Origin of the sequence: Streptomyces sp. NPDC029674, assembly GCF_044903205.1 — a bacterium.
Lineage (GTDB): Bacteria > Actinomycetota > Actinomycetes > Streptomycetales > Streptomycetaceae > Streptomyces.
In genome coordinates, this window is sequence record NZ_JBJDPY010000008.1 from 171,437 (window position 1) to 228,666 (window position 57,230).

Genomic DNA, 57,230 nt, shown 5'->3' on the forward strand with positions numbered 1-57,230 from the left:
GTGGCCCCGTTCCCATCCCGATCGTGCGCCTTCTGCGGTTCCGCCGCGCGAGGGCTTCGCTCCGGGTCTTGTTCCTCGGGCGCGGGCGGACCCGAATCCGCCCGCTGCCGGTGTGGCCCCGCCGGCATCGTGGCCCCGTTCCCATCCCGATCGTGCGCCTTCTGCGGTTCCGCCGCGCGAGGGCTTCGCTCCGGGTCTTGTTCCTCGGGCGCGGGCGGACCCGAACCCACCCGCTGCTGATGCGGCCCCGACGGCACCGTCGCCCCGTCCCCGTCCCGGTCGTGCGCCTCCTGCCGCTCCGCCTCCCGACGGCTCCACCAAGGGGCCCGCCCCCCGCCCGCCGGAGTAGCCGAACCCGCCCGTCGCCGATGCCTCCGTACCGACACCGCCGCGCAATATCCGTCCGGATCGTTGGCCAGTGCCAGGCCCGCGAGGCCGAAGAGGATTACCGGCAGGTGTACGGACTCCGTCACGTAGTCCGACACCAGGTGCGGCACGATCGCGAAGACCAGGCCCGCCACCACGGCGAACTGCGGCCTCCGGACGCCCGCCGCGACCACCACCGCCAGCCAGATCAGGCCCGTCATCGCGGTGAAGTCGGTGGCGGTGATGCGGGTGTTGAAGGACGCGTACATCACTCCGCCGAACCCGGCGAGGCCTGCCGAGAGGGTGAACAGGAGCAGCTTCGTGCGGACCACGGAGATGCCGGACGCCATCGCCGCCGCGGGGGCGGACCGCACGGCCAGCATGGCCCGGCCCGACGGCGAGTTCCGCAGCGCGCCGAGCGCGGCGACGGCAGCCGTGACGAGGACGACCATCGCGACGCCCATCGCCCGGTCGTCCGAGAGATCGACGGGACCGAGGACCGGGCGGGGGATCTCCCAGCCCGTGTCGCCGTTGCGCAACCAGCCCATCTGGAACAGGACTTGGTCGGCGAGGAAGGCGAGCGCGAGGGTCGCGAGGGCCAGCGAGCGCCCGCCGAGCCGCAGCGCGGGCAGCGCCACGAGCGCGCCGAGGCCCGCCGCCGCGCACGTCCCGGCCAGCGCCGCCGCGAAGAACGGCCAGCCGTGGCTCATCAGGAGCCCGGCGACCAGCGCGGCCCCGGTGACGAAGGTGGCCTGTGCGAGGGACACCATCGCGCCGAGCCCCGTCACCACGGTGAAGGAGATGAAGACCAGGGAGATCGCGAGCCCCTGGGCGAGGATGCCGCTCCAGAACGGGGTCGTGATCGTGTAGAACGCGGTGGCGAGGAGTGCGGCCGCCACCGCCCACGGGCCCCATCTGCGGGCCCACGACAGGCCGGCGAGATAGTCGACGGGCGGCGCGTCCACCGCCGCCGTGCCCGCCGTCCGCTGCCGCCGCGTGAGCAGGAGCAGCCCGGCGAAGAGGATCAGGAAGGGCACGGCCGTACGGAAACCGGTGATGTTCTCGGCGAAGTCGGCGTACCCCGCGACGAGATTCTGCAGCACCCCGAGCCCGAGGCCGCCCGCGAACGCCAGCGGGATCGACATGAAGCGGCCGAGGACGGCGGCCGTCGCCGACACGAAGAGGAACAGGGTGAAGTCGTGGGCGGAGAGCCCGAGCAGGGGCGTCGCGAGCACTCCTGCGAGGCCCGCGAGGCCGGACGACAGCATCCACGCCACCGACGAGAGCCGGTCCGCGCTCATGCCGCGCAGCTCCACGAGCGAGCGGTTGTCGACGGCGGCCCGCAGCCGGAGGCCGAGCGGGGTGTGGCGCATGAGGATCCACAGGCCGACGGCGACCACCGCCGTGGCCAGCCAGGTGATCAGCTGGTCGGAGTCGATGCCGACACCGTCCATGAGCTGCCAGCTCTTGGCGGGGCTCGGCCCGACGCCCGGCAGCCCGAACTGATTCTCGGCCGGTTTGACGGAGGCCCCCGCGTCCGTCAGGAGCTCGACGGTCCACAGACCGAGCGCGGGCAGCGCGACGAGCAGGCCGATCGTCGCGACGATCTGCGCGGTCTCGCCGACCCGCGCCAGCTTGCGGAACATCAGCCGGTCGAGGCCCCAGCCGAGCGCCGGGGCGACCACGACGACCAGCAGCAGCGCCGTCGGTACGGCGGGCAGACCGAAGCCGGAGTGCAGTTCGTAGAAGGCGAGGGCACACAGGTAGGCGGTGGCGCCGTGCGCGAAGTTGAAGAGGCCCGACGCCGAGTAGGAGAGGACGAGGCCCGTGGCGAGGAGGGCGTACAGGGCCCCGGAGACAAGGCCGCTCAGCACGAATCCCAGCAGGTCCGACATGGCGGCCCGCCGCTACTTGAAGGGGATCGGTTCGTAGCACTTGAAGGGCGACGACACGGCGTACTTCCCGCCCTTGAGCTGCACGAGGGCGCCACAGCCGAACGCCTCCTTCTGCCCCCTGGGCAGCCGCCGGTCGCCGACCATGGTGCCGGTGTCCGAGTAGCCGTCCGCGGCCTTCTGGAAGGAGGCGACGGTGAGGTCCTTGCCCGCCTTCCCTGCGATGGCGAGGAAGAGGTCGGCGGACATGTAGCCGGTCATCATGTGCATGTTGAGCGGCACGTCCTTGCCCGCCGCCTTCCTGATGTCCGCCTTGAACCGCCTCATGTCCGCGCTCTCCTGCTCGAACGGCTGGAAGGAGAGGAGGATGTGCACGCCGTCCAGGGCCTTGCGCGTCGCGCTCTTGGCGAGCAGGCCCGGGTCGTAGTCGGTGGGGTCGGTGATGACGCCCTTGAAGCCCGCGCGCTTCACGGCCGTGAACAGGCCGATGTTGTACGGGGTCTGCATGACGGAGACCACCGCGTCCGGTGCCTTGCCGCCGTCCGAGCGCAGGATCTCCTTCGTGTACGCCGACCAGTCGCTCGGCACGGAGGTCGCGGGCACCGTCGGCTTGGCGTACGTCACCTCGTACCCGGCGGCGGCGAAGCTCTGCTTGTAGGTGCGGATGGCGAACGTGCCCGCGTCGTTGTCGTTGGCGAGGATCGCCACCGACTTGCCCTTCGCCCCGCCCATCACCTTCTTGAGGCCCTCCGGCCAGCTCTGCGTGATCGTGCCGCCGGGCATCGGCACCATGCAGCCGCCGAAGCCGTACATGTAAGTCGGCCCGCAGAAGGGCGGGATGGTGCCCCAGCCGAAGGTGGGCACCTTCTGTTTCTGCAGGAAGTCCGCTCCGGAGAACGTGACCGAGCTCATCGGGGAGATCGCGAACACCTTGTCCCGCTGCACCAGTTTGCGGGCCGCCGCGAGGTTCTTGCCGGGGTCCTGCCCGTCGTCCTCCGCACCCAGGTAGTCGATCTTCCGGCCGTGCACGCCGCCCTCGGCGTTGGCGCGGTCGAAGCGGGCCTTCGCGCCGAGATCGGTGTCCTTCTTGCTGTATCCGCTGGCGGTCGTCATGGAGACGATGCCGCCGACCTTGATGGAGTCGGCGGTCACTCCGCGCGCGGAGCCGCCGCCCGGCTCCCCGGAACCGCCGCTGTCGGAGGCGGAGTTGCAGGACGTGGCGAGCAGCAGGGCCGCAACGGCGGCGGTGATGGTGCGGATCGATCGCGACACGGTCGAGCCCCCTGAAGTCGAAGTGGGGCTGATTGTGTGCGGGACCTGACGAACCGTCAATAACTAGCTGCGGTACAGCGCCTCGACCTCCGCCGAGTACACCGTCTCGATCGCCTTCCGCTTCAGCTTCAGCGACGGCGTCAGGAGGCCGTGCTCCTCGGTGAACTGGTGCGCCAGTATGCGGAACGTCCGGATCGATTCGGCCTGCGAGACAAGGGTGTTGGCGGCGACGACGGCCCGCCGCACCTCGGTCTCCAGATCCGGGTCGCGCACCAGCTCGCCCGGCGGCAGCGTCGGCTTGCGGCGCATCGTCAGCCAGTGCTCCACGGCCTCGGAGTCCAGCGTGACGAGCGCCGCGATGTAGGGGCGGTCGTTGCCGACGACGACGCACTGGGCGACCAGCGGATGGTCGCGCACCCGCTCCTCCAGCTGGGCCGGCGACACGCTCTTGCCGCCGGACGTCACCAGGATCTCCTTCTTGCGCCCGGTGATCGTCAGGTACCCGTCCTCGTCGAGCGCGCCCAGGTCACCGGTGGCCAGCCAGCCGTCGTGCAGGGTCGCGTCGGTGGCCTTGGGGTTGTTGAGGTAGCCCTGGAAGACGTTGCCGCCGCGCAGCCAGACCTCGCCGTCCTCCGCGATGTGCACCGTCGTGCCGGGGATGGCCTGGCCGACCGTGCCGTAGCGGGTGCGCTCGGGCGGGTTGGCCGTCGCGGCGGCCGTCGACTCCGTCAGGCCGTACCCCTCGTAGATCGTCACGCCCGCGCCCGCGAAGAACAGGCCGAGCCGGCGGTCCATCCCGGAGCCGCCGGACATCGCGTGCCGCACGCGGCCGCCCATCGCCTCGCGCACCTTGGAGTAGACGAGCTTGTCGAAGAGCTGGTGCTGCATGCGCAGCCCCGCCGAGGGCCCGGGACCCGTCCCGAAGGCCTTGGCCTCCAGCGCGTCGGCGTACCGCACCGCGCACTCGACGGCCTTGTCGAACGGGCCCGCCCTGCCGTCCTTCTCCGCCTTGCGCCGCGCCGCGTTGAAGACCTTCTCGAAGATGTACGGCACGGCCAGGATGAACGAGGGCCGGAACGCGGCAAGGTCGGGCAGCAGCGCCGCCGCGTTGAGGTTCGGCTGGTGCCCCATCTTGACCCGGCCGCGCACCGCGGCGACCTGCACCATGCGGCCGAAGACGTGCGCCAGCGGCAGGAAGAGCAGCGTCGTCGCCTCGTCGCCGCGCCTGGAGTGGAACACCGGCTCCCAGCGCGCCACCATCACGTCCGCCTCGAACATAAAGTTCGCGTGCGAGATCAGACAGCCTTTGGGGCGGCCCGTCGTGCCGGACGTGTAGATGATCGTGGCGATCGAGTCGGGCGTGACCGCGCGGCGGTGGCGGTGCACCACCTCGTCGTCGATGTCACGGCCCGCGCCGGTCAGCTCGCCGACCGCGTCGGCGTCCAGCTGCCACAGCCGGCGCAGCTGCGGCAGCCGGTCGACGACCGAGCCGATCGTCATCGCGTGGTCCTCGTGCTCGACCATCGCGGCCGACACCTGCGCGTCGTGCAGCATCCAGAAGACCTGGTCGGCCGAGGACGTCGGGTAGACCGGCACGACCTGGGCGCCGATCGTCCACAGCGCGAAGTCGAAGAGCGTCCACTCGTACCGGGTGCGGGACATGATGGCCACGCGGTCGCCGAACCGCACGCCCTGCGCGATCAGCCCCTTGGCGAGGGCGAGCACCTCGTCGCGGAACTCCGCCGCGGTGACGTCGGACCAGCGCCCGTCGCTCTTGCGGCCGAAGGCGATGCGCAGCGGGTCCTCGGCGGCATGGTCGAACACGGCGTCGGCAAGGCCGCCGACGAGCGGCGCCGACGCCATCGGAGGATTCGAGAACTCGCGCAATGATGCTCCTTGTGGCGCTCCGCACAGCGCCGTGACCGTACCCCACGCCGCGCGCCTTCGGGAGGGGGTGCAAACGCGGTCGGTACGGACCATCGGCACAGGTCAGCCGGTGGAAATGCGGCCACAAGGGGAAGGGCGGGACAACTTACTTACGTTGGAGTAAGTTTCGGTGGCGTAATCTCCACCGAATCTGTACGCGGCATGCCGAGTGTGGTCGCCGGAACCCCACCTCCGACCGCCGCGCCCCGGGGCCGGCCGCCGAGCCGATGGGGAACTCGTACAGGCCGACCGCCGTTGTGCTGCGTACTGAACGAGCCGCCGCGACGCCGAACGAGCCGCCGCGATGCCGAGGGAGCGGCCGTGACGCCGAAGGAGCCTCCGTGTCCATATCCGCCGACCCGCCCCGCTCCCCCCTGGTCTTCCCCCGGGTCTCCGCGCCCCCTCGGGCGGCCGTCCTCCTCCTGCACGGAGGCCGGGAGCACGGTACGTCGACGCCCCCTGCCTGGAACCTGCCGAGCCTGCGCATGCGGCCCTTCGCCCGCGCCATCAGAAGAGCCTTCGGGGCGCGGGGCATCGTGGTGGGAGAGGTCCGCTACCGCTGCCGGGGCTGGAACGGCGAGCGCGAGGACGCCGCCCACGACGCCCGCCGCGCGCTCGACGCACTGGCTCCGCGCATCGGGGACGCGCCGGTCGTCCTCGTCGGCCACTCCATGGGCGCCCGCGCCGCCCTGCGCGCGGCGGACCACCCCTCGGTCCGCGCCGTGGTGGGCCTGGCCCCCTGGTGCCCGCCGGGAGAGCCGGTCGGCCACCTGCGAGGCCGCGGCGTGGTGCTGCTGCACGGCGACCGGGACCGGACGACCGACCCCGCCGAGTCCCGGGAGTACGTGGCGCGGGCGGCAGCGGCGGGAGCGGACGCGACCCTGGTGACGATGCCCGGCAGCGACCACGCGATGCTGCGCGCCGCATCCGCCTGGCACGCCCTGACGACGGCAACGGTGGGCGGCCTCCTGCACCTCGGCCCACTGCCCGAAGAGGTGAGCCGCGGCTTGGAGCGGCGTCCGGCGGGGTAGCGCGCGGGGTGCTGCCCGGGGGGCCCGCGGGGTGGGTCGGCCTCCGGGGCAGGGGGCGGGGTGGGCGCGGGATCGCTTGTCGTCGTACGACCGCGGGGTGGGCCGGCCCTCGTGGTCGCGGGTGACGTCAGTGCGTGGCCCGCGCCGCGTACGCGCGGATGTCCGCGTCCGGGTCCGTGGTCGCGTCGGTGAGGGCCGCGCGGGCCTCGGGGGCAGTGGTGTGGGCGAGGAGGGCCAGGACGGCGGCCTTGCGGACGTCCGCCTCGGAGTCGGTTGCCGCCTTGGCCAGGGCGGGGACCGCCTCGTCGGACGGCGCCGCGCGCAGGGCTGTCGCGGCGCCGGCCCTGACCTGCCACGCGGGGTCGCCGAGCGCGGCCACGGCACGTCCGGCATACGGGGGCGGGCAGCCCGTGACCGACAGCGCCGTCAGGGCGGCCGCCCGCACCAGCGCGTCGGGGTCGTTGAGCAGCGGTGCGAGCGGCGACGGCGAAGGGGCGCGCACCGCCGCGAGACCACGGGCCACCGCGACCCTCACCTCGCGGGCCGGGTCGTCCGCGGCGGACGCCAGCTCGGCGGGCGCGTCCACCGAGACCAGCGCCCGGACGGCGTGGATACGGACGTCGATGTCGGTGTCGGCCAGCGCGGCGGCGTACGACGGGGCGTCCCCGAGCCGCAGCGCCCGCAGGACGTCCAGCGCGGCACGCCGTACCGCCGGGTCCGTGACCCGGAGTGCCGCCCGCAGTCCGGACGCCAATTCCGCTTCCGGGGGCAGTACTTCGACCAGTTCGCGCAGCGCACCCGCCGATGCCTCCCGCACGTGGGGGTCGGGGTCGCGCAGCGCCGCGGCCAGCGCGGGGCCCGTGCCCGCGGGCGCCGTCTCGGCGAGGGCGGCGACGGCCGCCGCCCGCACTGAGGGATCGGGATCGGAGAGGTAGGGGGAGAGGGCGTCCAGGTCGGGGGACTCCTCGGCGAGGGCGAGGAGGCGGAGGAGGGCCGGGCTCGCCGCCGGGGCTCCGGTGGAGAGGGGCAGGGGTGCTGCGTCGTCGGGTGTCGTGCGGTCGGCGGATGGTGCTGGGCGCGCGGCCGGCGCCGCGTTCCGTGGGCCCGCCGTCGCCACCGGCACCAGAGCCACCTCTCCCAGCACCCGCTCCGCCCCGCCCACCGGCTCGAACTCCGGCACGGGCACCACGTACGGCTCGACAGGCCGGGCCCGGAACTCCATGGCCCCCGAAGGGGACTTGTACAGGTCGAGATGGTGCAGCCACCCCGCGTCGTCCCGCTCCGGATGGTCGAGGCGCTCGTGGTACAGGCCCCATCGGGACTCGGTCCTGGCCAGCGAGGAGCGCGCGGCCATCTCCGCGCAGTCCCGGATGAACGACACCTCCGCGCACCGCATCAGCTCATGGGCGGTGCGCGCCCCCATCTCCGCGATCTCTCCCGTCATCCGCTCGAACGCCTCGACGGCCAGGGACAGTTTCGCGCCGGTCTTCGGAGGCGCCACGTAGTCGTTCACGAAGCGGCGCAGCTTGTACTCGACCTGCGGCTGCGGCGGCCCGTCGGGATGACGCAGCGGCCGGTACACGAGCTCGTGCGCGGCCGACAGCTGGTCGCCGGGCAACTCGCCCTCGTACGCCCGGTATTGGGAAGCGTCCTCCCCGGCCAGGTCGCCGAAGACGAACGCCCCGATCATGTAGTTGTGCGGGACGCAGGCCAGGTCCCCGGCCGCGTACAGGCGCGGCACGGTGGTGCGGGCGTGCGCGTCCACCCGCACCCCGGACGCCGAGTGCCCGCCGCACAGTCCGATCTCCGAGATGTGCATCTCGACGTCGTGCGTGCGGTAGTCGTGGCCGCGGCCCTCGTGGAACGTGGCGCGCGTGGGCCGTTCCGTCGTGTGCAGGATCGACTCGACGGTGCTGATGGTCTCCTCCGGCAGATGGCTGAGCTTCAGGTACACCGGCGCCCGGTCGGAGGCGAGTTCGGCCGCGAACTCCGCCATCATCTGCCCCGACCAGTAGTCCGACTCCACGAACCGTTCGCCGTGCCGGTTCACCTGGTAGCCGCCGAAGGGGTTGGCGACGTACGCGCACGCCGGGCCGTTGTAGTCCTTGATGAGCGGGTTGACCTGGAAGCATTCGATCCCGGTGAGCGCGGCTCCCGCGTGGTACGCCATCGCGTGACCGTCGCCCGCGTTCGTCGGGTTCTCGTACGTCCCGTACAGGTAGCCGGACGCGGGCAGTCCGAGGCGCCCGCATGCCCCGGTGGCGAGGATGACCGCGCCCGCCCGCACGGTGACGAACCCGCCGGTGCGGGTGTCGAACCCCGCCGCGCCCACCGCACGCCCCTCCACCGTGAGCACGCGCACCGGCATCACCCGGTTCTCGATGCGGATCCGCTCCCGCATCTCGCGGCGCCGCAGCTGCCGGTAGAGGACCTTCTTGACGTCCTTGCCCTCCGGCATCGGCAGCACGTACGAGCCGGAGCGGTGCACTTGCCGGACCGCGTACTCGCCGTGCTCGTCCTTCTCGAACTTCACTCCGTACGACTCCAGGCGCTGGACCATCGCGAAGCCGCGGGTGGCGGTCTGGCGGACCGTGGACTGGTCGACGATGCCGTCGTTGGCGCGGGTGATCTCCGCGACGTAGTCGTCCGGTTCGGCCCGGCCAGGGACGACCGCGTTGTTGACGCCGTCCATGCCCATGGCGAGCGCGCCGGAGTGCCGCACGTGCGCCTTCTCCAGGAGCAGTACGTCGGCGCCGCGCTCGGCGGCGGTCAGGGCGGCCATGGTGCCCGCGGTGCCGCCGCCGATGACGAGGACGTCGCAGGAGAGTTCGGTCGCCTCGGAGAGGGCGGGGATGGGCAGAGGGGTGTCCACGGACGGGCCTTTCACGGGAGTACGTCGGGAGGGGTGGGTACGAGGGGTCACAGGGACGTCAGGACGCGGCGGCGGAGCTCGGCGGTGCCGGGCGCGTCGCGTGCGTCCCGCCGCCGGGGGTGCGGCACGTCCAGGACCTCGCCGGAGGAGAGCAGGGCGATCCGGTCGCCGAGGTGGAGCGCCTCGTCCACGTCGTGGGTGACGAAGACGACGGTCGCGCCGGTGCCGCGCAGGATCTCCACGAGCAGGTCCTGCATCCCTGCGCGGGTGTGCGGGTCGAGCGCGCCGAACGGCTCGTCCATGAGGACGGCGCGGGGCCGTGCGGCCAGGGCGCGGGCCAGCTGCACGCGCTGCCGCTGTCCTCCGGAGAGCTGACGCGGCAGCTTGCGGGCGTGCCCGGCCAGACCCACCCGCTCCAGCCAGTCGTCGGCGGTCCGCCGCCGCTCGGCCCGTGCCACCCCGCGGATGGCGAGGGGGAGTTCGACGTTGGCGCGGACGCCGCGCCACGGCAGCAGGGCGTCCTCCTGGAAGACCAGCGCCCGGTCGGCGGCGGGCCCGACGACGGGCACGCCGTCCTGCGTGACGCGCCCGCCCAGCGGCGGCAGCAGCCCGGCGAGGGTGCGGAGGAGCGTGGACTTGCCGCAGCCGGACGGGCCGAGCACGGCGACGAGCTCGCCCGGCGCGATCCGCAGCCGCACGGTGCCGGGCAGCGGCCTGCCCTCGCGGTGGCCGAGCCGTACGTCGTCGAGGACGAGTTCGGCGCCCTGCCGGGCGGGGGCAACCGCAGACTCCACGGGGTTGTTCACGCGACTCATGCGACGGGCTCCTTGTCGAGGGCGGGGGCGGGGCCCGAGCCGGGGGACGGGACGGCGGCGGCCGGGGGAGCGGCGCGGCGGGCGCGGCGTGCCGCACGCGCCGGGACCCGTTCGGGCGGGCGGGGCAGCCAGGCGGTGGCGCGGCGGCCGAGGAACTCCACCGCCGTCGAGGTGAGCCAGCCGAGGGCGCCGATGGTGGCCATGCCGACGAAGACCCCCGGGTAGTCGACGACCGTGTAGTCCTGCCAGGTGCGGTAGCCGACCCCGTACTCGCCGGAGATCATCTCCGCGGAGATCACACAGATCCACCCGACACCGATGCCCACGGACAGGCCGCCGAAGATGCCGGGCAGCGCGCCGGGCAGCACCACGGAGAACAGCACCCGCAGCCGGCCGCCGCCCATGGTGAGCACGGCCTCCTCCCACACCGGGGCGAGCGCGCGCACCGCGTGCCGGGTCGACACCAGGACCGGGAAGAACGCGGCGGTGAAGGTGATGAAGACGATGCCCTGTTCGTTGGTGGGCAGGAGCAGGATCGCCACCGGGACCAGTGCGATCGCCGGGACCGGGCGGGCCACCTCCACCAGCGGCCCGAGCAGGTCGGCGGCCCACCGCGACCGCGCGACGGCCGTGCCCGCCGCCACCCCGAGGACCGCGGCGAGCAGGAAACCGATCACGATGCGGCGCAGGCTGTGGAGGAGGTCCTGCCAGTACGGGGCGGTGCCGAGCCGGTCGCCGAAGGTAGCCGCCACCTCGCCGACCGTGGGGAACTGGCCGAACCGCAGCCACAGTTCGACGTCCAGGGTGGTCAGGAGCTGCCAGAGGCCGAGCGCCGCGGCGAGCGAGGCGACCCGGACCAGTCGGCGGGTGACGCTCATGACGCCAGCTCCAGGGCGTCCGTATAGCTGACGACGCGGGCGCCCGCGTGCTCGTCCACGTACGTCCTCGCGTGGCTCGGGGTGACGAAGGCCCGCAGGTCGGAGCCGTCGGCGACCCACACCGCCCGGTCGGCGAACCAGCGGGTGCCGGTCAGCGCGTCCGGCACGTACGCGGCCCGCACGCCGGCCTTCCGCGCGGCCCCGGTGGCCTTGAGGAGGGCCTTCGGGCTGTCGAAGGTGCGGGTGGTGTCGCGGCCCTTCAGCCACAGCTCGGACCTGGCCGCGCCCGCCGAGGGACGGGCGGGGGCGTGCCCGGCCCGCCGCAGCGGCTCCGGGTCGACGAAGGCGTCCACGTCGACGTCACCCACGAGCCCGGCGTCCTTGAGGATCGGCACGTCCTTCTTCAGCGCGGCGATCAACTCCGGGCGCAGCGCCGGGTCGAAGGTGGCGATGCCGTGGGCGCCGTTGTAGAGGTAGACCGCCTCGGCGGGCAGCCCGGTCTCCTCGGCCACGGACTCGGCGGCGGCGACCGGCCGCTCGCGCAGGTGGTCGGTGGCCCGCCGCTGCGCGGTGAGGAAGTCGTCGAGGACTCCGGCGCGTTCCTCGGCGAACTCCTCTCGTACGGTGACTCCGTGGAAGGTCGGCAGGTTCAGGTCGGCCCCGTCGTAGAGCGCCTGCGCCTTGCCCTCGTACGCCAACTGGCCCGGCCAGGCGACGAACTGGGACAGCGCGTCGACGCTGCCTGCGGTCAGGGCGGAAGCCCCCACGCTGGGCTGCTGGTTGAGTTTGCGTACGCCGTTCTCCGGATCGATGCCGGCCTTCTCCAGGGCGCGGATCAGGGTGCCGTCGGCGGCCGAACCGATGCTGGTGGAGACCTTCTTGCCCCGCAGGTCGGCCAGTGACCGCAGGCCCGAACCCGGCTTGGTGACCACGGTGTTGAGGGCGCCGCGCAGGTTGTACCCGGTGACGGAGACGAGCCTCGTGGGCTGCCGCAGCTGCTTGCCGCGTGCCGCGTTGATCAGTAGCGGGAAGTCGCCCATCGACCCGATGTCGATCTTTCCCGTGGTCATCTGGGCGGTGATCGGAGCACCCGTGGCGTAGTCCTGCCACTTCACCTTGTAGGTCTTGCCGTCCTTCTTGCCGCGCGCCGCGAGCTCCTCCTCGAAGTAGCCGAGGGAGCGCAGCAGCGTGCCGGCTGTGACGGTGTTGATGGTCTTCGACTGGTAGCCGACGGTCACCGTCACGGTGTCGGAGTCCTCGGCCCCGGCCGCGCCGCCGCACGCCGTGGCCAGGGGCACCAGGAGGGCCACGGCGAGGGAGAGCCTGCCTGTCGTGCGAGTCATGGAAGTCGGGCCTTTCACCTGAGCAGATAGGGCATGTTGACGGTCACCGCACCGGTGGGGCACCGGGCCGCGCACGGGCCGCAGTACCAGCACTCGTCGACGTGCATGTAGGCCTTGCCGTTGTCCTCGCGGATCGCGAGCGAGTCGAGCGGGCACATGTCGACGCAGAGGGTGCAGCCGTCGATACAGCGGGACTCGTCGATGGTCACGGGCACGTCGGCGCGCTGCGGGACAACAGGCATGACTGCCTCCAGGAGAAAGAAAAAGGGGGGCGGAGGGGGAAGGGCGGGCAGCGGGTCCTGCGGGTTGGCAGGGAACGTACCGGCGTGGTGGCCGCGGTGGTGTTGCGGCAGCATTGCGCCACCTGACGCTGCGGGCGCACCGCTCTGACCTGCCGTGTCGCCGGACCACGCGCAAGACCCGCCACCAAGGTGCCCACTACGTGGACAGCCCCGGTGGCGGGTCCGAGACGGCGCACCGCCTGTGACGTACCGCCTGTGAAGTACCGTCAGCGTCGCGCCGTCAGCGCCTCCTCTCCCGACTGTGCGGCCGCTGCCACGGACGGCGCCCGGCCCCCCGGCGCCCGCACCATCACCAGCACCAGGACACCCGCGACCAGACCCGCCACCCCCGCCGCCAGCGAAGCCCCGTTGAGGCCCGACGCGAAGGCCGCGCGCACGGCGTGCTCCGGCACCGTGCCGTTCAGCGCCGGGGCGCCGCCGCCCGCGACGGTGTGCGCCGCCTCGCGGCCGAGTGCGTCCTGCATGCGCGCGGTGAGCACCGTCCCGAACAGGGCGACCCCGACCGCGTATCCGAGCTGGCGGAAGGTGTTGACCGCGCCGCCTGCCATCCCGGCGTTGGCGGGCGGCACCGCGGCGAGCGCCGCTCCCGCGAGGCCCGGCGCGACCAGTCCGGCGCCGACGCCCGTGAGCGTGAGCCCCGGCGCGAGCGCGCCCCACGACGACCCGGCGTCGAGCACCGCCAGGCACAGCCCTCCCGCCCCGATCAGCAGCAGCCCCACTCCGATGACCAGGCGCGGCGCCACCCCGTGCAGCAGCCGCCCGGCGACCAGCGCCACCACGAACGAGGTCCCGGCGAGCGGCAGCAGCACCAGACTGCCGCGCACCGGACTCATGCCGAGCACGGTCTGCAGCCAGATGGAGAGGTAGGGGACGACGCCGAAGGCGGCACCGTTGTAGCCGATGGCACCGATCAGTACCCCGGTGAAGGCGGGCTTGCGCAGCAGCCGCAGGTCGAGGAGCGGCTGCGCGACGCGCCGCTCGACGAGGACGAAGCAGAGCAGCGCCAGCGCCGAGACCGCGAAGGACGTTCCGGCGGCCGCCGAGGCCCAGCCGTCCGCCCCGCCGCGCAGCACCCCGTACGTCCCCGCGCCCGCGAAGCTCGCGAACGCCGCTGTGCCCGCCCAGTCGACCCGGCGCCCCGCGGGCCCCTTCGACTCCGGCACGACCCGCAGCGTCAGCCAGATCGACGCCACGCTGACCGGCAGGTTCACGAAAAAGATCCAGCGCCAGCCGGGCCCCTCCGTGAGCAGCCCGCCCACGATCGGACCGAGCGCGGCCGACGCGCCGCTCACCGCGCCCCACACGCCGAGCGCGGCCGACCGGTCGCGCCCTTGATAGGCGGCGCCGAGCAGCGGCAGCGTCGTCGCGAGCATCGCGGCGGCGCCAAGCCCCTGCACGGCGCGCGCCGCCACCAGCAGGCCCGCGTCCGAGGCGAGCCCGCAGCCCAGCGAGGCCACCGCGAACAGCGCGGTGCCGACGACGTTGAGCCGCCGCCTGCCGAACACGTCGGCCGCGGCGCCGACGCCGAGCAGCAGCGCGGCCAGCGCGAGCGCGTAGCCGTCGATCACCCACTGCAGATCGCTCAGCGAGGCGTCCAGCGCCCGCGCCATGTCGGGCAGAGCCACGATCACGATCGTCACGTCCAGCAAGAGCATGAACGTTCCCAGAGACACCGCCGTGAGCGGCCCCCATGTGCGCATTTCCTTGTCCCTCCGACTCGTCGCCCGACGCCTGCGGACGTCCTCGTACGATGAGCCGACGGCGAACGAAGCCGGTGCCAGAGGCCTGTCCGACGCACTGATCCGACATACAGGAGCTCTACAGCGATGGAATCCGACGTCTTCGACGACCTGGACCTCCAGCTGCTGCACGCCCTGGAAGTCGACGGCAGAGCCCCCTTCAGCCGCATCGCGGGCGTCCTCGGCGTCTCCGACCAGACCGTCGCCCGCCGCTTCCGCCGCCTGCGCGCCGAGGCGGGCCTGCGCGTCGTCGGTGTCCGTGACACCCGGCGGCTCGGCCACGACGAGTGGATGCTGCGCCTGCGCTGCACGCCCGACGGGGCCGAGGTCATCGCGGCCGCACTGGCCCGCCGCCCCGACACGGCATGGGTCCACCTCACCTCGGCCGGCACCGAAGTGGTGTGCCTGTCGCTGCCGCGCACCCCGGCCGACTACGACGATCTGCTCTTCGGCAAGCTCCTGCGCACCCGCAAGCTCGTCGAGATCACCGCACACCAGCTGATGCACCGCTTCTACGGCGGCCGCACCGGCTGGATCGGCAAGCACCGCCCGCTCTCCGACGAGCAGGTCGCCGCGCTCGGTCCCGCCGGGCCGCCGGCCGTGCCGGGCCCCGCCCGCATCACCCCCGACGACGAGCCGCTGGTAGCCGCTCTGAAGGCCGACGGCCGCGTCACCTACCCCGAACTGCGGCGGCTCACCGGCCGCTCAGAGTCCGCCGTCAAGCGCCGCGTCGCCGCGCTGCTCGGCTCGGGCGCGCTCTACATCGACACCGAGTACGACACCGCGCGCTTCGGCTTCACCACCGCCGCGATGCTCTGGGTCACCGTCGCCCCGGGCGCGCTCGACCGGGTGGGCCGGGCGATGGCCGGGCACCCCGAGATCGCCCACGTCTCCGCCATCACCGGGTCGGCCAACCTGATGGCGACCGTCGTGACCCGCGACACCGACGAGCTCTACGCCTATCTCAGCGGCAGCCTCGGTTCGCTCGACGGGGTGCGGCACGTCGAATCGGCGCCCTATCTGCGCCGCTTCAAGGAGCTGACGTATCCGCGACCGCTGCGCTGACGCAGGCCGCGGACGGCGTCAGTGCCCGCCCCGGTGGAGCCGGTCCCCGCCCGCCAGGATCGCCGCCGCCAGGGCGTCCGCCGCGTCCTGGGCCGGCGCGCGCCGCTCGCCGTGCAGCAGCACGAAGTCGACCGAGCCGAGCTCCGGCAGGCCCGCCCGGTCGGGGACGCGGACCAGGCCCGGCGGGATCAGGCCCCGCGAGTGGGCCATCACGCCGAGACCCGCGCGGGCCGCCGCCACAAGGCCGCTGAGGCTGCCGCTCGTGCAGGCCACCCGCCAGGCGCGGCCCCGCTGCTCCAGCGCCTCGAAGGCGAGGGCGCGGGTGATGCCGGGCGGCGGATAGACGATGAGCGGCACCGGCCGTTCGGGGTCGAGGCGGAGCCGTTCGGCGCCGATCCAGACCAGGTCGTCCTGCCACACCAGCTCGCCGCGCGGGTCCTCCGGGCGCCGCTTGGCGAGCACCAGGTCGAGCTTGCCCGCGTCGAGACGCTTGTGGAGCGTGCCGGACAGCTCGACGGTGAGCTCCAGGTCGACGTCGGGGTGGTCGTGCCGGAAGGTCTCCAGGATGTCGGTGAGCCGCGTCAGGACGAAGTCCTCGGACGCCCCGAACCGCAGCCGCCCCCCGAGGCGCTTGCCCGCGAAGAACGCCGCCGCCTGTTCGTGCGCCGCAAGGATTCGGCGGGCGAAGCCGAGCATGGCCTCGCCGTCCTCGGTCAGCTCCACGCTGTGGGTGTCGCGCGTGAACAGCTGCCGCCCGGTGGCGTCCTCCAGGCGGCGCACGTGCTGGCTGACGGTGGACTGGCGCAGGTTCAGCCTGCGGGCGGCCCGCGTGAAGCTCAGCGTCTGGGCGACCGCGAGGAAGGTGCGGAGCTGTGAGGGGTCGTACATGCTCGCCAGCCTAGCCCCGGCCATCGCGGAACGTGATGGCAGTCAGAGCGGTGTACGGGATTCCCGATCACCCCCGTCGGGAGGATCATGGAGAGGGCCCGTACCGGCTCCCCGGTACACCCCCGACACCGAGAGCATGGAGCACCGTGAAACGCCTGAAGTGGCCGTCCTGGATGCCGGTCGACCCGTACATCGTGGCGTTGCTCGCGACCGTGGGCCTCGCGGCCCTGCTGCCCGCCCGCGACACCGCGGCCGATGTCGCGTCCGGCGCCTCCACCGGGGCCGTCGCGCTGCTCTTCTTCCTCTACGGGGCCCGGCTCTCCACCCGCGAGGCGCTCGACGGACTCAAGCACTGGCGGCTCCACGTCACGGTCCTGGCCTGCACGTTCGTCGTCTTCCCGCTGTTCGGGCTCGCCGCGAAGGGACTCGTCCCGTACGTCCTGACGCCCGCGCTCTTCAGCGGCTTCCTCTTCCTCACCCTGGTGCCCTCGACGATCCAGTCGTCCATCGCCTTCACGTCGATGGCCCGCGGCAACGTCCCCGCGGCGATCTGCGCCGGCTCCTTCTCCTCGTTGGCCGGCATCGTGCTCACCCCGCTGCTCGCGGCCGCCCTGCTCGGCGACAGCGGCGGCGGCTTCTCGGCGGACTCGCTCCTCAAGATCGTGCTGCAGCTGCTCGTGCCGTTCCTCGCCGGCCAGCTCCTGCGCCGGTGGGTGGGCGGCTTCATAGCCCGCCACAAGAAGATCCTCGGATACGTCGACCGCGGCTCGATCCTGCTCGTCGTCTACACCGCGTTCAGCCAGGGCATGGTGCAGGGCATCTGGGGCCAGGTACACCCGCTGCGGCTGCTCGCGCTGCTCGGCGTGGAGGCGGTGCTGCTCGCCGTCATGCTGACGCTGACCTGGTACGGGGCGAAGCGGCTCGGGTTCGGCAGGGCCGACCGCGTCGCGATCCAGTTCGCCGGGTCGAAGAAGTCCCTGGCGGCCGGGTTGCCCATGGCCAGCGTCCTGTTCGGCGCGGACGCCTCGCTCGCCGTGCTGCCGCTGATGCTCTTCCACCAGATGCAGCTGATGGTCTGCGCGGTCATCGCCAAGCGCCGCTCGCGGGACCCCGAGGAGTTCGTCAGCGAGCCGCCGCGAGCCGCAGGGAAACGAACCGCGGCCGGTACAGCGACACGTTCCGGGTGACGTTCGCCTGCGCGTTCGCGGGCGTCGCGTCCAGCCAGTTGACGTCGTAGCTGAGCACGAGGCGGCCGTCGTCGCCGAGCGCCGGATGCGCCTGCGGGTTGTAGGCGGCGGTCTCCTGGCGGACGGCGCTGTCCTCGGGCAGGGGGGCCTCGAAGGCCTTGGCGGGGCCGTGCCAGGGGCCGGTGGGGGAGCAGGACCAGTACGAGGTGACGGTGGTCAGGCCCTCGGTGCCCGCCGCCATGGTGAACAGGACGTACGTCCCGTCCTCCCGGACCACCGTGAACGCGCTGCCCACCCCCTTCCGCTTCCCGTCCCCGAGCACGCGCCGCGGCGTGACGTCGTGCCCCCACGCCTCGCCGTCCCAGTACTCCCAGGCGGAGCCGTCGGCGAGGCTGCCGTGCGGGACGCGCGCGACATGGGCGTCCGAGGAGGGCCGCGAGGTCGCCTGCGCGTCGGTGCCGCCGAAGACGTACGTCCAGCCGTCCTCGTCGACCGTCGCCGCGCCGTACAGGACCCGCTTCCCGGGATCGGCGACCGACTGCTGGTCCGAGACCTTGGTGATGCCCTCGACGCGCAGGTCGGGCAGCGAGAGCGTGGCGACCTCCGTGGCGACGGGCACGCCGTAGATCCAGGGCCCCTGGCTCGCCATGCGGTTCCACAGCAGGACCCGCACGACCCGCTCGTCCGAGCCGGGGGAGCGGGGCTCCACGCGGGCCGCCACCGGCCAGCGCCACTGCTGGGGCGCCGGGTCAGGGAAGAGCGGCGCGGCGAGGGTGCGCTGCAGGGTGCCGGAACGGGACATCACCACGGCCGAGTTGCGGACCATGGGGGTGTTCGGGTCGCGCCAGGTGTGCGGCTGGCCCGCCTGGTTCGGGGGCGGGTGTACCCGGCCGAGGAAGGTGTCGGAGAACAGCCACAGCACGCGCCCGTCCGGCAGCCGCACCGAGTGGCTGCCGTCGCCGCCGGTCCAGTCGTCGGTGCGCGTCATGTCGTCGCCGTAGCGCGCGAACTCCCCGGTGACCCCGTCGTCGGCGGCCCAGGAGGAGACGGTGCGGGGCCCGCATGCCGCATCGCCCTCCCGGTCGTCTTCCGGGAGGGCGATGAGCAGCACGGCCGCGCAGACCAGGGCCAGCAGCAGGACGAGCCAGACGCTGCGCGGCCCCGTCGCGGGACGTTCACGGGCGGACACGCCGGGGACGTTAGTTGCTGCCGCGCACCCGGTCCATGGGGAGCCGCACGACGGTGTCCCGTGTCACAGGAGCACCACCGGTGCGCAGGGCGTCCACTTCGCCGTCGCTCAACGCCCTCCCGTACACCCCCACGTCGTCGATGGCGCCGGTGAAGTGGGCGCGGCTGTCCATGCGTTGGCCGATGTGCACGCCGAAGGGCGAGTTGCGGCTGACCGAGCCGGGCACGTCGGCGGCGGTGACCTGCGTGCCGTCGACGAAGAGTGTCAGGCGGCCGGCGCCGCGGCGCAGCGCGATGTGGTGCCACTGGCCGTCGTTGTACGCGCCCGTCGTGCGCACGAACGCCGACTTCGGGGGCGCGGCGCCGTCCCGCGTGGTGATCAGGCCGGTGACGCGGTCGCTCGCGGGCTCGCCGCGCAGCCACACCTGCGGCTGGTTGGTGCCGATGCCGCCCATCCACAGCAGCGGCTGCTCACCGGCCGTCGCGGAGTAGCGGAACCAGAGCGAGGCCGTGAAGTCCCCGGTGCCCAGCGGCAGTCGGTTCCGGTACGGGAGCCGTACGGCGTCGTCCGTGCCGTCGAAGGCGATCGCGCCGCCGAAGCGGCCGGGGGTGGTGTCCGCCCCGCCGAGCACCGCGGCGGGCCGGGCGCCCGGCGCGTGGTCGCGGGTGGTCGGATCCGCGCCACGGCGCGGCTTCAGCCAGTCCTCGGTGAAGCGGGCGAAGCGGATCTCGTCGCGCGCGTCCACCGCGCCGCCCTCGTACATGAGGCCCACATGCGTCCCGTCGGCCCGCACCATGTCGGAGTAGCCGGACCAGTCCGTGGTCACCGTGGTGCCCCGGTCGACGCTGTCCCAGGTGCGGCCGCCGTCGTACGAGGAGCGGATCTGCATCGTGCGGCGGCGGTCCGGGTCACCGGGGCAGGCGAGCAGCATCCGATTGCCGAACTGGAGCGTGGAACCCTGCACTTGGGGCGTGTACAGGTCGGGGATCGCGCGGAAGGGCGCGGCGAAGGAGTCGCCGCCGTCCCGGCTGACCGTCTGGGTGCGGTGGCCCAGGTCCGTGCCGTCCTGTTCGCGGCCGCTGACGTGGATCGCCCCGTCGGGCCGTTCGGTGACGGTCATCTCGGACGGCTTCTGCCGGAACGTGCCCGCGGCCGGTATCGGGTACGAGTCCGTCGCGCCGATCTTCCAGTGGTCACCGCCGTCGTCGCTGACGATCAGCGCGGCGTGGTTGGCGGTGACCCGGCCGCCGTCCCACGTCTCGGTGTTGGCGGTGAAGACGAGCCGCCCCGCGTGCCGGCCGCGGGTCAGCTGGAGCCCGTGCACGGGTCCGGTCGCGTACCAGGAGTTCCAGTGCTCCGGCAGGATCTGGTCGCTCAGGTCGCGCGGCGCCGACCAGCTGCGGCCGTCGTCGTCGCTGTACTGCAGGTGCGGGGTACGGTCGCACGGCACGTCGCAGTTCTTGCCGTCCGTACGCCCGGTGTTGTACGTCTCCGCCAGCAGGATCCGGCCGCTCTCGCGGTCCACGACCGGCGCCGGATTGCCGTGCGTGTCACCCGCGCCCTCGTTGACGACCTGGAGCGGGCCCCAGGTGCGCCCGCCGTCGTGCGACCGCTTGAGCACCAGGTCTATGTCGCCCGCGTCACCGCAGTCGTTGACCCGGCCCTCCGCGAAGGCGAGCAGCGTTCCCTTGGTCGTCCGCACCACGGCCGGGATGCGGAAGCAGGCGTACCCCGGGTCCCGGTCCGCCTTGAACAGCACCTGCTGCTCGAACGGCGGCGACTGTGCCGCTCCCGCGGCGGGCGCGGGCAGCAGGGCGCCCACGGCCACCGCGGTCACGGCGGCGGTGACGGCACGGAGCGATCTGAGGCGTGCATGGCGTGCGGGGAGAGTTGATGACATGGTGCGGTCCGCCTTTCATGGCGACGGCGACTCATGGCGATGGCGATGGCGATGGCGGTGCGGTGACGGTGCGGGAGTAATGCGGAGTGCCCGCGCAGCAGTCGAACTGGCGACCGGACATCCGGACATCCCACGTCCAACGTACGCGGACAGACGCTACTTGCGGGCTCCGACACCCCACAAGAAGCGTGCGTCAGGGGATCAGCACGACCTTCCCCCGGTTGGCCCGCGCCTCGATCACCTCGTGCGCCCGCGCCGCCTCCTCCAGTGCGAACTCCGCGTGCACGGCGACCCGCAGCCGGCCCGCCGCGTGCAGCTCCCACAGCTCCCGCCGCCACTTCTCGTACAGCTCCGGCCGGCCGCGCGCGATCAGCCCCAGCTGGAACCCGATGACGGACTTGGCGCCGACCAGCAGGTCGTACGCCGCCACGGTCCCGCCGCCCGAGCTGTAGGCCACCAATCGCCCGTGCGGGGCGAGTGACTTGACGGCGGGTGTCAGGAGGCCGCCGCCGACCGCGTCCAGTACGTAGTCGACGGGTTCGCCCCAGTCGTCGCGGTCGTACGTGATGACCTCGTCGGCGCCGAGTCCGCGCACGAAGTCCGCCTTGCGGGGGTCGGACACGGCCGCCACGACACGCGACGCGCCCCGCAACCCGGCCAGCTGCAGAGCGAGATGTCCGACCCCGCTCGCCGCGGCGGTGACGAGCGCGGACTCGCCGGGCGCGGCGCGGGCCGCTTCGAGCGCCCCGTACGCGACGAGACCGGAGCGGACCAGCGCGACCGCGTCGACGGCGCTTGCGCCGTCGGGGACGGGTGAGGCCATCGGGGTGTGCAGCAGGGCGTAGTCGGCGTATCCGTGCCCGAAGACGAGTCCCGTGACGCGGTCGCCCGGCGCGTGGCCCGTGACGCCCTCGCCGAGCGCGACGATCTCCCCGGCGACTTCGCCGCCGAGGGGGATCGGGTCCCGGCCCTCGCCGACCTTGCGTACGACGGGGAGGGTCACGCCGACCGCCTCGACGCGCACGAGGAGCTCGCCGGGGCCGGGGTCGGGGACGGGGGCGTCCTCCAGAAACAGGACTTCGGGACCGCCGCCGTGCTCGTACCGGACGCGACGCATCGGCAACACCTCCAAGAGAGAGAAATCGTTGGTGGGCCCAACGGTAATCACAGTTTCATTGGGAAGTCCAACGATTCGCGGTTACGCTTCTCCCATGGCCACGACCCCGCCCGCCCCCAGCACCATCCGCACGCTCCCCAGCTGGCTGCTCGGCCGCGCGGCCGCCCGCGGCCGCGGCCTGGTCGCCGACGCGCTGGCCCGTGAGGGGTTGAAGATGTGGCACCACGTGGTGTTGTCCGCCGTCGCCGACCACGGCCCGGTCGCCCAGGCCGAGCTGGGCCGCAGCGTCTCGCTCGACCCGAAGGACATGGTCGGCGTGTTGAACGACCTCCAGGCCGACGGGCTCGTCGAGCGCGCGCCCGACCCCCGGGACCGCCGCAAGAACGCGATCACGATCACCGCGCGCGGCCGACGCACCGTGCGGCGGTGCGCGGAGGCCGCCGAACGCGCCAACGCCGAACTCCTCGCGCCTCTTTCGGCCGACGAGCGGGAGCAGTTCCTCCGGATGCTGGGCCGGATCTCCGGGGTCGAGGCGCCGGAAGAGTGAGGCCGCGGCATCGGGTCCGCGCCATCGGGGCGGCCCCGGTCAGCCCTGGGTGGCCGCGGCCCGCAGGGCGACGCGGTGCTCGCCCGCGTACACGTTCATGGAGGAGCCCCGCAGGAAACCGATCAGGGTGAGCCCCGTCTCGGCGGCCAGGTCGACGGCGAGCGACGACGGCGCGGAGACCGCGGCGAGGACCGGGACGCCCGCCATCACCGCCTTCTGGGCCAGCTCGAAGGAGGCGCGGCCGGAGACGAGCAGGACGGCGCGGGACAGCGGCAGGTCGCCGCTCTGGAGGGCGCGGCCGACCAGCTTGTCGACCGCGTTGTGCCGCCCCACGTCCTCGCGCACGTCGAGGAGTTCGCCCGCCTCGTCGAAGAGCGCCGCCGCGTGCAGGCCCCCGGTCCTGTCGAAGACGCGCTGCGACGCGCGCAGCCGGTCGGGCAGGCTCGCGAGCAGATCGGTGCCGAGCCGGACCGGGGGAGCGTCGGCGATCGGGAAGCGCGCCGTGGTGCGGACCGCGTCCAGGCTCGCCTTGCCGCACAGCCCGCAGGACGAGGTGGTGTAGACGTTGCGTTCGAGCGTGATGTCGGGGAGGACGACGCCCTCGGCGGTCCGCACGTCGACGACGTTGTACGTGTTGGACCCGTCCTCCCGCGCCCCGGCGCAGTAGACGATCGACCGCAGGTCGTCCGCCGAGCCGAGCACGCCCTCGCTCACCAGGAACCCCGCCGCGAGCGCGAAGTCGTCGCCCGGTGTGCGCATGGTGATGGCGAGCGGCTTGCCGTTCAGCCGGATCTCCAGGGGCTCCTCGGCGACGAGGGTGTCGGGCCGTTCCGAGACGTGACCGTCCCGGACCCGGATCACCTTGCGTCGCTCCGTGACTCGTCCCATGTCGTGATCAGTCCCGGTTCTGTATGTGGTGTCGGCCCTGGCGGTCCCATTGTCCTGCACGCACGGAACGACGGACGGAGCGGGGGCGTACAGCCTGTACGGACTCGTACACAAGGTCACACCGTTCTTCGGAGGGTGACCACATCATGAGAAGCATCCAAACCCAGCGCTGCTTTCCTGTCGCATTACGTGCACCGTTACTCGTGAGTCGCTGACCAAACTGGAGGATCCCGCACCTTCGGCAACAAGATCCCGCATCTTCGGCAACAAGGGGGACCCGTACATGCACGGCTCACGCATCGCCGCTGTCGGCCACTATCAGCCCGCCAGGATCCTCACCAATGAGGAGCTGGCGAGCATGGTCGACACCAGCGACGAGTGGATCCGGTCCCGGGTGGGCATCCGCACCCGCCACATCGCGGGCCCGGAGGAGCCGGTCGACGAGCTGGCCGCGCACGCCGGCGGCAAGGCCCTGGCCGCCGCGGGTCTGACCCCCGACGCGATCGACCTCGTCCTGGTCGCCACCTCCACGGCCATCGACCGCTCGCCGAACATGGCGGCACGCGTCGCCGCGCGGCTCGGTGTCCCCGGCCCTGCCGCCCTGGACCTCAACGTCGTGTGCGCGGGCTTCACCCACGCCCTCGCCACCGCCGACCACACCCTGCGGGCCGGGGCCGCGACCCGTGCCCTGGTCATCGGCGCGGACAAGATGTCCGAGATCACCGACTGGACGGACCGCACCACCTGCGTACTGACCGGCGACGGCGCGGGCGCGGCCGTCGTCGAGGCGTGCGGGCCCGGCGAGGAGCCCGGCATCGGCCCCGTGCTGTGGGGCTCGGTGCCCGAGATGGGCAACGCCGTCCGCATCGAGGGCACGCCGCCGCGCTTCGCCCAGGAGGGCCAGAGCGTCTACCGCTGGGCGACGACCCAGCTGCCGCCGCTCGCCCGCGCGGCCTGCGAGCGGGCCGGGCTGACCCCGGCCGACCTCGCCGCGGTCGTCCTGCACCAGGCCAACCTCCGGATCATCGAGCCGCTCGCCGATCGCATCGGCGCCGTGAACGCCGTGATCGCACGCGATGTCGTCGACTCCGGGAACACCTCGGCGGCGAGCATCCCGATGGCGCTCTCCAAGCTGGTGGAGCGCGGCGAGGTCGGCACCGGGGACCCGGTCCTGCTCTTCGGCTTCGGCGGCAACCTCTCGTACGCGGGACAGGTCGTGCGCTGCCCGTGAGGCCGTCAAGGTGATGGAGTCGGCGGGCTGAGCACCGCCTGTGTCTGCGTCGTCCGACCCACGAGGCGCCCTTCGTCGTCGTACACCTCGACGCGGTCGGGTCCGGCCTCCGCCAAGGCGATGCCGAGGTGCGCGGCGAAGGGGACCAGATCAATCAGGTGGGCGTGCGGTTCGTTCTGGGGCAGGGTGTCCGACATGGGGTGACCTTCCACAGAGGTAGGGCACCGGCCGACGGGACAGGGAGAAGAGACATGAGTACGGACCACCGCATACGCCCCTTGATCGAGCAGGACGTGCCGGTGGCCGTGCACACCCTCGCCCGCGCCTTCGCGGACTACCCCTTCACGCGCCACGTCGTCGCCGCCGACGGCCACGAGGAGCGGGTCCGTCGCTTCCAGGAACTCTTCCTGACCCGTATCGGAATGGTGTACGGGCGCGTCTGGGTCGCGAACGCCGGCCGTGCCGTGGCCGTGTGGACCACGCCGGACCGCGACCCGGCGCCGGGCTTCGCCGCGGTCGGTCCGCTCATCGGGGAACTCGCGGGCGACCGCGCGCCCTGGTTCGAGTCGGCGGACCGCGCGCTCCTTCCGCACCGCCCCCAGTACCCCGCGTGGTTCCTCGCCACGGTCGGCGTCGACCCGGACGAGCAGGGCAAGGGCCTCGGCGGCGCGGTGCTCGCGCCCGGTCTGGAGGCCGCCGACCGCGCGGGCTCCCCATGTTTCCTGGAGACGTCCACCGAGCGGAATGTGGCGTTCTACGAGCGGCTCGGTTTCGCCGTCACGGCCGAGGTTCCGCTCCCGGACCACGGCCCCCGCACGTGGTGCATGCTCCGGAAGCCGGCCTGAGCGCACGGCCGTACGCTCCTTTGTCCTGTGACTGGAGAAAGTCATGGGTAATTCGCGCTCAACTTCTTCCCAGCCCCGGCAGGCACTGCTACGTTCCCCTCGAAAGCTTGAAGGAAGCCCGAAGGCGACCGTTCGGTGAGCCCCAAGGCAACGGCATGGGAAGCCCGATGAGGCGGGGAGGGGCGCGTGAGACGTATGACGGCTCGACCCGCCAATGCGCACCAGGCACGGCTGCTGCGCCTGTTGCGTGACGGAGGACCCAACTCCCGCGCCCAGCTGGGCGATCAGGTCGACCTCTCGCGGTCCAAACTCGCCGTGGAGGTCGACCGGCTCCTGGAGACCGGACTCGTGGTGGCCGATGGTCTCGCCGCCTCGCGCGGCGGCCGCCGCTCCCACAACATCCGCCTGGCCCCGGCCCTCCGCTTCCTCGGCGTGGACATCGGCGCGACCTCGGTCGACGTCGCGGTGACCAACGCCGAGCTGGAGGTCCTCGGCCACATCAACCAGCCCATGGACGTGCGCGAAGGCCCGGTCGCGGTCTTCGAGCAGGTCCTCGCCATGGCGGCCAAGCTGAAGGCCTCCGGGCTCGCGGAGGGGTTCGACGGCGCCGGCATCGGCGTCCCCGGTCCTGTCCGCTTCCCGGAGGGCGTGCCGGTCGCCCCGCCGATCATGCCGGGGTGGGACGGCTTCCCCGTCCGGGAGGCCCTCAGCCAGGACCTCGGCTGCCCCGTCATGGTCGACAACGACGTGAACCTCATGGCGATGGGGGAGCAGCACGCGGGCGTCGCACGCTCCGTGGGCGACTTCCTCTGCGTCAAGATCGGCACGGGCATCGGCTGCGGCATCGTCGTCGGCGGTGAGGTCTACCGCGGTACGACGGGCAGCGCCGGCGACATCGGCCACATCCAGTCCGAACCGGACGGACGCCCCTGCGCCTGCGGCAACAAGGGCTGCCTGGAGGCCTACTTCAGCGGCGCGGCGCTCGCCCGCGACGCCGAGGAGGCGGCCAGGGAGGGGCTCTCGGCGGAGCTCGCCACGCGGCTCGACGAGGCGGGACGGCTCAGCGCCGTCGACGTCGCGGCGGCCGCCGCCGCGGGTGACGCCACCGCCCTCGACCTCATCCGCGAGGGCGGCAACCGCACCGGCCAGGTCATCGCGAGCCTCGTCAGCTTCTTCAACCCCGGCCTCGTGGTGATCGGCGGCGGCGTGACCGGCCTCGGCCACACGCTGCTCGCCGCGATCCGCACCCAGGTCTACCGCCAGTCGCTGCCCCTGGCGACCGGCAACCTCCCCATCGTCCTGGGGGAGTTGGGGCCCACCGCCGGAGTCATCGGCGGCGCCCGGCTCATCAGCGACCACCTGTTCTCACCGGCCTGATACGTACGGAACGCAGCGCCACCCAGTCCTCGTCCGGCACAGCGCCCTGCCCCGCCCTGCCCAGCTACTTTTCACCCGCTCGCCCAGTCCTCGCTCCGCCCTGCCCTGAATCCGTCCTGCCCTGCTGCGGCCGCCGCCGAGGGGAACCGTCATGGCACCAGAACCACCACTGCTCACGATGTCCGGCATCACCAAGTCGTTCCCCGGGGTCCGTGCCCTCGACGGCGTCGACCTCCAGGTCCAGGCCGGGGAGGTGCACTGCCTCCTCGGCCAGAACGGCGCCGGGAAGTCCACCCTCATCAAGGTCCTCGCGGGCGCCCACCAGCCCGACGGCGGCGAGATCACCTGGCGCGGCGAGCGCGTCACGCTCCGCTCGCCGATCGCCGCCATGCGGCTCGGCATCGCCACCATCTACCAGGAACTCGACCTGGTGGAAGGCCTCTCCGTCGCGGAGAACGTCCACCTCGGGCACGAGCCGACCGCCGCCGGATTCGTGGTGCGCGGCCGGGCGGCGAAGGAATCAACAGCCGCGCTGCTCAGGCGACTTGGGCACGGCGAGATCGACCCGGGGCGGCTCGTGGGCGACCTCTCCGCCGCCCAGCAGCAGATCGTCTCGATGGCCCGCGCGCTCTCCCACGAGGTGCGCCTCATCGTCATGGACGAGCCGTCCGCCGCCCTCGACCCCGACGAGGTCGACAACCTCTTCCGCATCGTCGGCGACCTCACGGCGGACGGTGTCGCCGTCGTCTACATCTCCCACCGCCTGGAAGAGATCCGCCGCATCGGCGACCGCGTCACCGTCCTCAAGGACGGGCGCGCCGTCGCGGGCGGACTCCCCGCGGAATCCACCCCGACGAAGGACGTCGTGGCGCTCATGACGGGCCGCAACGTCGAGTACGTCTTCCCGGACCGGCCCATCGGAAGACCCGCCGGAGAGCCCGTGCTCACCGTGCGCGGCCTCTCCCGGCGCGGCGAGTTCGAGCCACTCGACCTCGACCTGCGCCCCGGCGAGATCGTGGGCCTCGCCGGACTCGTCGGCTCGGGCCGCTCCGAGATCCTGGAGACCATCTACGGCGCCCGCAAACCCAGCACGGGCCAAGTGACCATCGCAGGGCAGGAGTTGCGGCCCGGCAGCGTCCGGGCCGCCGTCCGCGCGGGGCTCGGCCTCGCCCCGGAGGAACGCAAGGCGCAGGCCCTGCTCATGCTGGAGTCCGTCACCCGCAACGTGTCGGTCTCCTCCATGTCCCGCTTCTCGCACGGCGGCTGGCTCGACCGCGGCGCCGAACGCGAGGCCGCGCGCGCCGCGACGCGCGAGCTGTCGCTGCGCCCCGACGAACCCTCCGCACCCGTGCGCACCCTGTCCGGCGGCAACCAGCAGAAGGCCGTCCTGGCCCGCTGGCTGCTGCGCGGCTGCCGCGTCCTGCTGCTCGACGAACCGACCCGGGGCGTCGACGTCGGCGCCCGCGCCGAGCTGTACGCGGTGATCCGCCGGCTCGCCGACGAGGGCCTCGCCGTGCTCCTCGTCTCCAGTGAGGTGCCCGAAGTGCTCGGCCTCGCCGACCGCGTCCTGGTGGTCCGCGAGGGCCGCGTCGTACACACCGCGTCCGCCCGTGACCTCGATGAACACCGCGTACTCGACCTCGTCCTTGAAGGGAGCCCGGCGGCATGACCCAGCCAGCCCCGGCGGCCGAGGCCGCCACCCGCAAGAGCGCCCCCGCCGACGGCGGCAGCCCGTGGCGCGCCACGGTGGCCCGCGCCGACGTGCGCACGCTGTCGCTGCTCGGCGTCCTCGCCGTGCTGATCGCGATCGGCGGCATCACCCAGCCCGACTCGTTCCTCGACACCGACAACGTCCAGCTGATCCTCACCCAGGCCTCCGTCATCGGCGTGGTCACCGTCGGCATGACGTTCGTGATCATCTCCGGCGGCATCGACCTGTCGGTCGGCGCGATCGTCGCGCTCGCCTCGGTGTGGGCGACAACGGTCGCCACCCAGGAGTACGGGTTCGCGGGCATCCTCTTCACGGCCGTGATCGTCGGCCTGGGCTGCGGCCTGGTGAACGGCCTGCTCATCGCGTACGGCGGGATGGTGCCGTTCATCGCCACCCTCGCCATGCTGGCCGCGGGCCGCGGCCTCGCCCTGCAGATCACCGACGGCAAGACCCAAATGGTCACCGTCGACAGCGTGCTGGACCTCGGCCTCCGCGAGTCGTACATCCTCGGCATCCCGCCGCTGGTCCTCGTCTTCGCCGCCGTCACCGTCGTCGGCTGGCTGCTCCTGAACCGCACGACCTTCGGGCGGCGCTCGGTCGCGGTCGGCGGCAACGCGGAGGCGGCCCGCCTTGCCGGCATCGACGTCCGCAGGCAGCGGCTCTATCTGTATCTGCTCTCCGGCCTGTGCTGCGGCATCGCGGCCTTCCTGCTGATCGTCCTCTCCGGCTCGGGCCAGAACACCAACGGCAACCTGTACGAACTCGACGCCATCGCGGCGGCGATCATCGGCGGCACCCTGCTCAGCGGCGGCCGCGGCACGATCACCGGCTCCGTGCTCGGCGTGCTGATCTTCATCACGATCCAGAACATCTTCGCGCTCAACAACCTGGAGACCGCGACCCAGCAGATCGCCAAGGGCGCGATCATCGTCGCCGCGGTGCTCGTCCAACGACGTACGGCCACCACTTCCTGAGCTGAGGGGTTCACCCATGCCAACGAACACGAGCCGCAGAGGGCTCCTCTTCGGAGCCGCCGCCCTGTCCACCGGAGCCCTGATCACGGGGTGCACCAGCAACGAGCCCAAGGACGACGAGTCCGAGGACACGGCACAGGAGGTCGCCGACGACAAGCCGGGCAAGAAGGTCACCATCGGCTTCGCGGGCCCCCAGGCCGACCACGGCTGGCTCAACGCCATCAACGACAACGCCAAGAAGCGGGCCGAGAAGTATTCGGACGTCACGCTGGAGGCCACCGAGGGCTCGAACGACACCGCGGCCCAGATCGGCCAGGTCGAGACGCTGATCAACAAGAAGGTCGACGTCCTGGTCATCCTGCCCGCCGACGGCAAGGCGCTCACCCAGGTCGGCCTCAAGGCCATGAAGGCGGGCATCCCCGTCGTCAACCTCGACCGCGTCTTCGCCACTCCGCAGGCCTACCGCTGCTGGATCGGCGGCGACAACTACGGCATGGGCCTGAGCGCCGGGCACTACATCGGCGAGAAGCTCAAGGACAAGAAGAACGCGCGCGTCGTGGAGCTGGCGGGCCTCGACAACCTCGAACTCACCAAGCAGCGCACCAAAGGGTTCGACGACGCCCTCAAGAACTACCCCGGCATCGAGAAGGTCGCCCGCCAGGCCGCCGACTTCACCGTCGAGTCGGGACAGTCGAAGATGTCCCAGCTCCTCCAGGCCCAGAAGAACTTCGACGCCCTGTGGAACCACGACGACGATCAGGGCGTGGGCGCCCTGCGCGCCATCAAGCAGGCGGGCCGCGACGACTTCCTGATGGTGGGCGGCGCGGGCGCGCTCTCCGCGATGCAGGCCATCGAGCAGGACGACAGCGTCCTGAAGGCCACCGTCCTCTATCCGCCCACCATGGCCGCGTCCGCGATCGACCTGGCGCGCGCCCTCGGCCAGAGCAAGGGCGTCAGCGGCATGGCGGAGTTCGAGATCCCGTCCTTCGTCACCTGCTACTCGGCCGTCGTCGACAAGGAGAACGTCGGCCGGTACATGTCCACCGGCTTCAAGTGATGCGCGCTCCCGCACCCCCCACCGAGCGTCGACGAGGAGGATTACCGCATGCGTGAGACGGAAACCGAGGCCGGAGCCGATTCCGGGTCAGGGAAGCGGGCGTTGGGAGTGGGCATGGTCGGCTACGCCTTCATGGGCGCCGCCCACTCCCAGGGCTGGCGCACCGTGGGGCGCGTCTTCGACCTGCCGGTGCGGCCGGTGCTCTCGGCCGTCTGCGGCCGCGACGGCGACGCCGTGCGCGCCGCCGCCGACCGGCTCGGCTGGGCCGCCGCCGAGACCGACTGGCGCGCCCTGATCGCCCGTGACGACGTCGACCTCGTCGACATCTGCACGCCGGGCGACAGCCACGCGGAGATCGCCGTCGCCGCCCTGGAGGCGGGCAAGCACGTGCTGTGCGAGAAGCCTCTCGCGAACACCGTGGAGGAGGCCGAGGCGATGGCCGAGGCCGCCGAACGCGCCCGCGCGCGCGGCCAGGTGGCCATGGTCGGCTTCAACTACCGCCGGGTGCCCGCGCTCGCGCTCGCCCGCCGGATGGTCGTCGAAGGACGCCTCGGCGCGCTGCGCCACGTGCGCCTGACGTACCTTCAGGACTGGCTGGTCGACGCGGACTTCCCGCTCACCTGGCGGCTGCGCAAGGACCGGGCGGGCTCCGGGGCGCTCGGCGACCTCGGGGCGCACATCGTGGACCTCGCGCAGTACCTGGTGGGGGAGCCGGTGGCCGGGGTGTCGGCGCTCACCGAGACCTTCGTACGCGAACGGCCCGTCCTGGAGGGCGCGTCGAGCGGGCTCACGGCGGCGGGCGGCAGCCGGCTCGGCACGGTCACCGTCGACGACGCGGCGGTCTTCACGGGGCGGTTCCCGTCCGGCGCCCTCGCCTCCTTCGAGGCGACGCGCTTCGCGGCCGGCCGCAAGAACGCGCTGCGGCTCGAACTCAACGGCTCCGACGGCTCGTTGGCCTTCGACCTGGAGCGTCTGAACGAGCTCTCCTTCCACGACCACACCGAACCCGCCGCGTCGTCCGGCTTCCGCCGCATCCTCGTCACCGAGCCCGAACACCCGTATGTGGACGCCTGGTGGCCGCCGGGCCACGGCCTCGGCTACGAGCACACCTTCGTGCACCAGGCCCGCGACCTGCTGCACGCCATCGCCACCGGGGCGCGGCCCGAACCCTCCTTCGCCGACGGCCTGTCCGTGCAGCGGGTGCTCGCCGCGGTGGAGGAGAGCGCGGCGAAGAACTCCGTGTACACGCTGATCCCCGCCTGAGGAGGCCCCGTCATGCCCCGTAGGTTCACGCTCTTCACCGGCCAGTGGGCCGACCTGCCGCTCGAAGAGGTCTGCGCGCTCGCCCGCGACTTCGGCTACGACGGCCTCGAACTCGCCTGCTGGGGCGACCACTTCGAGGTCGACAAGGCGCTCGCCGACCCGGCCTACCTGGACGGGCGGCACGCGCTGCTCGACAAGTACGGGCTGAAGTGCTGGGCGATCTCCAACCACCTCGTCGGCCAGGCCGTCTGCGACGCGATCATCGACGAGCGGCACCGGGCGATCCTGCCCGCCCGCATCTGGGGCGACGGCGAGGCGGAGGGGGTGCGGCAGCGGGCCGCCGCCGAGATCAAGGACACGGCGCGGGCGGCCGCCGCCTTCGGCGTCGACACCGTCGTGGGCTTCACCGGCTCGTCGATCTGGCACCTCGTCGCGATGTTCCCGCCGGCCCCCGAGTCGATGATCGAGCGCGGCTACGAGGACTTCGCCGAGCGCTGGAACCCCATCCTGGACGTCTTCGACGCGCAGGGCGTGCGGTTCGCCCACGAGGTGCACCCGTCGGAGATCGCGTACGACTACTGGACCACGCACAAGGCCCTCGAAGCCGTCGGCCACCGTCCCGCGTTCGGGCTGAACTTCGACCCCTCGCACTTCGTGTGGCAGGACCTCGACCCGGTCGGCTTCCTCTACGACTTCCGTGACCGCATCTACCACGTCGACTGCAAGGAGGCCCGGCGCCGCCTGGACGGCCGCAACGGCCGCCTCGGCTCGCACCTGCCGTGGGGCGACCCGCGACGCGGCTGGGACTTCGTGTCGGCCGGCCACGGAGACGTGCCCTGGGAGGACGTCTTCCGGATGCTGCGCTCCATCGCGTACGACGGGCCCATCTCCGTGGAGTGGGAGGACGCGGGCATGGACCGCCTCCAGGGCGCGCCGGAGGCGCTGAAGCGCTTGAAAGCGTACGACTTCGAGGCGCCGACCGCGTCCTTCGACGCGGCGTTCGGCGGCTCCGACTAGTCAGGACCCGAATCGTGTTTGTCCACCGACAGGAAAAAGTTCAACTTCCGTCCTGCACAAGGGCTTTCCGCCCGGGACAAACGTAGCTACCGTCCCTGAGGTGTACAGGACATGAATGGTCCGGGGTGACGGCGCACCCCGGCGCACGGCGCACACACCCCGTACGATCGTCCCCCTTCCGGAGGAACCCCGTGCAGCAGAGGAAACGCCCGAGACTCCGCAGAACACTCGCCCTGCTCACCGGCACCGTACTCACCGGCGCCACCCTCACGCTCGCCGTACCGCAGGCCGGCGCCGCCCCGGCGGACCCGCCCGCGGCCACCGCCCCCGTCGCCGAGGACTTCCAGCAGGTCACCCTCGCCAAGGGCGAGCCCGAGACGGGCGAGCCGATGACGCTCTCCGTGCTCCCCGACCGCTCGGTCCTGCACACTTCCCGCGATGGCACGCTCCGTCTCACCGACGCGGCCGGCAACACCAAGATCGCCGGAAAGATACCGGTCTACACGCACGACGAAGAGGGCCTCCAGGGCGTCGCCATAGACCCGAAGTTCAGCGAGAACCGCGCGATCTACCTCTATTACGCGCCGCCGCTCGACACCCCCGCGGGCGACGCCCCGGAGAACGGAACGGCCGAGGACTTCAAGAAGTTCGAAGGCGTGAACCGCCTCTCCCGCTTCGTCCTGAAGGCCGACGGCACCCTGGACAACGCCAGCGAGAAGAAGGTCCTCGACGTCCCCGCGACCCGCGGCACCTGCTGCCACGTCGGCGGCGACATCGACTTCGACAAGGACGGCAACCTCTACCTGTCGACCGGCGACGACTCCAACCCCTTCGCCTCGGACGGCTTCACCCCCATCGACGAGCGGGCGAACCGCAACCCCGCCTTCGACGCCCGGCGCAGCGCCGGAAACACCAACGACCTGCGCGGCAAGATCCTGCGCATCAAGGTCGCCGCCGACGGCAGCTACACGGTCCCCGACGGCAACCTCTTCGCCAAGGGCACCGAGAAGACCCGCCCCGAGATCTACGCGATGGGCTTCCGCAACCCCTTCCGCATGAGCGTCGACAAGCCGACCGGCATCGTGTACGTCGGTGACTACGGGCCCGACGCCGGCGCGGCCGACCCCAAGCGCGGCCCCGCCGGACAGGTCGAATTCGCCCGCGTCACCAAGCCCGGCAACTTCGGCTGGCCCTTCTGCGTCGGCAAGAACGAGCCCTACGTCGACTACGACTTCGCCACCGGCACCTCCGGCGCGGCCTTCGACTGCGCGGCCCCCAAGAACGACTCGCGCCACAACACCGGCCTCACCGAGCTGCCGCCCGCGCAGGAGGCCTGGATCCCCTACGACGGCGGATCCGTCCCCGAGTTCGGCACCGGCTCCGAATCCCCGATGGGCGGACCCGTCTACCGCTACGACGCGGACAACACCTCCCCGGTCAAGTTCCCGGAGGCGTACGACGGCGACTACTTCGCCGGCGAGTTCGGCCGCCGCTGGATCAAGCGCATCGAGCACGGCTCGGACGGCACGGTCCAGTCCATCAACCCCTTCCCCTGGACGGGCACCCAGGTGATGGACATGGAGTTCGGCCCCGACGGCGCCCTCTACGTCCTCGACTACGGCACCGCCTGGTTCGGCGGCGACGAGAACTCCGGTCTCTTCCGCATCGAGAACGCCACCGACGGCCACTCCCCGGTCGCCGAGGCGAGCGCGTCGGTGACCAGCGGCCAGGCCCCCCTGCGCACGAAGTTCACCGCCAAGGCCACGGACGCCGACGGCGGCACGCTCACCTATTCGTGGGACTTCGGCGACGGTGGCAAGTCCACCCGGCAGAACCCCACGTACACGTACAAGAAGAACGGCGTCTACACGGCGACCGTGACCGTGAAGGACTCCACCGGACGCACCGGTTCGGCCAGCGCGCACATCACCGTCGGCAACACCGCACCCAAGGTCACCCTGGAACTCCCCGGTGACGGCCAGATGTTCACCTTCGGCGACAAGGTGCCCTTCAAGGTGAAGGTCACCGACCCCGAGGACGGGCCCGTCGACTGCACCAAGGTCAAGGTCACCCACATCCTCGGCCACGACAGCCACGGCCACCCGGTCACCTCGGCCAACGGCTGCTCCGGCACCATCCAGACCTCCGCGGACGGCGAGCACGACCCGAACGCCAACATCTTCGGGGTCTTCGACGCCGAATACACCGACAAGGGCGCGAACGGCCAGCCCGCGCTGACCACCCACGACCAGAACGTCGTCCAGCCCAAGCACCGCCAGGGCGAGCACTACAACGACGCCAAGGGCGTCTCCGTCGTCAACCACACCCCGGCGCACGGCGGCAAGACCGTCGGCGACATCCACAACGGCGACTGGGTCTCCTTCAAGCCCTACATCCTCGGCAACGCCACCAAGCTCACGGCGCGGGTCGCATCGGCCGGCTCCGGCGGCACCCTGGAGGTGCGCAGCGGATCGGCCGGCGGCAGGCTGCTCGGCGTCGCGAAGGTGACACCGACCGGTGGCTGGGAGAAGTACGCCGACGTCAGCACGGCGATCAGCAAGCCGCCGACGAAGACCACGACGCTCTTCCTGGTCTTCAAGGGCAAGGGCTCGGGGGCGCTCTACGACCTCGACGACTTCACCTTCACCACCAGCACCAGCTCCGGCTGAGGAAGGGGCGAGCACCATGCGCAGACGCGCACGGCTCATGACCGCGACCGCGGCCGCCGCACTGCTCATCGGGTGCGTCTCGGGCCCCGCGGCCTCCAAACCCGGCCCGGACCGCGCGGGCGAACGGGTCCTGGTCTTCTCCAAGACCGCGGGCTTCCGGCACGACTCCATCCCCACCGGCATCGCGACCGTCAAGGAACTCGGCGCCGCCAACGGCTTCGCCGTCGACGCCACCGAGGACGCGGCCTCCTTCACCGCCGCCAACCTGGCCAAGTACGGCGCCGTGATCTGGATGTCGACCACCGGGGACGTCCTGAACACCGAACAACAAGGGGTTTTCGAGCGGTACATCCGCGACGGCGGCGCCTACGTCGGCGTGCACGCCGCGGCCGACACCGAGTACGACTGGCCCTTCTACGGCGGGCTCGCGGGCGCCTACTTCCAGTCCCACCCCGCGATCCAGCCCGCGAAGGTCCACGCCGAGGACCACGCCCACCCGGCCACCTCCCACCTGGGCACCGGAGCCTGGGACCGCACCGACGAGTGGTACAACTACCGCGCCAATCCCCGGGACAAGGCCCGCGTCCTCGCCACCCTCGACGAGACGTCGTACACGGGCGGCACGATGGCGGGCGACCACCCCATCGCCTGGTGCCAGAGCGACTACCAGGGCGGCCGCTCCTTCTACACCGGCGGCGGCCACACCAAGGAGTCCTACGCCGAACCGGCCTTCCGCAAGCACCTGCTGGGCGGCATCCGCTGGGCCGTCGGCGCGGTCCAGGCCGACTGCCGGCCCGAGAAGGGCTACACCCCGCTCTTCGACGGAACGGCGGACTCGCTGACGGGCTGGAAACAGGCCGGCCCGGGTTCGCTCGCGCTGGACGAGGACGACGGAACGCTCACCACCGTCGGTGGCATGGGCATGCTCTGGTACGACCGGCGCGAACTCGGCTCGTACTCCCTCAAGCTCGACTGGCGCATGCGCGGCGACGACAACTCCGGCATCTTCGTCGGCTTCCCGCGCTCCGACGACCCCTGGTCCGCCGTGAACAACGGCTACGAGATCCAGATCGACGCCACGGACGTCCCCGCGAAGACCACGGGCTCCGTCTACGGCTTCCGGTCCGCCGACCTGAAGAGGCGCGACAAGGCGCTGAACCCGCCGGGGGAGTGGAACACCTACGAGATCCGCGTCGAGGGCGAACGCCTTCGCGTCTACCTCAACGGAGTCAAGATCAACGACTTCACCAACACCGATCCGGCGCGAAGCCTGCGCCAAGGCCACATCGGCATCCAGAACCACGGCGACGCCGACGAGGTCTCCTTCCGGAACATCCGGGTGAAGGACCTGCCGGCCCGCCGCTAGACGACGGCGGGCGGAGGACGCCGGACCTCCGCCCGCCGTCTTGCACCGCACTCCGTTCGTCGAACCCGGTGACCCATATAGGGCCCCCGGGTCGTGTCCCGAGCTCCAGAGCCATGGCAGGAGGCAGCCGTGTCCACATCCGCGACCTCTACATCTGCGCCCTCTACTTCCCCCCTCGGGACATCGCCCGCCGGACCCGTCGGGCCCGTCGGTGTATGGCTGATCGGCGCACGCGGCTCGGTCGCGACCACGGCCGTCGCGGGCTGCGCGGCGGTGGCCGCCGGACTGCACGCGCCCACCGGCATGGTGACCGAGACCCCGCCCTTCCTGGACCACGGCCTGCCAACGTTGTCCTCCCTCGTCTTCGGCGGCCACGACACCACGAGCTGCCCCCTGCCCAAACGCGCCGAGGAACTCGCCGCGGGCGGCGTCCTGCCGCACGGCCTCCCCTCGGCGGTACGCGCCGAACTCGCCGCCGCCGACGCCGAGATACGCCCCGGCGGCCCCCAGCCCGGCGACACCCGCAGCGACGAGGAACTCATCGACGCCTTCACCGCCGACCTCCGCGACTTCGTACGCCGCCGCGGACTGGCCCGCGCGGTGGTGGTGAACGTCGCCTCCACCGAACCGCGCCCCGCGGACGGCGACGAACGACTGCCCGCCAGCTCCCTCTACGCCGCAGCCGCCCTCCGTGCCGGCTGCCCCTACGTCAACTTCACCCCCTCCACGGGCCTTGACCACCCCCGCCTCACCGAGGCGGCACGCACCTCCGGCCTCCCCTATGCCGGCCGTGACGGCAAGACCGGCCAGACCCTGCTCCGCTCCGTGCTCGGCCCGATGTTCGCGCAACGGGCCCTCGCCGTGCGCGCCTGGTCCGGCACGAACCTCCTGGGCGGCGGCGACGGCGCCGCCCTGGCCGACCCGGCGGCCGCCGCCGCGAAGAACGCGGGCAAGGAACGCGTCCTGGCCGACACACTGGGCACCGCCCCCGAAGGCGAGGTCCACATAGACGACGTGCCCTCCCTCGGCGACTGGAAGACGGCCTGGGACCACATCGCCTTCGACGGCTTCCTCGGCACCCGCATGGTCCTCCAGACCACCTGGCAGGGCTGCGACTCGGCTCTCGCCGCCCCCTTGATCCTCGACCTTGCCCGCCTCACCTCCCGCGCCCACGCGCAAGGCCTTTCCGGCCCCCTCCCCGCCCTCGCCTTCTACTTCAAGGACCCGGACCCCGGCGCCCCCGCCGCCCTGGGCGACCAGTTCGCGTCCCTCCTGGACTTCGCGGAGTGGTTGGGGGAGGGGGGCCGGTGAGCGGCGGGTGTGAGGGACGTGGGGGACGGGAGGGGCGTGTGTTGTGTGAGAGTCGTGAGGGTTCTAGGAGGCGTAAGGGACTTAGGGGGCCTGAGGGGCAGGGGGGTGCGGGCCTTGCGGCGGCGGCATGCCATCGCTCGGCCTTCGGGGACGCCCTGCCGGTAGGTGAGGTCGCATGAGTACCGCACATCCCGCCGCCCGCGCCTGGGCCGAACTCCTCCGCCTGCCCGCCCTGTTCACCGTCCCCGGCGACGCCCTCGCCGGAGCAGCGGCCACCAACCTGCGCCCCAACCACCGCACCCTCCTTGCCATCGGCTCCTCCCTCTGCCTGTACGAGGCCGGCATGGCCCTCAACGACTGGGCGGACCGCACCGAGGACGCCGTCGAACGCCCCCATCGCCCCCTGCCGTCCGGCCGCATCACCCCACCCGCGGCCCTCGCCGCCGCGACCGCCCTCACCGTCACGGGCCTGGCCCTCGCCTCCCGCGTGGGCCGCCCGTCCCTCGCGACGGCGGGCGCCCTGGCCGGAACGGTGTGGGCCTACGACCTCCACCTGAAGCACACGCCCGCCGGACCGGCCGCCATGGCCGCCGCACGCGGCCTCGACCTGCTCCTCGGCGCGACCGCCACCGCGGGTGCCGGCCACGGCCCGAGCGCCAAGGCCGCCGCCCCTTCCGCCGGAATCCTCGCCGCCCACACCCTCGCCGTCACCGTGGTCTCCCGCCGCGAGGCCCAAGGCGGCTCCTCGGCCGCCCCCTTGGCCGCACTGGCGGCGACGGCTGCGCTGGCACGGCTGGTGGGCGGTGGCCCGGGCAGTGGAGGTGGGCCTGGCAGCGGGGACGGTGGGGACGGCCACCGGAGCGGTGCGCGGGGCACCTTCCGGGGCAGTCGGAGTGGTCCAGGTGACCGTGCGGGTGGCTGCGGTCCTCGGAGCGCGCGAAGTGGTCTTCGTCCCGGTCGGAGCGGGTTCCGTCTCGGGCGGGGAGGCCTCCCGGACGGTCGGGACGTCGGCGCAACCCTCCGTACCGGCCGCCAAGCCCTCCGCGGCGCGCTCGCACTCGCCTACGTCGGGACCGCCGCCAAACCCCTCTTCCACGCCGCCCTCAACCCGTCACCTCCCCTCACCCAGCGGGCCGTCGGCGGCGGTATCCGCGCCATGATCCCGTTGCAGGCCGCCCTCGCCGCCCGCGCCGGCGCCGCGGGCACCGCCCTGCTGACCGCGGCCCTCGCCCCCGCCGCCCGCAAGTTCGCACGGAAGGTGAGCGTCACATGACGGGCACGCCCCCACCGCACCCCCACCCGGCCGACGGGCTCCGCTTCGGCTACGGCACCAACGGCCTCACCGACCTCCGCCTCGACGACGCCCTCGGCCTCCTCGCCGACCTCGACTATGCGGGCGTCGGCCTGACCCTCGACCACATGCACCTCGACCCCCTCGCCCCCGACCTTGTCGCCCGCACCCGACAGGTGGCCCGCAGGCTCGACCGGCTCGGTCTGACCGCCACCGTCGAAACGGGCGCCCGCTATGTCCTGGACCCGCGCCACAAGCACGGCCCCTCCCTCCTCGACCCCGACCCGGAACGCCGGGCCGCCCGTGTCCGCCTGCTCATCCGCGCCGTCCAGGTCGCCGCCGACCTGGGCGCCCACGCCGTGCACTGCTTCAGCGGCATCACCCCGGCGGGCACCTCGGACGACACCGCGTGGCAGCGCCTCGCCGACGCCCTCGGTCCCGTACTCGACGCCGCGTCCGGCGCCGGCATCCCGCTCGCTGTCGAACCCGAACCAGGCCACCTCCTCTCCTCCCTCGCCGACTTCCACCGACTGCGCCACGCACTCGACGACCCTGAACCCGGGCTGCTCGGTCTCACCCTCGACATCGGCCACTGCCAGTGCCTCGAACCACTCCCTCCCGCGGACTGCGTGCGCGCCGCCGCCCCCTGGCTGCGGCACGTCCAGATCGAGGACATGCGCCGTGGAGTCCATGAACACCTGCCCTTCGGAGACGGAGAGATCGACTTCCCGCCCGTCCTCGAAGCGCTGGCCGCCGTCGGCTACCAAGGGCTGACCGTCGTCGAACTCCCACGCCACTCCCACGCGGGCCCCGACCTCGCCGCCCGCTCCATCGACTTCCTGCGCCGAGCCGCAGCCGCAGCCGCCGCCCCGGTGACCGCCACCGCCGGCTCTGCCCCTGCACCTGCCCCTGCCTCTGCGGCTGCCGAAGGAGGTACCTCGTGACCGAAGCCCCCGAGATCGCCGCCCTCCGAGCCCGCCTCGAAGCCGAACTCGGCGGAGCCGCCCGCGCCTGGCTCGACCAGGCCACCGCCGAGGCCGCCGCCCACGGAGAGCGACCGGAGCGGGATCGGCAGGGCCCGCTTCCCACGTGGGAGTTGCGGTTCGCCGAAGCCGGACGACGCTGCGGCCCCGAGTACGCCGAGGCGGCCCGCATCCTGCTTCTGCACGCGGCGAACGCGACCCCGGCCACCGTCGCCCGCGTCTACGCCCAGGGCACCGCCGACGAGCGCCGCGCCGTCCTGCGGGCCCTGCCCCACCTGGTGCCCGGCCCCGAAGCCCTGCCCCTGGTCGAGGACGCCCTCCGCACCAACGACACGAGGCTCGTCGCCGCGGCGGTCGGCCCCTATGCCGCCACGCACCTCGCCCCGCACGACTGGCGCCACGCCGTCCTCAAGTGCCTGTTCACCGGAGTTCCGCTGGATGCCGTCGCCGACCTTTCGAGGCGCGCCCGTGGGGACGGTGAACTCGCCCGGATGCTCGGCGACTACGCGAGCGAGCGGACCGCGGCCGGCCGTACCGTCCCCGGTGACCTGCATCGCGCCCTGCGTCTGACCGCCCCAGAGCCCCCCGAGCCCCCCGACCTTTCCCCGGCCCCCACGGGCCTCGTGGGTCCTCCGTCCGGCGACGAGCAGGAGTCCTGATGCGCATCTTCGATCCCCACATCCACATGACCTCCCGCACCACCGACGACTATCAGGCGATGTACGCCGCCGGTGTCCGCGCAGTCGTGGAACCCGCCTTCTGGCTCGGCCAGCCCCGCACCTCGCCGGCCTCCTTCTTCGACTACTTCGACTCCCTCCTCGGCTGGGAACCCTTCCGTGCCGCCCAGTACGGCATCGCCCACCACTGCACGATCGCCCTCAACCCCAAGGAGGCGAACGACCCCCGCTGCACACCCGTCCTCGACGAACTGCCCCGCTATCTCGTCAAGGACAACGTCGTCGCCGTCGGGGAGATCGGCTACGACTCCATGACGCCGGCCGAGGACACCGCGCTCGCCGCCCAGCTGCAGCTCGCCGCCGACCACGAGCTGCCCGCCCTCGTACACACCCCGCACCGCGACAAGCTCGCAGGGCTGCGCCGCACGATCGATGCCGTCCGCGAGTCCGCCCTGCCCCTGGACCGCGTCCTGATCGACCACCTCAACGAGACCACCGTCAAGGAGGCCAAGGACAGCGGCTGCTGGCTCGGCTTCTCCGTCTATCCCGACACCAAGATGGACGAGGACCGCATGGTGGCGATCCTGCGTGACTTCGGACCCGACCGGGTGCTGATCAACTCCGCCGCCGACTGGGGAAAGAGCGACCCCCTCAAGACCCGCAAGGTCGCCGACGCCATGCTGGCGAGCGGGTTCGGCGAGGACGACGTCGACCTCGTGCTGTGGCGCAACCCCGTGGCCTTCTACGGTCTCAGCGGCCGGCTCCGGCTCGACGTGCGGGAACCTGACGCGGCGACCCACGAGGGCAACTCCATCCTGCGCGGCGGGGCGTGAGCCATGCGCTTCCGGCACCCCGACGGCTCCACCGTCCACCTCGCCTACTGCACGAACGTCCACCCGGCCGAGACCCTCGACGGCGTGCTCGCCCAGCTCCGCGACCACTGCGAGCCCGTGCGCAAACGGCTCGGCAGGGACCGCATCGGCATCGGTCTCTGGCTCGCCAAGGACGCCGCCCACGCCCTCGTCACCGACCCCGCCGCACTGCGCGGCCTGCGCACCGAACTCGACCGGCGCGGCCTCGAAGTCGTCACACTCAACGGCTTCCCCTATGAGGGCTTCGGCGCCGAACAGGTCAAGTACCGGGTGTACAAGCCGGACTGGACTGACCCGGAGCGCCTCTCCCACACCACCGAGCTGGCCCGGCTGCTCGCCGCCCTGCTCCCCGACGACGTCACCGAAGGCACCATCTCCACCCTTCCGCTCGCCTGGCGCGCCCCCTTCGACGCCGCCCGCGCCGAGGCCGCCCGCATCGCCCTCACCGCGCTCGCCCAGCGCCTCGACGCACTCGCCGAACTGACCGGCCGATCCATCCGCGTCGGCCTCGAACCGGAACCCGGCTGCACCGTCGAGACCACCGCCGACGCCATCGCCCCGCTCACCGCGGTCGGCCACGACCGCATCGGTGTCTGTGTCGACACCTGCCACCTCGCCACCTCCTTCGAGGATCCCGGGGCCGCACTCGACGCTCTCGCCGCCGCGGACATCCCCGTCGTCAAGTCGCAGCTGTCCGCCGCGCTCCATGCCGAACACCCCCACCTTCCCGACGTACGCGAGGCACTCGCCGCCTTCGACGAACCCCGCTTCCTCCACCAGACCCGGACCCTGACCCACGCCGGCCTGCGCGGCACCGACGACCTCGGCGAAGCACTCACCGCCGACGCCCTGCCGGACACGGCACCCTGGCGCGCCCACTTCCACGTCCCCCTGCACGCCGCTCCCGCCGCGCCGCTCACCTCCACACTCCCCGTGCTCCAGGACGTCCTGACCCGGCTCGTCGGCGGACCCGTCCCCCTCACCCGCCACCTCGAGGTCGAGACCTACACCTGGCAGGCCCTCCCGCCCGACCTGCGCCCGCGCGGCCGGCCCCAGCTCGCCGAGGGCATCGCCGCCGAACTCGCCCTCGCCCGCGACCTCCTGACCGACCTCGGCCTCAAGGAACTGCCATGACCCCGACCCCCTTGCTGGTTCTTGACGTCGTCGGCCTCACTCCGCGTCTCCTCGACCACATGCCCCACCTCAAAACGCTCGGCCAGTCCGGCTCCAGAGCGCCGCTCGGCACCGTCCTGCCCGCCGTCACCTGCGCCGCCCAGTCCACCTTCCTCACCGGCACCACCCCCGCCGAACACGGCATCGTCGGCAACGGCTGGTACTTCCGTGAACTCGGCGACGTACTCCTGTGGCGGCAGCACAACGGCCTCGTCTCCGGGGACAAACTGTGGGACGCCGCCCGCCGCGCGCACCCCGGCTACACCGTCGCCAACATCTGCTGGTGGTACGCCATGGGCGCCGACACCGACTTCACCATCACCCCCCGACCCGTCTACTACGCCGACGGCCGCAAAGAGCCCGACTGCTACACCCGGCCCCCGGACCTCCACGACGAACTCACCGAGAAACTCGGCACCTTCCCCCTCTTCCACTTCTGGGGACCCGGCGCGGACATCGTGTCCAGCCGCTGGATCGTGGACGCCACCCGGCACGTCATCGACACCCGCCACCCCGACCTGGCCCTGTGCTACCTCCCTCACCTCGACTACGACCTGCAGCGGTTCGGCCCCGACGACCCGCGCTCCTTCCGGGCGGCCGCCGACCTGGACGCGACCCTCGCCCCCCTCTTGGACGACGCGAGGGCGGAGGGGCGCACCGTCGTCGCGCTCTCCGAGTACGGCATCACCCGGGTGAACCGGCCCGTCGACATCAACCGGGTACTCCGCCGCGCGGGTCTGCTGGAGGTGCACACCCAGGACGGCATGGAGTACCTCGACCCGATGGCGTCCCGCGCCTTCGCCGTCGCCGACCACCAGATCGCCCACGTCTACGTCCGCCGCCCGGAAGACCTCGACGCCACGCGCGCCGCCCTCGAGGACGTGCCCGGAATCGAGCAGCTCCTCGACGACGAGGGCAAGAAGGCACACCACCTGGACCACCCGCGCTCCGGTGAGCTCGTCGCCGTCGCGGACCCGGAAGCCTGGTTCACGTACTACTACTGGCTCGACGACGCTCGCGCGCCCGACTTCGCGCAGCTCGTCGAGATCCATCGCAAACCCGGCTACGACCCGGTCGAGCTCTTCATGGACCCCGAGGACCCGTACGTCCGCGTCAAGGCCGCGGGCGCGCTGGCCCGCAAGAAGCTCGGCATGCGCTACCGCATGGCGGTCGTGCCCCTGGACCCCTCACCTATTCGCGGCAGCCATGGCCGCCTTCCCACGAGCGAGGACGACAGTCCGCTCATTCTGTGCTCCACCCCCCGCGCCGTCAGCGGCCGCGTCGCGGCCACCGATGTGAAATCGCTCCTGCTCGACCTGGCGGGCCTGCGGTGACGGCCGCCTGCCCGCGTCGCTGAATCTCTTTGATCTCCACTGAACCAGACGGCTCGGGCCCTGCCATCAGGGCCCGACCCTCAGTGATCCCTGACCCGTTCTTCGAACCCATCCCTGACGCGTCCCTGAGCCAGCCGAGGAGAATCGCATGATCCGCAAGCCGTCCTCCACCGATCCCGAACTCGCCAGCAGACTCAGCCGGCGCGGCGTGCTCGGCGTGGCCGCCGGTGCGACCGCCGCGGCCCTCGTCGGCGCGGCCGCCCCGACTGCCTCCGCCGCCTCCGGCAAGGGCCGTGGGCGTCCCGTCCTGCCGCCCGGCCGGCTCGGCATCCAGCTCTACAGCCTCCGCGACAAGGTCTCCACTCTCGGATTCGCGCCCGTCTTCGCCGAGTTGGAGAAGTACGGCTACGACGAGATCGAATTCGCCGGCTACACCCAGGGCTCGGCGGGCGCCATCACCCTCGCCCAGCTCAAGGCGCTGGCGCGCGACCACGGCCTGCACCCCATCGGCTCGCACGTCGGCTACTACGCCGACAACAACCCCAACGCGTACACGTTCGCGCAGAACCTCACCAAGGTCCTCGACGACGCCGAGGCACTCGGCCTGAAGCACATCGGCACCGCGTCGGGGCCCTTCCGCTACGGCACCACCGTCGACGCCTGGAAGCGTGCGGCGGAGGACTTCAACACGTACGGCGAAGCGGCCCGCAAGCGCGGCATGAAGTTCTACCAGCACAACCACGCCGAGGAGTTCTCCTTCGCCACCGACAAGCCGAAGGTCCGGCTCTACGACGTGCTGCTCGCCGAGACCGACCCCGACTTCGTGTACCTGGAGATGGACATCTACTGGGCCTACAGCGCCCAGTTCCGGTTCGGCAAGCGGCTCGACGGCACCCCCGCCCCCTTCAACCCGCTCGACTACGTACTCAAGCAGCCCCACCGCTACCCGTTGTTCCACGTCAAGGACGGCATCCGCGACGAGACCACGCGCGACGGCTACCGCATGACGGACGTCGGCGACGGCGACATCGACTACAAGAAGTTCCTGTCCAAGGTGACCGCGCGCACCCACCACGGCAAGCGCTACCACCACTGGCAGACCGAGCACGACAACCCCGCGGAGTCCTACGCCTTCGCCCGCAAGTCCAGCGAGCACCTGCACTCGCTGCGGACCGGCCGCTGCGGCGACTGACCGCCCGACGGCACGGAGGGCCCTCCTACCGCCCGGTAGGAGGGCCCTCCGGAGCTGCTGGTCCGGGCGGTTCCCAGGGGACGGGGACGCCAGGGGCGGTAAGCGCCCCGTCACTCCTGGTGAGGCCCTGGGTGGGCGGATACGCAGGTGAAAGGCACTCCGAAACCTTGGTATTGTTGTCCATGTCGCCGCGGGGAACACCCCAGGGCGGCAGACACCTGGTCCGGGTGGCGGAATGGCAGACGCGCTAGCTTGAGGTGCTAGTGCCCTTTATCGGGCGTGGGGGTTCAAGTCCCCCCTCGGACACAAGTAGCACAAGTAGCAAGTGCAAGTGAGCAAGCGAGAACCCCAGGATTTCTGTCCTGGGGTTCTTCTGCGTTCAGCGGCCGGAGGTCGGTTCCGGGGTCGGCGTCATGGCGTCGCTCTCCGCCCACAGTGACCGTACGTGACCGAGGTGCCGCGCCATGCATTGTTCCGCGGCCTCGGCGTCGCCCGAGAGCATCAGGTCGAGGAGTTCGATGTGCTCCTCGGCCGAGGGGGTCAGCTGGTCGCGTTCGGCCAGGGTCGTCAGGCCGTAGAGGCGGGAGCGCTTGCGGAGGTCGCCGACCGTCTCGACCAGCCGGTCGTTGCCCGAGAGGGCGAGGAGCGAGAGGTGGAAGCGGCGGTCGGCCTCCAGGTAGGCGATCAGGTCGTGGTTGCGGGCGGCGCGGACGATCTCCTCCGCGACCGGGCGCAGCACCTCCAGATCCTCGCGGGCCGCGGTGCGGGTGATCCGGCCGATCATGGGCACCTCGATCAGGCCGCGGATCTCCGTGTACTGGTCGAGGTCGCGCTCATTGACCTCGGTGACCCGGAAACCCTTGTTGCGGACCGGCTCGACCAGGCCCTCCCTCGCCAGGTCGAGCATCGCCTCACGCACCGGCGTGGCCGAGATGCCGAAGTCCTCGGCGAGGCCGGGCGCGGAGTAGATCTCGCCGGGGCGCAGTTCGCCGGAGATCAGGGCGGCGCGCAGGGCGTGGCCGACCTGGTCGCGCAGCCGCTCCCTGGTGGTGATGAGGTTCTTCTGCTTCAGGTGCCCCATGGTGTCCCCTCCGGTGGTCCCCGCGCCCGCGCGGATCACCAAAGTACAATGTCACGTTGCCAGTTGGGGGCCGGGGAGGTGGAGTGGGGCCGCAGGGTGCGTGCGGGGCTCGTAGTGGGGAGCCCGTAGGTATCAGAGCAGGAAGCCTGCGGGGAAAGGGTCGTCCGGGTCCAGGAAGTACTGGGCGGTGCCCGTGATCCAGGCCCGCCCGGTGATCCGGGGGACGACCGCGGGCAGGCCCGCCACCTCCGTCTCCGCCACCAGCCGGCCGGTGAACTCCGTGCCGATGAAGGACTCGTTGACGAAGTCGCGGTCCAGCGGTAGTTCGCCGCGGGCGTGCAGCTGGGCCATGCGCGCGGACGTGCCCGTCCCGCACGGCGAGCGGTCGAACCAGCCGGGATGGATGGCCATCGCATGCCGCGAACGGTGGGCGTCCGAGCCCGGCGCGGCCAGATAGACGTGCTTGACCCCGGCGATCTCCGGCTGCTCGGGGTGCGTCGGGCGGTCCGGCGACGCGTTGATCGCTTCCATGACGGCGAGGCCCGCCGCCAGCAGGTCGTCCTTGCGTGCGCGGTCGAACGGGAGCCCCAGCGCGTCGAGGTGGACGAAGGCGTAGAAGTTGCCGCCGTAGGCCATGTCGTACGTCACCGTGCCGTGGCCCGGCACCTCGACCTTGCGGTCCAGGCCGACGCAGAACGCGGGGACGTTGGTGAGCGTCGCCGACGTGGCCGCGCCGTCGCTCACGCGTACGTCTACGGAGACGAGGCCCGCCGGGGTGTCGAGGCGCACCGTCGTGACCGGCTCGGTGACTTGGACCATGCCGGTCTCGACCAGAACGGTGGCCACGCCTATCGTGCCGTGGCCGCACATGGGGAGGAGCCCGGACACCTCGACGTAGAGGACTCCGTAGTCGGCGTCCGGGCGGGTCGGGGGCTGGAGGATCGCGCCGCTCATCGCGGAGTGACCGCGCGGCTCGTACATCAGGAGGGTGCGGAGGTGGTCCAGATGTTCGATGAAGTGCAGCCTGCGGTCGGCCATGGTGACGCCGGGGAGTACTCCGACGCCGCCGGTGATCACGCGCGTGGGCATGCCTTCGGTGTGCGAGTCGACGGCGTGGAAGACGTGACGGGTGCGCATGGGTTCCTTCCATCGGGTCCGGTCCGGTCCGGTCCGGTCCGGTCCGGTCCGGTCCGGTCCGGTCCGGTTCGGTTCGGTCCGGTCGGTCGGTCGGGGGAGGGGTCAGCGGTGGCCTGCTGCCATCGCCTTCTCCGTGGCCGAACGCACCAGCGCCTCCGTCGGGCCGGACAGCGGTGAGCGCGGCGGGCGGGTCGGGCCGCCCCGGCGGCCCACGATGTCCATCGACAACTTGATGGCCTGCACGAACTCCGTCTTGGAGTCCTGGCGCAGGAGCGGGTGCAGCGAACGGTAGAGGGGCAGCGCTGTCTGCAGGTCCCCGGCGCAGGCGGCGTCGTAGAGCTCCACGCAGGTGGCGGGGAAGGCATTCGGGTAGCCGGCGATCCAGCCGACCGCGCCCGCGAGGGCGAGTTCGAGCAGTACGTCGTCGGCGCCGATCAACAGGTCAAGGTCCGGGGCGACCTCAGCGATCTCGTACGCCCTGCGCACGTCCCCGGTGAACTCCTTCACCGCCACGACGGTGCCCTCGCCGTGCAGCGCTGCCAGCAGGTCCGGGGTCAGGTCGACCCTGGTGTCGAACGGGTTGTTGTACGCGACCACGGGCAGGCCCGCCGCGGCGACCTCGGCGTAGTGGGCGCGTACGGCCTGTTCGTCTGCGCGGTAAGTGTTCGGCGGCAGGAGGAGCACGGAGCCGCAGCCCGCCTCCGCGGCCCGGTCGGCCCAGCGGCGGGACTCCGCGCTTCCGTAGGCGGCGACGCCCGGCATCACGCGGGCCCCGTCGCCCGAGGCCTCGACGGCGGTACGGACGACGCGGGCGCGCTCGTCGTCGGTGAGGGTCTGGTACTCGCCGAGGGAGCCGTTGGGGACGACGCCGTCGCAGCCGTTGCCGATGAGGTGGCTGACGTGCTCGGCGTACGCGTCGTAGTCGATGGAGAGGTCCTCGCGCAGGGGGAGCGCGGTGGCGACCATGATGCCGCGCCAGGGGCGGTCGGCGGTCCAGGTGGTGGCGGTCATGACGGCTGCCCTTCTGTCGGGTGGGGTGGGGTAGAGCGGGGTGCGGGGTGGGGGTCAGTCGGAGGGGGGTGATGTTTCTGAGGGCGGTGTTTCTGGGAGGGGCTGCTCTGGGAGGGCCGCGAGGGCGCCGAGCTGCACGGGTGTCGCCAGCGGGCGGCGGTCGGGGGGTGTGGAGGTGGGTGTGGGTGTGGGGGAGGGTGGGGAGTTCGTGAGGCAGGTGGTGGACCAGGCGCATGTGCGGCCCTGGCACCAGCCCATGCCCGCCCGGGTCAGGAGTTTCACGGTGCGTGCGTCCTGGGCGCCGTAGTCCGTGACGGCCTCGCGGATGCGGCCCGCGGTGACCTCCTCGCAGCGGCATACGTCCGTGTCGTCGGAGAGCCACCGCGTCCAGCCGGGGCCCGGGGCGTGTGCCGTGGCCATGACGTCGGCGAAGGCGTTCATACGGTCTCGGCGGCGGCGCAGGGCGCGTAGGTGTGAAAGTGGAGCGGGGCGTCGTCCGGTCAGCCGGGCCGTGATGGTGAGGGCGGCCAACTCGCCCTCCCGTATGGCTTTTTGGGCGCCGCCAATTCCTGATGTCTCGCCTGCCGCCCACAGGCCACGCAGTGACGTCTCCTGCAGCGGGCTCAGGGCCAGGGCGTGCGTGCCGTCGGCCGTGCGGCGGGTCATGCAGCCCAGGGTGGTCGCCAGGTCCGTCTGTGGGATCAGCCCGTGGCCGACGGCCAGGGCGTCGCAGGCGATGCGGCGGCCCGTGCCCGGTACCGGGCGCCAGTCGCGGTCGAGGCGGGAGACCGTCACCGCCTCCACCCGGTCGGTGCCGTGCGCCTCCGTCACCGCGTGGCGGGTGCGGACGCGCACCTTGTGGCGCAGCAGGCTCGCGCCGTGGAGCGCCGCCTCCGCCAGTTTGTGCGGCTGAGTGGCGAGTACGGCCGGGTGGCGGGCGTAGCGGAGGTACCCGGAGGCCTCGATCAGCTCGGGGACCTCCGCTCCCGCCGCGGTGAGCGACGCGGCCACCGCGAGCAGGAGGGGGCCGCTGCCCGCGACGACCACGCGCCGCCCGGGCAGGGCCAGGCCCGACTTGAGCATGGCCTGTGCGCCGCCGGCGCCCACCACGCCGGGCAGGGTCCAGCCGGGGAAGGGGAGGTGGCGTTCGTACGAGCCGGTGGCGAGGAGGAGCGCGCGGGAGCGGACGGTCATGGGGCGCTGCTCCTCGCCGGGCGCGCATCCGGTGCCGTGTTCGCCGTTCCGGCCCTCTGTGCAGTTCTCGTCGCCCGTGCCCTCGTCGCCCGTGCCCTCCTCGCCCGTGCCGTCTTCGCCCGTGACGGCGTGGACGGTCCAGTGGTCCTCCGCCTCGCGCGTGACCGTCCAGACGTGATGGCCGAAGAGGCGGGTGGCGTCGCTCGCCGCGAGCCGGTCGCGCAGGTCGGTGAACGTGGGCCAGTCGTGGTGCAGGGCTTGGGGGCGGGCGGCGCGCATGGCTGGGGCGGGGTGACGGTAGAACTGGCCTCCCGGCCGGCCCGCCGAGTCCAACAGAGCTACGGACAGGCCGAGTTCCGCTGCCGTCACCGCGCCTGCGAGGCCCGCGGGTCCGGCGCCGAGCACCGCGAGGTCGTACAGCGGCAGCCCGTCCGGCTCCAACGGCCCCTTTCGTGCCGCGGTCGTCTCAGATGTCGAGCCCGGCATGACCGTTCCCTTCCTGGGTGGTGACCGTGTCGCCGGGGCGGGCGGTGACCAGGCACGCCCGCCTGTTGGGCCGGCCGTTGACGGTCGCGAGGCAGTCGTAACACTGGCCGATGCCGCAGAACGCCCCGCGCGGGCGGCCGTCGACCCGGGTGGTCCGCCAGGAGAGGATCCCTGCGGACCAGAGTGCCGCGGCGACGGACTGACCCGGCAGCGCGTCGAGTTGCTGTCCGTCGAAGGTGATCGTGAAGGCGGTTCCGGGGACCCCGACGAGGTCGGCGGGGGTCCGCTCGTCGTCATGTGGCATGAGGGCGGCTCCTCTTGGCGGCCGTGCCGTGGGTGGGTGGGCGGGTAATGGTGCGTGCGTAGTGGTGGTGCGCGGTGTGGTGTGAGATCCGCGCGGGCTCATCGCTCTGTTTCCTGCCGCGTGCCGGCTCCCCGCGCGGAGTCCTGTCTCATGGCCCCTCCCGTGCGAAGCGGGACGGGGTGAACGGTGCCACGTCCAGGGGGAGTTCGGCGCCCGACAGCATCGCCGCGATCAGCGCCCCCGTCGCCGGTGCCAGGCCGATGCCCGCGCCCTCGTGGCCGCAGGCGTGCAGCAGGCCGGGGACGCGCGGGTCCGGGCCGATCGCCGGGAGGTGGTCGGGGAGGTAGGGGCGGAACCCCGCGTACGTGCGGATCGCCCGCACCGCCGCGAGGGCGGGGAACAGGGCGACCGCCTGGGCCGCGAGCCGCCGCAGGACCTCCACCGACAGGGTCCGGTCGAAGCCCACCCGCTCGCGGCTCGCCCCGATGAGGACCGGTCCCGCCGGAGTGCCCTCCACCACGGCCGACGTCTGCAGCGCCGCCGAGCCGCTGGCGACGTCGGCGACGTACTCCGCGGAGTACACCTTGTGGCGCACCACTCGCGGCAGCGGCTCCGTGACGAGGACGAAGCCGCGGCGAGGGAGCACCGGCAACTCCACGCCCGCCAGGCGCGCGAGTTCACCGCCCCACGTGCCGCCGGCGTTGAGCACATGGGGTGCCCGCACCTCGCCCCGCTGCGTCCGTACGCCCCGCACCTCGCCCTTCGTGCCGGTCAGAACCGCGGTGACCTCCTCGCCGAGCCGCAGGGTCAGGCGTCCGGCGTCGGCTGCCGCTCGCAGTAGGTGCGCGGTGGCGAGGGCGGGTTGCACCTGGGCGTCCTGCGGGTAGTGGAAACCGCCCGCGAGGCCCGGCGCCAGGTGTGGTTCGAAGTCGGTGAGGCGGTCGGCCGGGACCTCGGTCGCCGTGACGCCCGCCCGCGTCTGCGTCGCCGCGAAGTCCCGCAGCGCGGCGAGCCCCGGCTCGGTCGAGGCGACGACCAGGCCGCCCTTCGTCTCGTACTCGATGCGCGCGGGGAGTTCGGCGGCGAGCTCTCGCCACAACTGAGCGGAGAGCAAAGCCAGTTCGAGTTCTGGGCCGGGCTCCTTGTCCGATACGAGGAGGTTGCCCTCGCCCGCGCCGGTGGTGCCGCCCGCGACGGGGCCGCGGTCGATGACGGTGACGTCGAGTCCGGAACGGGTGGCGTAGTAGGCGCACGCGGCGCCGACGACGCCCGCCCCCACGATGATGAGGTCCGGCCGTCCGGACGGGTGTCTCGTGAGCACGGCAGTAATATTTCACATGGTACTCGTGCTGCCAAGAGGCGGTGTGTACAAGGGAGTTGAGTTGATTACCGGTCCGTCCGGGCGGGGAGGGTGAGAGTTCAGTCGCGGCGGTGGTGCGTGCCGGGCGTGTATCCGTACGCGCGGCGGAACACGTCGATAAACGCGCTGGTGGACGACCATCCGCAGCGGTGCGCGACCGTGGTGACCGGCATGCCGTCGGCCAGCATGCGCAGCGCGTGGTAGAGGCGCAGTTGGGTGCGCCACTGCGGAAACGTCATGCCCAACTCGCGGCGGAAGAGCCTGCTCAGGGTGCGCTCGCCCGCCCCTGCCGCGGCTGACAGCTCGGCCAGGCCGCGCGGGTCGGCGGGGTCTGTGTGCAGGAGATCGCAGACGGCCGTGAGGCGGGGATCCGTCGGGGCGGGCAGCTGCACGGGCTGCTGCGGTGACGCGCGCAACTGGTCGAGGAGTACGGCGCGCAGCCGGCGGCGCTCCGGGGACTCGTCGTCCGGGGTGCGGGTGCAGGCGAGGATCAGCTCGCGCAGGAGCGGGCTGACGGCGAGGACGGTCGGGGCGTCGAGGCCCAGCGGGTTCGTGCCGGCGGGCAGGCCGAGCAGGTGCAGGGCGAGGTGGCCGTGGGCGCGGTGCGCGTGCACGCATCCCGCGGGGACCCAGATCGCTCGGGTGCCCGGCGCGAACCAGGTACCCGCGTCGGTGGTGACGGCCACGACGCCGGAGCCCGCGTAGACGATCTGGTGGTCGTCGTGCCGGTGTGCGTCGATGCGTTCTCCGGGGGCCAGTTCCCGTGCGGCGGTGGGTGCTTCGGGGGTGTGGCGGATGTCCGGAGAAGCGTGGCGGATGTCCGCCGAGGCGTCCCCCGAGCGATCGTCGGCCTGCGGAGAGGCGTGGCGGATGTTCGGCACAGGTTGGCACTTTATCGGAAGCGGGCCAGGGGGACGCGTGGCGAGGATGAGGCGGTGTCGACGAATCCGCCCTCGCCCTCCGCCTCGCCCTCGGCCCCGCCCTCGCCCTCCGCCTCGCCCCCGATGAACCAGCCCCCACCCCCACCGCTGCGCGCGCCACACGAAACGGCGCCCCAACCCTCCAGCGGCTCCCGCCGCCTTCGCCCCCGCTCCCGCCGCCCCCGCCCCCTCCCCCTCCTCTCCCTCGGCCACGCCTGCGTGGACGTCTATCAGGGAGCCGTCGCCGCCCTCGTGCCGTTCTTCGTCGCCGAGCGTGCGTATACCTACGCCGCCGCGTCCGGCATCGTGCTCGCCGCCTCGCTGCTCTCCTCCGTGGTGCAGCCGCTGTTCGGCGCGCTCACCGACAAGTGGGCGATGCCGTGGCTGCTGCCGGTCAGCACGCTGGTGGCCGGGGTCGGGGTCGCCCTGGCCGGGGTCGGCGGAAACTATCCGCTGACGCTGCTGGCCGTCGCCGTGTCCGGGATCGGCGTCGCCGCGTACCATCCGGAGGCCGCGCGTGTGGCGCGGCAGGCGAGCCGGGGCAGCCACACCGCCATGAGCTGGTTCTCGCTCGGCGGCAACATCGGCTTCGCGGCCGCGCCCCTGCTGGTCGCCGCCGTCGTCGCGACGGGCGGCCTGCGCGCCTCCCCGCTTCTGGTCGTTCCCGCGCTCGGGGGGACCGTGCTGTGCGTGGCCGCGCTGCGGAGCCTCAGGGCGAGGGAGGCCGCCGTCTCGGGGAAGACCACCGCCTCGGAGGAGACCACCGCCCCGGGGGAGGCCACCGTCTCGGGGGAGGCCACCGCCTCGGGGAAGGTCACCGCCTCGGAGGAGGCCACCGCCTCGGGCGGGCCCACCCCCTCGGGGGAGACCAGGGCCCCCGAAGACGACTGGCCGTCCTTCATCAAGCTGTCCGGCGCCATCGTCTGCCGCTCGATCGTCTTCACCGGGCTGAGTACCTTCATCGCGTTGTACGTCCGGGAGCGCACCGGAGGAGGCCAAGCCGCCGGAACCGTCGCCCTGTTCGTGCTCTACCTCGGTGGTGCGGCCGGCACCCTCGCGGGCGGATGGCTCGCCGCGCGGTACGGACGTATCCCGGTCGTCCGGTGGTCGTACGCCGCGACGGTCCTCGCGGTCGCGGGTGTCGTCCTCGCCTCCGGGCCACCGCTGTACGTCTTCGTCGCGCTCGCCTCAGCCGGTCTGTACGTGCCGTTCTCCCTGCACATCACCCTCGGGCAGGACTATCTGCCGCGCCGCATGGGCACCGCGAGCGGCGTCACGCTCGGGCTGACCGTGAGTATCGGCGGCCTCGCGAGCCCGCTGATCGGAGCCGTCGCGGACGCCGCGTCGCTGCGGGTCGCCCTCGCCCCGCTGATCGCTCTGCCCGCCCTCGGCTGGCTGCTTCTCCGCACCCTGCGCGAGCCGGAAGCGGAACCGGTGCGACGCCTCTGAGTCCGGGGGCTCGGGACAGTTGATGGGTCCTGAGGGGTTGTCAGTGCAATTTCACATTACTACGTTACGCATCACATGGCGCGGCGGTGGCCTCAACCGCCGTCCGCAGCAAGCCTGTTGAGCGTGGCATCAGCACGCGGCATCACCCTTTCCCCCACCTCCCACACAGGAGCCCCCGGTGTCCCAGCTACGTCTACCAACCCTGCGCAGATCCGTGCTCGCCGGCGCGATAGCGGCGACCCTCTGCGTCTCCGCCGCCCAGTACGGGCACGCGGCCGACCCGCCGTCCACCGCGGCGGCGAAGCCCCGCACCACCGCACCTACCGCGTCCACCGCACCCTCCGAGCCCAACCCCCTGGACGTGGTCGACCGCAGAGCGAAGGCTCCAAAGCCGGGCGCGTACACCATCCCCGCCCCCGGCGGCCTCAAGGACGGCCGTATCCCCGGCGCTCGTACGCCGAAGCCGAAGGGGCAGGTCAGGGCCGCGGCCGAGGTCGCGCCCTGCACCCTCGACGGCGTCACCGGGCTGTCGCCCGAGCGGTTTGCCGATTTTCTCGCGGACCCGGCCGTCACCGCCGACGGCTGTCTGCGCACCCTCGTCTGGACGTGGGACGCGCGGCTCGCCCCCGTGATGTCGGACGCGCACGTCCAGGCCGTCTCCGGCCGCGTCAGCCACCTCGCGGCCGCCCACGACGGCAAGAACGGCAGCAACCTCCTGGAGTTGCTCACCTATCTGCACGCCGTCGCCTACCAGGACTTCTCGCACGACGAGATCGACGTCACCGACGCGCCGACCGTGGACGCCATGCGTCGCGCCGTCGCCGCGTTCGGCTCGGCGCCCCGCACCTTCGACGTGACCCGCACCAATGCCGAATCGCTGCGCGAGGCGCTCTACGCGGCCAGCGCGCCGGGCTTGCGCCAGCACCAACTGCCCCTGATCCAACGCGTGCTGACCACCATGGACGCCGCCCACCCCGACACGGCGAAGGACACCGCCTGGGCCGGGTCCGCGCTCGCCGCGCTCTCGCTGAGCTACCTCGGCGTGTACCCCGGCAACAAGGACGCCGCCTTTCACGCCGCGGTGAAGGCCGACCCCTCCTATCGTGCCGCTTTCAAGGCCTTCGGCGGGTACACGCACCTCAAGGGCACGAGCAACGCCTGGGTGGTGCGGGACGCGCTGAGCGAGTACGGCAGGTTCGGCCAGATCGACGGGCTCACCGGCGAGATCGTCCCCGGACTCGGCGGCCTGGTCGCCGTCACGGCCCGCAACTTCGGCGAGGGCAGCGCCCCTTGGGCGAAGGTCGCCCTCTGGCTGAACGAGTACGACGCGTGCGCGCCGTACAAGGTGTGCAAGGCGGACATCGAGCGCCGCCTCTTCCCGCAGACGTACGCGTACGACAACGGCGGCATGAAGGTCCGCACGGCGCTGGACCGGAAGACCGTCGACCAGCTCTACTACGCGAGCAAGCAGGTGAAGGCGCAGTTCCACCGGGTCGTCGGAAGCGAGAAGCCGCTCGCCGGCGACCCCAACACCACGCTGACGACGGTCCTTTACGCCTCGCGCGCCGACTACGAGAACTATCATCCGCTGCTCACCGGGATGGACACGAACAACGGCGGCGTCTACATCGAGCGCGGCGCGACCTTCTACACCTATCAGCGGCGAGTCCCGCAGGACTCCTCGCTGACGCTGGAGGAGCTCTTCCGGCACGAGTACACGCACTACCTCAACGGCCGCTGGGCGGTGCCCGGATTCTTCGGAGAGGGCCCGTGGTACCAGGGCGACCGGACGACCGCGATGGACGAGGGAACCGCGGAGTTCTTCGACGGCGCCACCCGTGACGACGGCATCAAGGTCCGCAAGTCACTGGTCCAGGGCGTCATCGACGACACGGCGAACGGCGGCCCGCGGATGACCGTGCAGCAGTTGCTGCACGCCACGTACGACGGGGACGGTTTCCGGTTCTACGACTACGCAGGCACGTTCTTCGAGTTCCTGTGGACCGAACGGCCCGCCCTGATCAAGGAGATGTACCGGTACCTGCGGGCCGACGATCCGGCGCGCTTCGACGGCTGGCGCGACCGGCTCGGCAAGGACCGCGGACTGCAGAGCCAGTACGACGCCTTCCTCGACAAGCAGATCGCGCAGGTCGACGACCTTTTCGTACCCGACACGAAGTACGTGCCGGTCGGCGAGCTCCGCGACACGACCGCCGCCCAGGTCCGCGCCTCCGTCGCGGCGACGACGGGCATCACCCCCGACTGCCGCTCGAACGGAGCGCCCGAGCGTCCGCGGTACACCTGCATGGGCAGGATCACCGCGAACCTCACCGCGGCCGACAACCCCGACACCGTCTTCAAGGACATGTCGGAGACGGTGGACTACTTCCTGCTCGACCGCGCCAAGGCCGGTGACAACAACCTCACCGACATGAACTGCTCGTTCGGCGAGGTGGACATCTGGTCCGACGGGCGCGCGGGCAGCGCGGACTACAGCTGCGAGGGCCCGTTGAAGAGCTAGGGCCGGCGGGGGCGGCGGGTCAGCCCGCCGCCCCCGCGAGCAGCTCCGCCGCCGCGATGCCCGAGACGCGGGTCGCGCCGTGGGTGATCAGGTGGGTGGCACCGAGCGCCTCGCCCGCGGGGACGCCCATCTCGACGACCAGGGCGTCGGGGCGGTTGCGCAGGATGCGGTTGAGGGTGTCGGTCATCCAGCGGTGGCGGGCCGCGT

The 57,230-nt window shown here is 72.3% G+C and carries 47 protein-coding genes and 1 tRNA gene (1 of these 48 cut by a window edge); 25 read left to right on the forward strand and 23 right to left on the reverse strand.

Going from position 1 to position 57,230, the window contains the following annotated elements; all coding sequences use genetic code 11:
- The 3 genes from ACI2L3_RS20860 to ACI2L3_RS20870 all read right to left on the reverse strand — a co-directional run.
- Positions 1-2,261 (reverse strand): branched-chain amino acid ABC transporter permease/ATP-binding protein (locus ACI2L3_RS20860; protein WP_404753843.1); only part of this gene is annotated, 2,261 nt, incomplete at its 3' end.
- 12 nt (positions 2,262-2,273) lie between these two features.
- Positions 2,274-3,530 carry an ABC transporter substrate-binding protein gene (locus ACI2L3_RS20865; RefSeq protein WP_404753844.1) on the reverse strand — a complete coding sequence of 419 codons (1,257 nt, stop codon included), beginning with the start codon at positions 3,528-3,530 and terminating at the stop codon, positions 2,274-2,276.
- A 63-nt stretch (positions 3,531-3,593) separates the two neighbouring features.
- On the reverse strand, positions 3,594-5,393 hold the full coding sequence (locus ACI2L3_RS20870; protein ID WP_404753845.1) for an AMP-dependent synthetase/ligase: 1,800 nt from the start codon (positions 5,391-5,393) through the stop codon (positions 3,594-3,596).
- 404 nt (positions 5,394-5,797) lie between these two features.
- Here ACI2L3_RS20870 and ACI2L3_RS20875 point away from each other — a divergent pair, with 404 nt between their 5' ends.
- The gene (locus tag ACI2L3_RS20875) at positions 5,798-6,487 is read left to right on the forward strand and encodes an alpha/beta fold hydrolase (protein ID WP_404753846.1); all 690 of its coding nucleotides are present in this window, start codon (positions 5,798-5,800) and stop codon (positions 6,485-6,487) included.
- Between the two features lie 127 nt (positions 6,488-6,614).
- Here ACI2L3_RS20875 and ACI2L3_RS20880 read toward each other — a convergent pair whose 3' ends face one another.
- The 6 genes from ACI2L3_RS20880 to ACI2L3_RS20905 form a co-directional block, all read right to left on the reverse strand.
- Positions 6,615-9,359 (reverse strand): fumarate reductase/succinate dehydrogenase flavoprotein subunit, encoded by a 2,745-nt coding sequence (locus ACI2L3_RS20880; protein WP_404753847.1) that lies wholly within the window; start codon positions 9,357-9,359, stop codon positions 6,615-6,617.
- A gap of 47 nt (positions 9,360-9,406) precedes the next feature.
- Positions 9,407-10,174, reverse strand: a complete 768-nt coding sequence (locus tag ACI2L3_RS20885) for an ABC transporter ATP-binding protein (RefSeq protein WP_404753848.1) — start codon at positions 10,172-10,174, stop codon at positions 9,407-9,409.
- Positions 10,171-11,052, reverse strand: a complete 882-nt coding sequence (locus ACI2L3_RS20890; protein WP_404753849.1) for an ABC transporter permease — start codon at positions 11,050-11,052, stop codon at positions 10,171-10,173. Before ACI2L3_RS20890 ends, ACI2L3_RS20885 begins: the two co-directional genes overlap by 4 nt.
- Positions 11,049-12,395, reverse strand: a complete 1,347-nt coding sequence (locus ACI2L3_RS20895; RefSeq protein ID WP_404753850.1) for an ABC transporter substrate-binding protein — start codon at positions 12,393-12,395, stop codon at positions 11,049-11,051. The genes ACI2L3_RS20890 and ACI2L3_RS20895 overlap by 4 nt, the downstream gene beginning before the upstream one ends.
- Before the next feature lie 14 nt (positions 12,396-12,409).
- Positions 12,410-12,637, reverse strand: coding sequence for a ferredoxin family protein (locus ACI2L3_RS20900; protein WP_055563275.1), 228 nt, complete (start codon positions 12,635-12,637; stop codon positions 12,410-12,412).
- Positions 12,638-12,903: 266 nt separating this feature from the next.
- Positions 12,904-14,397: an MFS transporter gene (locus tag ACI2L3_RS20905; RefSeq protein ID WP_404753851.1), complete on the reverse strand. Its 1,494-nt coding sequence runs from the start codon at positions 14,395-14,397 to the stop codon at positions 12,904-12,906.
- A gap of 126 nt (positions 14,398-14,523) precedes the next feature.
- On the opposite strand from ACI2L3_RS20905, the gene ACI2L3_RS20910 reads away from it, so the two are divergent.
- Complete coding sequence (locus ACI2L3_RS20910) at positions 14,524-15,501, forward strand: Lrp/AsnC family transcriptional regulator (protein WP_404753852.1); 978 nt, start codon at positions 14,524-14,526, stop codon at positions 15,499-15,501.
- Positions 15,502-15,519: 18 nt separating this feature from the next.
- On the opposite strand, the gene ACI2L3_RS20915 is transcribed toward ACI2L3_RS20910, so the two are convergent.
- Positions 15,520-16,389, reverse strand: a complete 870-nt coding sequence (locus ACI2L3_RS20915; protein WP_404753853.1) for a LysR substrate-binding domain-containing protein — start codon at positions 16,387-16,389, stop codon at positions 15,520-15,522.
- Positions 16,390-16,562: 173 nt separating this feature from the next.
- On the opposite strand from ACI2L3_RS20915, the gene ACI2L3_RS20920 reads away from it, so the two are divergent.
- A complete protein-coding gene (locus ACI2L3_RS20920; protein WP_404754039.1) occupies positions 16,563-17,576 on the forward strand; it encodes a bile acid:sodium symporter family protein in 1,014 nt (337 codons plus the stop codon).
- On the opposite strand, the gene ACI2L3_RS20925 is transcribed toward ACI2L3_RS20920, so the two are convergent.
- The 3 genes from ACI2L3_RS20925 to ACI2L3_RS20935 all read right to left on the reverse strand — a co-directional run bounded on the left by ACI2L3_RS20925 (position 17,512) and on the right by ACI2L3_RS20935 (position 21,782).
- Positions 17,512-18,765, reverse strand: coding sequence for a DUF4185 domain-containing protein (locus tag ACI2L3_RS20925; protein ID WP_404753854.1), 1,254 nt, complete (start codon positions 18,763-18,765; stop codon positions 17,512-17,514). The genes ACI2L3_RS20920 and ACI2L3_RS20925 overlap by 65 nt on opposite strands.
- Positions 18,766-18,775: 10 nt before the next feature.
- Complete coding sequence (locus ACI2L3_RS20930) at positions 18,776-20,665, reverse strand: exo-alpha-sialidase (protein ID WP_404753855.1); 1,890 nt, start codon at positions 20,663-20,665, stop codon at positions 18,776-18,778.
- Between the two features lie 193 nt (positions 20,666-20,858).
- The gene (locus tag ACI2L3_RS20935; RefSeq protein ID WP_404753856.1) at positions 20,859-21,782 is read right to left on the reverse strand and encodes a zinc-binding alcohol dehydrogenase family protein; all 924 of its coding nucleotides are present in this window, start codon (positions 21,780-21,782) and stop codon (positions 20,859-20,861) included.
- Between the two features lie 94 nt (positions 21,783-21,876).
- Here ACI2L3_RS20935 and ACI2L3_RS20940 point away from each other — a divergent pair, with 94 nt between their 5' ends.
- Positions 21,877-22,329 carry a MarR family winged helix-turn-helix transcriptional regulator gene (locus ACI2L3_RS20940; RefSeq protein ID WP_404753857.1) on the forward strand — a complete coding sequence of 151 codons (453 nt, stop codon included), beginning with the start codon at positions 21,877-21,879 and terminating at the stop codon, positions 22,327-22,329.
- 39 nt (positions 22,330-22,368) lie between these two features.
- On the opposite strand, the gene fdhD is transcribed toward ACI2L3_RS20940, so the two are convergent.
- Positions 22,369-23,217, reverse strand: coding sequence for a formate dehydrogenase accessory sulfurtransferase FdhD (gene fdhD, locus ACI2L3_RS20945; RefSeq protein WP_404753858.1), 849 nt, complete (start codon positions 23,215-23,217; stop codon positions 22,369-22,371).
- A gap of 283 nt (positions 23,218-23,500) precedes the next feature.
- On the opposite strand from fdhD, the gene ACI2L3_RS20950 reads away from it, so the two are divergent.
- The gene (locus ACI2L3_RS20950) at positions 23,501-24,448 is read left to right on the forward strand and encodes a beta-ketoacyl-ACP synthase III (protein ID WP_404753859.1); all 948 of its coding nucleotides are present in this window, start codon (positions 23,501-23,503) and stop codon (positions 24,446-24,448) included.
- A gap of 5 nt (positions 24,449-24,453) precedes the next feature.
- Here ACI2L3_RS20950 and ACI2L3_RS20955 read toward each other — a convergent pair whose 3' ends face one another.
- The gene (locus ACI2L3_RS20955; protein WP_404753860.1) at positions 24,454-24,645 is read right to left on the reverse strand and encodes a hypothetical protein; all 192 of its coding nucleotides are present in this window, start codon (positions 24,643-24,645) and stop codon (positions 24,454-24,456) included.
- Between the two features lie 54 nt (positions 24,646-24,699).
- Between ACI2L3_RS20955 and ACI2L3_RS20960 the strand changes: the two genes are divergently transcribed.
- From ACI2L3_RS20960 to ACI2L3_RS21045, 18 genes are all read left to right on the forward strand, one after another.
- Positions 24,700-25,293, forward strand: coding sequence for a GNAT family N-acetyltransferase (locus tag ACI2L3_RS20960; RefSeq protein WP_404753861.1), 594 nt, complete (start codon positions 24,700-24,702; stop codon positions 25,291-25,293).
- A 195-nt stretch (positions 25,294-25,488) separates the two neighbouring features.
- Positions 25,489-26,670, forward strand: coding sequence for an ROK family protein (locus tag ACI2L3_RS20965; RefSeq protein ID WP_404753862.1), 1,182 nt, complete (start codon positions 25,489-25,491; stop codon positions 26,668-26,670).
- A gap of 151 nt (positions 26,671-26,821) precedes the next feature.
- Positions 26,822-28,339, forward strand: coding sequence for a sugar ABC transporter ATP-binding protein (locus ACI2L3_RS20970; protein ID WP_404753863.1), 1,518 nt, complete (start codon positions 26,822-26,824; stop codon positions 28,337-28,339).
- On the forward strand, positions 28,336-29,355 hold the full coding sequence (locus ACI2L3_RS20975; RefSeq protein WP_404753864.1) for an ABC transporter permease: 1,020 nt from the start codon (positions 28,336-28,338) through the stop codon (positions 29,353-29,355). Before ACI2L3_RS20970 ends, ACI2L3_RS20975 begins: the two co-directional genes overlap by 4 nt.
- Positions 29,356-29,371: 16 nt before the next feature.
- Entirely contained in the window at positions 29,372-30,412 is a 1,041-nt protein-coding gene (locus ACI2L3_RS20980) for a substrate-binding domain-containing protein (protein WP_404753865.1), read from the forward strand.
- Positions 30,413-30,460: 48 nt separating this feature from the next.
- Positions 30,461-31,675, forward strand: coding sequence for a Gfo/Idh/MocA family protein (locus ACI2L3_RS20985; protein WP_404753866.1), 1,215 nt, complete (start codon positions 30,461-30,463; stop codon positions 31,673-31,675).
- Positions 31,676-31,687: 12 nt separating this feature from the next.
- Positions 31,688-32,692, forward strand: a complete 1,005-nt coding sequence (locus ACI2L3_RS20990) for a sugar phosphate isomerase/epimerase family protein (RefSeq protein ID WP_404753867.1) — start codon at positions 31,688-31,690, stop codon at positions 32,690-32,692.
- Positions 32,693-32,883: 191 nt separating this feature from the next.
- Entirely contained in the window at positions 32,884-35,361 is a 2,478-nt protein-coding gene (locus tag ACI2L3_RS20995) for a PQQ-dependent sugar dehydrogenase (RefSeq protein ID WP_404753868.1), read from the forward strand.
- 16 nt (positions 35,362-35,377) lie between these two features.
- On the forward strand, positions 35,378-36,727 hold the full coding sequence (locus tag ACI2L3_RS21000) for a ThuA domain-containing protein (RefSeq protein ID WP_404753869.1): 1,350 nt from the start codon (positions 35,378-35,380) through the stop codon (positions 36,725-36,727).
- A gap of 129 nt (positions 36,728-36,856) precedes the next feature.
- Entirely contained in the window at positions 36,857-38,038 is a 1,182-nt protein-coding gene (locus tag ACI2L3_RS21005) for an inositol-3-phosphate synthase (protein ID WP_404753870.1), read from the forward strand.
- A 175-nt stretch (positions 38,039-38,213) separates the two neighbouring features.
- Positions 38,214-39,311: an SCO3242 family prenyltransferase gene (locus tag ACI2L3_RS21010; RefSeq protein WP_404753871.1), complete on the forward strand. Its 1,098-nt coding sequence runs from the start codon at positions 38,214-38,216 to the stop codon at positions 39,309-39,311.
- Positions 39,308-40,273, forward strand: coding sequence for a sugar phosphate isomerase/epimerase family protein (locus ACI2L3_RS21015; protein WP_404753872.1), 966 nt, complete (start codon positions 39,308-39,310; stop codon positions 40,271-40,273). The genes ACI2L3_RS21010 and ACI2L3_RS21015 overlap by 4 nt, the downstream gene beginning before the upstream one ends.
- The gene (locus tag ACI2L3_RS21020; protein ID WP_404753873.1) at positions 40,270-40,971 is read left to right on the forward strand and encodes an EboA domain-containing protein; all 702 of its coding nucleotides are present in this window, start codon (positions 40,270-40,272) and stop codon (positions 40,969-40,971) included. The genes ACI2L3_RS21015 and ACI2L3_RS21020 overlap by 4 nt, the downstream gene beginning before the upstream one ends.
- Positions 40,971-41,822 carry a TatD family hydrolase gene (locus ACI2L3_RS21025; RefSeq protein ID WP_404753874.1) on the forward strand — a complete coding sequence of 284 codons (852 nt, stop codon included), beginning with the start codon at positions 40,971-40,973 and terminating at the stop codon, positions 41,820-41,822. The genes ACI2L3_RS21020 and ACI2L3_RS21025 overlap by 1 nt, the downstream gene beginning before the upstream one ends.
- A 3-nt stretch (positions 41,823-41,825) precedes the next feature.
- Positions 41,826-42,995 carry a metabolite traffic protein EboE gene (gene eboE / locus ACI2L3_RS21030; RefSeq protein ID WP_404753875.1) on the forward strand — a complete coding sequence of 390 codons (1,170 nt, stop codon included), beginning with the start codon at positions 41,826-41,828 and terminating at the stop codon, positions 42,993-42,995.
- The gene (locus ACI2L3_RS21035) at positions 42,992-44,368 is read left to right on the forward strand and encodes a nucleotide pyrophosphatase/phosphodiesterase family protein (protein WP_404753876.1); all 1,377 of its coding nucleotides are present in this window, start codon (positions 42,992-42,994) and stop codon (positions 44,366-44,368) included. Before eboE ends, ACI2L3_RS21035 begins: the two co-directional genes overlap by 4 nt.
- A gap of 148 nt (positions 44,369-44,516) precedes the next feature.
- On the forward strand, positions 44,517-45,560 hold the full coding sequence (locus ACI2L3_RS21040) for a sugar phosphate isomerase/epimerase family protein (protein WP_404753877.1): 1,044 nt from the start codon (positions 44,517-44,519) through the stop codon (positions 45,558-45,560).
- Between the two features lie 221 nt (positions 45,561-45,781).
- Positions 45,782-45,866, forward strand: a tRNA-Leu gene (locus tag ACI2L3_RS21045).
- A 73-nt stretch (positions 45,867-45,939) separates the two neighbouring features.
- Here ACI2L3_RS21045 and ACI2L3_RS21050 read toward each other — a convergent pair.
- The 7 genes from ACI2L3_RS21050 to ACI2L3_RS21080 all read right to left on the reverse strand — a co-directional run bounded on the left by ACI2L3_RS21050 (position 45,940) and on the right by ACI2L3_RS21080 (position 52,951).
- On the reverse strand, positions 45,940-46,641 hold the full coding sequence (locus ACI2L3_RS21050; protein ID WP_404753878.1) for a GntR family transcriptional regulator: 702 nt from the start codon (positions 46,639-46,641) through the stop codon (positions 45,940-45,942).
- A gap of 132 nt (positions 46,642-46,773) precedes the next feature.
- Positions 46,774-47,778 carry a proline racemase family protein gene (locus ACI2L3_RS21055; RefSeq protein WP_404753879.1) on the reverse strand — a complete coding sequence of 335 codons (1,005 nt, stop codon included), beginning with the start codon at positions 47,776-47,778 and terminating at the stop codon, positions 46,774-46,776.
- 102 nt (positions 47,779-47,880) lie between these two features.
- Entirely contained in the window at positions 47,881-48,789 is a 909-nt protein-coding gene (locus ACI2L3_RS21060; protein ID WP_404753880.1) for a dihydrodipicolinate synthase family protein, read from the reverse strand.
- Between the two features lie 54 nt (positions 48,790-48,843).
- A complete protein-coding gene (locus ACI2L3_RS21065; RefSeq protein ID WP_404753881.1) occupies positions 48,844-50,469 on the reverse strand; it encodes an NAD(P)/FAD-dependent oxidoreductase in 1,626 nt (541 codons plus the stop codon).
- Positions 50,450-50,773 (reverse strand): (2Fe-2S)-binding protein, encoded by a 324-nt coding sequence (locus tag ACI2L3_RS21070; RefSeq protein WP_404753882.1) that lies wholly within the window; start codon positions 50,771-50,773, stop codon positions 50,450-50,452. The genes ACI2L3_RS21065 and ACI2L3_RS21070 overlap by 20 nt, the downstream gene beginning before the upstream one ends.
- A gap of 148 nt (positions 50,774-50,921) precedes the next feature.
- Positions 50,922-52,094, reverse strand: a complete 1,173-nt coding sequence (locus tag ACI2L3_RS21075; protein ID WP_404753883.1) for an NAD(P)/FAD-dependent oxidoreductase — start codon at positions 52,092-52,094, stop codon at positions 50,922-50,924.
- 98 nt (positions 52,095-52,192) lie between these two features.
- The gene (locus tag ACI2L3_RS21080; protein WP_404754040.1) at positions 52,193-52,951 is read right to left on the reverse strand and encodes an AraC family transcriptional regulator; all 759 of its coding nucleotides are present in this window, start codon (positions 52,949-52,951) and stop codon (positions 52,193-52,195) included.
- A gap of 321 nt (positions 52,952-53,272) precedes the next feature.
- Here ACI2L3_RS21080 and ACI2L3_RS21085 point away from each other — a divergent pair, with 321 nt between their 5' ends.
- Together ACI2L3_RS21085 and ACI2L3_RS21090 are read left to right on the forward strand one after the other, a co-directional pair.
- Positions 53,273-54,502, forward strand: coding sequence for an MFS transporter (locus tag ACI2L3_RS21085; RefSeq protein ID WP_404753884.1), 1,230 nt, complete (start codon positions 53,273-53,275; stop codon positions 54,500-54,502).
- Between the two features lie 178 nt (positions 54,503-54,680).
- A complete protein-coding gene (locus tag ACI2L3_RS21090) occupies positions 54,681-57,023 on the forward strand; it encodes a collagenase (RefSeq protein WP_404753885.1) in 2,343 nt (780 codons plus the stop codon).
- Positions 57,024-57,042: 19 nt separating this feature from the next.
- Here ACI2L3_RS21090 and ACI2L3_RS21095 read toward each other — a convergent pair whose 3' ends face one another.
- A protein-coding gene (locus ACI2L3_RS21095; protein WP_404753886.1) for a glycoside hydrolase family 3 protein crosses the window boundary here: on the reverse strand, positions 57,043-57,230 show its 3' end. It continues 1,333 nt past the right edge of the window; 188 of the gene's 1,521 nt are visible here — the last part of the coding sequence; the start codon falls outside the window, past its right edge — the gene reads right to left on this strand; its stop codon occupies positions 57,043-57,045.

What these genes read in the sequence shown, in the direction of transcription:
- ACI2L3_RS20870 (WP_404753845.1), bottom strand. Translation starts at nt 5,393, where the DNA reads ATGGCGTCGGCGCCGCTCGTCGGCGGCCTTGCCGACGCCGTGTTCGAC.
- ACI2L3_RS20885 (WP_404753848.1), bottom strand. Translation starts at nt 10,174, where the DNA reads ATGAGTCGCGTGAACAACCCCGTGGAGTCTGCGGTTGCCCCCGCCCGG.
- ACI2L3_RS20890 (WP_404753849.1), bottom strand. Translation starts at nt 11,052, where the DNA reads ATGAGCGTCACCCGCCGACTGGTCCGGGTCGCCTCGCTCGCCGCGGCG.
- ACI2L3_RS20895 (WP_404753850.1), bottom strand. Translation starts at nt 12,395, where the DNA reads ATGACTCGCACGACAGGCAGGCTCTCCCTCGCCGTGGCCCTCCTGGTG.
- ACI2L3_RS20900 (WP_055563275.1), bottom strand. Translation starts at nt 12,637, where the DNA reads ATGCCTGTTGTCCCGCAGCGCGCCGACGTGCCCGTGACCATCGACGAG.
- ACI2L3_RS20905 (WP_404753851.1), bottom strand. Translation starts at nt 14,397, where the DNA reads ATGCGCACATGGGGGCCGCTCACGGCGGTGTCTCTGGGAACGTTCATG.
- ACI2L3_RS20910 (WP_404753852.1), top strand. Translation starts at nt 14,524, where the DNA reads ATGGAATCCGACGTCTTCGACGACCTGGACCTCCAGCTGCTGCACGCC.
- ACI2L3_RS20915 (WP_404753853.1), bottom strand. Translation starts at nt 16,389, where the DNA reads ATGTACGACCCCTCACAGCTCCGCACCTTCCTCGCGGTCGCCCAGACG.
- ACI2L3_RS20920 (WP_404754039.1), top strand. Translation starts at nt 16,563, where the DNA reads ATGCCGGTCGACCCGTACATCGTGGCGTTGCTCGCGACCGTGGGCCTC.
- ACI2L3_RS20930 (WP_404753855.1), bottom strand. Translation starts at nt 20,665, where the DNA reads ATGTCATCAACTCTCCCCGCACGCCATGCACGCCTCAGATCGCTCCGT.
- ACI2L3_RS20935 (WP_404753856.1), bottom strand. Translation starts at nt 21,782, where the DNA reads ATGCGTCGCGTCCGGTACGAGCACGGCGGCGGTCCCGAAGTCCTGTTT.
- ACI2L3_RS20940 (WP_404753857.1), top strand. Translation starts at nt 21,877, where the DNA reads ATGGCCACGACCCCGCCCGCCCCCAGCACCATCCGCACGCTCCCCAGC.
- fdhD (WP_404753858.1), bottom strand. Translation starts at nt 23,217, where the DNA reads ATGGGACGAGTCACGGAGCGACGCAAGGTGATCCGGGTCCGGGACGGT.
- ACI2L3_RS20950 (WP_404753859.1), top strand. Translation starts at nt 23,501, where the DNA reads ATGCACGGCTCACGCATCGCCGCTGTCGGCCACTATCAGCCCGCCAGG.
- ACI2L3_RS20955 (WP_404753860.1), bottom strand. Translation starts at nt 24,645, where the DNA reads ATGTCGGACACCCTGCCCCAGAACGAACCGCACGCCCACCTGATTGAT.
- ACI2L3_RS20960 (WP_404753861.1), top strand. Translation starts at nt 24,700, where the DNA reads ATGAGTACGGACCACCGCATACGCCCCTTGATCGAGCAGGACGTGCCG.
- ACI2L3_RS20965 (WP_404753862.1), top strand. Translation starts at nt 25,489, where the DNA reads ATGACGGCTCGACCCGCCAATGCGCACCAGGCACGGCTGCTGCGCCTG.
- ACI2L3_RS20970 (WP_404753863.1), top strand. Translation starts at nt 26,822, where the DNA reads ATGGCACCAGAACCACCACTGCTCACGATGTCCGGCATCACCAAGTCG.
- ACI2L3_RS20975 (WP_404753864.1), top strand. Translation starts at nt 28,336, where the DNA reads ATGACCCAGCCAGCCCCGGCGGCCGAGGCCGCCACCCGCAAGAGCGCC.
- ACI2L3_RS20980 (WP_404753865.1), top strand. Translation starts at nt 29,372, where the DNA reads ATGCCAACGAACACGAGCCGCAGAGGGCTCCTCTTCGGAGCCGCCGCC.
- ACI2L3_RS20985 (WP_404753866.1), top strand. Translation starts at nt 30,461, where the DNA reads ATGCGTGAGACGGAAACCGAGGCCGGAGCCGATTCCGGGTCAGGGAAG.
- ACI2L3_RS20990 (WP_404753867.1), top strand. Translation starts at nt 31,688, where the DNA reads ATGCCCCGTAGGTTCACGCTCTTCACCGGCCAGTGGGCCGACCTGCCG.
- ACI2L3_RS21000 (WP_404753869.1), top strand. Translation starts at nt 35,378, where the DNA reads ATGCGCAGACGCGCACGGCTCATGACCGCGACCGCGGCCGCCGCACTG.
- ACI2L3_RS21010 (WP_404753871.1), top strand. Translation starts at nt 38,214, where the DNA reads ATGAGTACCGCACATCCCGCCGCCCGCGCCTGGGCCGAACTCCTCCGC.
- ACI2L3_RS21015 (WP_404753872.1), top strand. Translation starts at nt 39,308, where the DNA reads ATGACGGGCACGCCCCCACCGCACCCCCACCCGGCCGACGGGCTCCGC.
- ACI2L3_RS21025 (WP_404753874.1), top strand. Translation starts at nt 40,971, where the DNA reads ATGCGCATCTTCGATCCCCACATCCACATGACCTCCCGCACCACCGAC.
- eboE (WP_404753875.1), top strand. Translation starts at nt 41,826, where the DNA reads ATGCGCTTCCGGCACCCCGACGGCTCCACCGTCCACCTCGCCTACTGC.
- ACI2L3_RS21035 (WP_404753876.1), top strand. Translation starts at nt 42,992, where the DNA reads ATGACCCCGACCCCCTTGCTGGTTCTTGACGTCGTCGGCCTCACTCCG.
- ACI2L3_RS21040 (WP_404753877.1), top strand. Translation starts at nt 44,517, where the DNA reads ATGATCCGCAAGCCGTCCTCCACCGATCCCGAACTCGCCAGCAGACTC.
- ACI2L3_RS21050 (WP_404753878.1), bottom strand. Translation starts at nt 46,641, where the DNA reads ATGGGGCACCTGAAGCAGAAGAACCTCATCACCACCAGGGAGCGGCTG.
- ACI2L3_RS21055 (WP_404753879.1), bottom strand. Translation starts at nt 47,778, where the DNA reads ATGCGCACCCGTCACGTCTTCCACGCCGTCGACTCGCACACCGAAGGC.
- ACI2L3_RS21060 (WP_404753880.1), bottom strand. Translation starts at nt 48,789, where the DNA reads ATGACCGCCACCACCTGGACCGCCGACCGCCCCTGGCGCGGCATCATG.
- ACI2L3_RS21065 (WP_404753881.1), bottom strand. Translation starts at nt 50,469, where the DNA reads ATGCCGGGCTCGACATCTGAGACGACCGCGGCACGAAAGGGGCCGTTG.
- ACI2L3_RS21070 (WP_404753882.1), bottom strand. Translation starts at nt 50,773, where the DNA reads ATGCCACATGACGACGAGCGGACCCCCGCCGACCTCGTCGGGGTCCCC.